Source organism: Chryseobacterium sp. StRB126 (assembly GCF_000829375.1).
Lineage (GTDB): Bacteria > Bacteroidota > Bacteroidia > Flavobacteriales > Weeksellaceae > Chryseobacterium.
This window is the reverse complement of the sequence record NZ_AP014624.1, coordinates 920,021-977,691: the sequence shown is the minus strand read 5'-3', so window position 1 is coordinate 977,691 and position 57,671 is coordinate 920,021. Positions and strand designations below refer to the sequence as shown.

Sequence of the window (57,671 nt, the reverse complement as noted above, 5' to 3'; positions counted from 1 at the left end):
TCCATCCGGGTTTCTGAAATATTTATAACGCTCAACCAACGAAGCAGCCTGATTACCCGTAAATTTATCTGACATATAGAATACAAAGTCATCCACAGCAGGGTCCACAATATTGGTTACCGGATTTACAAAGGTATTCCCGAATCTCATTGCCTCCTGGTCTGAACTCAAACCATCATATCCAACATCCTGAGCTTTTCTGCCATCTCCTTCAGTAGAGAATGCGTATAGAATAGGCGGTTGTTTTGGCTGTACTCCCCAATTGGATGTTGTTGTAGCAGATGACGTTCCTGGTGCAGGAATACCATTTTCATACAACATTTTCCCGTCTTTAAGAATATCTTCAGATACGTTCCCTAAGTGTAATAATAATTTCGGATTATCCCCAAGTTTATTACCGTCAGCATAAGGATCCATCATCCAAAATTCAACATATTCAATGTTTGAACTTACAAAGTTAGGTACACTGATTGGTCTCATAATACCACCCCATCTGCTGAGAGCTGGCTCTGTTCCCGGATTGACATTATAAGGTCCTTTTTCTTTAGGATAGAAAGAGATATCAAAAGTATTGGTAAAGGTTTGATCTCCCGCTACAAAATCTCTACTATTATAAATTTCGGAAAGCATTACCCTTCTTGATGCGTGGTTGGAAACTGACTGTGGGGTAATTCCTCCAGGGGCTTTCCCACCAACACCCCAGAATCTTGGGTCAATATAATACCATGATAATAGTCCTCTTCCATAACCGCTCGTAATATCATCACTCACTGGTGGGATATTGAAGGGGGGTGCCGTGTTTTTTTCCGGTCTTGATGCTAAACTCCAAGCCGCAGGTTCTTTTAAAGATATTTTAGAGGTTGTCTGCTCAAAATCGTCAATATAAGACTGGTTGTTGGTTGCATTATTCAATCCTGGAAGAAGGTATGCAGCTTCCATCTTGAAGTTAATATTGGATGGAGCTTCAGTCTTTATCAATGGCAGTTTATCCGTAAATCGTGTAAGATAAGGCGCCTGATTATTATACATCATATTAATCCCCGCCATTGTATTGTTAACAGCTTCCTGTCCGAAGTTTACCTTTTGGGTAAGCGGAGATTCTGAATAATTGATAACTGTTCCTCCTAAAATAAAGTGTTCATTGAATCTTCTTTCTAAATTCAATCCCAGGAATCTTTTTCTCTGGGTATTGAATGTAAGCTGGTTTTCCAATGAAATATTAATGGCCTGCCCAGATTGTTTTACGTTCTCATTGATGATCGTAACTGTACCAAGCATATAATCTACGGTATAGTCTACCCCTTCGGAAAGCTGCACCCCATTTGCAGAAACTTTTACAGATCCCTGAGGTACGTTTACTGCCCCAAGGGAAATACCTTGTCCCTGAACCCCTTTATAACGTCCTTCAATGGTGTAACGCTGAGGAACAGTGGTTTGGCCTGCCGTAGGTTTTATCTGATCATACAGATCATGGAAAACATATTGAGGATCATTAGTTCCTAATACCTGTTGCATATAGTCTCCGAAAGGCTGTACTTTGGTAAAGATAATCCTACCGGTTTCCGGTCTGATTGTAACTCCAGGTACAAAATCAAAAATACCGTCTCCTCTAGTTCCATCTTTATTATTCTGGATATCACCATTCATGTTAAGACGATCCCAATTCAGTAATTTCAATAGGTTTAAATCTTTAACATTCGTATCTGGAAGATAATTTACCTTACCACCGGTTTTCTGGTCCCTATAATATAGGTTAAGAATAAACCCATCAGGAGAAACCTGGCCTGCATCTAAAGAATAAATATTCTTCATCATCAGCTTCCACATCGGAGAAGACACATCTACACTGTTGTTTACTTTCAATACTTTCGTAATCAAAACCGGGCTTTCTTCTGAAAACTCCCCTACTTTGTATACTTTACTGCTTCCACTTACCGTATATGAATAGGATACCGCAAGAAGCTGCTGATCATTAAGTTTCTGGTTCAATGAAATATATCCCAATTGTGGCTGGAATGTATATTCATTAGAATTCAGCTTTCTTGCTTTACTATTAAAGATAAAATGCTCACCGTTTACATAAGGAGGTGATCCGGCAAATGATTGCCCCTGATAAACTCCATTATAATCCTTACCGGCTTCTCTTGTCCCTGCCTTTGCTGAGATTTCGTCATATAATCCACTCACTGAGTTATCTGGTAATACGCCTCCAGCAGTACCGCCTTCACCGAGATCTCTAATCCCAATGATTCCTTTCTGATAAGCTAAATTACTGTTTCCCTGATCCAGAACCCAAACCTCAAGCCTGGTAATATTAATCTTGGAATTGACCTGTGGATAATTAATTAAAGCATTATCATATTTATCCAGGAAGTAGTGACCTAAAAAGTAATGTTGGTTCTCTTCATACTCCGTTACATTGACTTTAAAGTTATTCATTACCCCACCACCCTGTACTACAATATTTCGGGCTTCACCCTGTTGTTGGGAAAGAACAACGGTCCCAAATGTTTTTCCTAGCTGGAATTCTGTTTTCACCCCAAACAATGATTGTGAACCACGGATTAAGCTTGTGGAAAGCGGCATATTTACATTACCAAATTCTACTCTTTTAATGATTTTATCTTCACCACCTTCATTAGGTTTATCTACATTTCCAAGACCTTTCTGCTGAAGATCTTTCCAGCTTCCTTTTGCCTGCCATACAAGGTTCATTCTGTTTTCAAAGGCAAAACCACTTTGGGTATCATAATTGGCTTTTAGCTGAAGGTTTTCCCCTACTTTCCCGAGTAATCCAAGCTGGATTCTCTGGTCTATATCAAAAGTAAAGCTGGTCCTGTTCTGTGGTAGGATCAGCGGGTTATCTATTTTCTGGTAAAGTCCTGCGAAGTCAATGGATGCGTATCCGGAAGGAATGATCTCAATTTTATTGCCCCCGAACAGGGTTTCAAATAATTTGTTGTTGATCATTACTGAAGGGATGAGCCCCTTCTTTCTGGCATCACTCTTGTCTTTTCTAAAAAGGAGATTATATTTCTCCGATTTTTCCTTATAGTATGCTCTGGTCTGGAGGGCGAGTACATATTCTTTATACTCTTCCGGAGACATGGCAGTAGGAGGACCGGTAATTGTGTTTCCAATTTTGGGATATACATAGTACATCCCGGTTTTTATATCGAAATAGGCCTCATATCTCGTGGGGTCTGCTACTTCATATTGCTTTCGTATGATCGTTGTATCTTTTGCCTGTTGTGCAAAGGCACTTACAGACATAAACAGGAACGACAGGAACAAAAATATTTTAAAATGTTTATTATTCGCCACCAAATGTTAAATGTTTTTTAAAATTTGTTTAACCAATTCTTCAACCGAGATGTCTGGATTTTGCTTCAATATTCTGTCTGCAATTTTTTCACTCATCCGCTTAGGAATTCCCAAAACTTCTAATGCAGATAACGATTCTTCCTTGATTTTATTATCCACCAGCACAGAAATATTCTCAGCCGTACCACTGAATTTCTGTACTTTATCTTTAAGATCAACGATAATTCTTTCAGCTGTTTTTGCACCAATACCTTTAGCCTTCTGGATAAGCGCACTATTCTTCGAAAGTACTGCAGAAGCGATCTCGTCAAGACTCAATGTTGATAATAGAATAAGAGCAGAAACCGCTCCCACACCATTAACACTTATTAACAGATTAAACATTTCTTTTTCTGAACGAGTATTAAATCCAAAGAGAAGATGAGCATCCTCACGAATGATCTGCTGAATAAATAGAAAGGTTGGCTGGCTCAAAACCAGCGTTTGTGAGGTCATTAAACTGATTCCCACGTAGTAACCAATTCCTTGTACATTAATTACCGCGTAAGTAGGCGTAAGTTCTTGAACAGTGCCTTGTAAAGAAAATATCATTATTAATTTTTAAAACTCCCAAATATAGCAATTTAAACTAATTAATGTTTTCATTTCACGTACGAATGATTTTTAACTTAAATTTTGAAGCAATATTCAATCAATTTATGAGAACAATAGAAGATCTCAAAAAGCAATAATATTAAAGTCATTTTTCATAGTATTTACGTATGATCAAAAAAACGGCTTAAACGGCAGTATTTTCAATTTTATAATTAGTTTTTTAATAATTCTCTACTCTATTTACCAACTTAGCATAATGCAAAAAATACGAGTTTACCACCATATTTCAAGCTGGAGTCCAAATGATATCCCATTATTCTTATTGATAAGTCTGGTATTAAAATCGGATACTCCGGTATTTCCTATAAAACTGTCAGACCAGTGTGCATAGGTAATAAATGGCCTTAAAACGGGTCTGGAATAGTAACCATAATTCCAGGAAATCTGAGGGGAAAATGTGACTTTTTGCAAACTTCCTTCTACTCCCGATCTATTATTTCTCATATAATCATTTCCAGCCTCTAATGCCAGATTAAAATGTTTGTTGATATAATATAGATAACGAAAGCCTACGCTAAACCAATTTTTTGACACGTTATTATCAATAATCATCTCATTTCCGTCCGTATTACCGCCTCCAAAATACCTGTATTGATATGTGAGTGATGCCTGTATCGCATGTCTTCTTTGATCGTCATAAACAAAATTATTAATCACATCAATAGAATTGGCTTTATCAAGATTATACATTATCTTATTTCCTATATTTTCTGATATTGTCTTTCCTGAATAGGCGCTTTCTGTGATTGAACTTCCTTTTCTGAATATGATTGTAGAAGTATTACTGATGTTTTTTTTAGAGTAAGTCCACCATCCACCCACTGCATATCCTGTAGATTTGGGAATATTGGTAATATCATTTTCGGTTTTAATGCTATATTGTCCTAAAAGATTAACCTTAGAATGTCCTGAAACTGGAATATCCAGGTATCTGAAGTCTGTTACATAGGAATGAGAATCATTATTTCCATATTTAAATCTCATGAATGCAAGATTCATATTCCCTGAATTTTTGACCTGATAATTTTCCAGCCCTATACCTATTTGAGAATTTTGAGCAGAATTGATCCAAAAATAATCAAGCATTTCTACGTTTCTGCGATCATAATATCTCTTTCCAACCCATATATTGGCATTTTTTATGACTTTGTTTATCTTACCATAAAGCTGGGTCGTCTCCGGAAACTGCTTATAGTCATCACTTCCAAAGGGAATAAACTTTGCCATCATATAAGTAACTTCATACAGATTTACAGAATCTTTATTTTTGTATCGGTAATTAAACTGAAGTTCTGCATAATGATTGGCTTCATTCCCCATTCTAAATTTATGCATATTATCAGGAGTCGTAAAATTGACCATCTGTCCCCCATCTGACCAACCGAATCCTGTTCTTAAGTAACCATTGGAAGACAACTCATGGGATTTAAAATTAATTTTTTGTGCAGAATACTGAGATGCCATCATGAGAAGTAGCAGGCATCCCGATTTGGCAAATGTTTCTTTTTTCATAGTGTTTTTAATAGTTGTGTTCCAAGGAGAACCTACTAAAAACAATACAAACTCTTAACAGAATGAGAACATCTGTTACTTCATAAAAATTCAAAAAAAGTTACATGAATTATAAAAGTCCGAATAACAAAACATTTTGAAATTTCCTTTTTGAATAAGGAATACCATCATGTCTACTATCTATACATTTATAACGAAAGGTATTATCCGTCTGGATATCTTTTTATTTTTTCATGCATTTGTATGTTGTGTTTTTAGTAAGTCTTGTGCTTTTATCAAATATATTAAATAATCTCATCACGTTAAAAAAAACAACAATCATTCATTAGAAACTAAATATTATTATATTTTTTACATTTTCACATCCTAAAATCACTATATAATTCAAACTAAAATAATAGAAAAAGTAAATTATTAACCCATCCACATCCTTAAAACACTGAAAATAAATAAATTTACCGCTTTTTTCTTCCCGGAAATCTGACTTTATCATTTAACAAAACAAAAAACCAGACGGATACTCGTCTGGTTTATGCTCGGCATTGGAAACCGAATTTTATATTTTCTTTTATGATTTCTTTTCTCTTCTCTGCGCGTCAAGAACGGCAATAGTTGCAAGGTTTACAATCTCATCTACGCTTGAACGCATCTGAAGAACGTGAACCGGTTGTTTTAATCCCATAAGGATTGGCCCAATCACTTGTGCAACTTTCATTCCTCTCAGAATTTTGTAAGAAAGGTTGGCGCTTTCGAGATTCGGGAAAATGAATGTGTTGGCTGGTGTTGTTCCTAATTTTGAGAAAGGATAATCACTCAGGTGATCTGCGTTCATTGCGAAATCCGGCTGAATTTCACCATCAACAATCATCTTAGGATATTTCTCATGAAGAGTACTTACCGCTTTTGCTACTTTTTTAGAAGTTTCAGAAATTGCAGCAAAGTTTTCGAATCCAAGCATTGCAATTCTAGGCTCAATAGCAAAAGATTTTACTGTAAATTCTGCCATTTTAGCAATATTCACAAGATCTTCAGCCGTAGGATTTTGATTGATAGATGTATCTGCGAAGAAGATAGGTTTCTTTTCAGACAGAATCATCATCATTGCTGCAACTTTATCTACTCCTTTATCTTTTTCAATCACTTCTAAAACAGGACGTAATACGGAAGTATAATTTTTAGAGAATCCTACGATAAGACCATCAGTATCTCCATGTTTCAGCATTAAAGGGCCGAAATAATCTCTCTGACGAACATATCTCTTAGCTTTGTACTCGTTCATTCCTTTTCTCTGACGAAGTTTCCAAAGTGTTTCTCTGTATTTCTTTCTGTTTTCTTTCTGATCATCATCACTTGGATCAATGATTGGAATATCCAGGTTGATCCCGTAACGTTCCATCTGTTCCTTGATGTATTGTTTATCACCTAAAAGACTTGGGTAAGCAATTCCTTCTTCGTAAAGAATCTGAGCTGCCTTTAATACATTATATTCTTCAGCATTTCCAAGGGTAATTCTCTTCGGATTGGATTTTGCACGGCTCTGCATCATTCTTACCAATCTTTCGTCTCTGCCCATTCTGTCTAGAAGCTGATGCTCATACTCTTCAAAGTCCGTAATAGTTTTTCTTGCTACACCACTTTCAATAGCAGCTTTCGCAACAGCACTTGATACTTTTGTAATCAATCTGTTATCAAATGGCTTTGGAATGAAATATTCTCTTCCAAACTGCAGGTTCTGAACGTTATAAGCAAGAATTACGGCTTCCGGCACCGGTTCTTTCGCAAGATCAGCAATTGCATGTACTGCCGCAAGCTTCATTTCTTCATTAATTCCTGTAGCCTGAACATCTAATGCGCCACGGAAAATGTAAGGGAATCCTAATACATTGTTTACCTGGTTAGGAAAATCACTTCTTCCCGTCGCCATGATAACGTCTTTACGGGTTGAAAGAGCCAGATCATAAGCAATTTCAGGATCCGGATTCGCTAAAGCAAATACGATAGGGTTTTCACTCATGCTTAATAACATTTCAGGAGTCATCACATTTCCTTTGGATAATCCTACAAAAACATCAGAACCTTTTACAGCATCTTCCAATGTTTCAATATCTGTCTGAGCGATGAAATCTAATTTTTCAGGAGTAAGGTTTTCTCTCTTATGGTTAATTACCCCTTTACTGTCACACATCAGAACATTTTCTTTTTTCAGTCCTAATGAAATATAAAGTTTGGTACAGGCAATGGCTGCTGCTCCGGCCCCATTCACTACCATTTTCACTTTATCAATATCTTTATTGGCAATCTGTAATGAGTTGATTAATGCAGCAGCAGAAATAATTGCGGTTCCGTGCTGGTCATCGTGCATCAAAGGAATATTCAATTCCTCTTTTAATCTTTGCTCTATATAAAATGCTTCAGGAGCTTTAATATCTTCAAGGTTAATCCCTCCGAATGTGGGAGCAATTCCTTTTACAATTTCAATGAATTTATCCGGATCTTTTTCATCAATCTCAATATCAAAAACATTAATATCAGCAAAAATTTTGAATAAAAGTCCTTTCCCTTCCATTACCGGTTTTGATGCTTCTGCACCAATATCTCCTAATCCAAGTACAGCAGTACCGTTAGAAATTACAGCTACAAGGTTTCCTTTTCCTGTGTAATCGTAGACTGTTTCAGGCTTATTGTGGATTTCCATACAAGGAACCGCTACTCCGGGAGAATAAGCCAATGATAAATCTCTTTGAGATGAGTGGGGCTTGGATGGTATAACTTCAATTTTCCCTTTGGGTTCTGCTTTATGATAATCTAACGCGGCCTGACTAAAATTCTTTTCGTCGCGATTGTTGTTACTTGACATACGTTTTATTTTTTGTTAGAGTATATATTTAATGTGGTAATCTACTAAGCTTTCAATTGGTTTCTGAACTACATGTCCCACATTTAAATTAAGTTCTTCAGCTACAGCGCGTAAAATATTTTCATAATAATAAGCAATGGAGCCAATAAAATTGATTTCAGCATCATGAGCTTCCTGATAAGGTATCACCTGATATTCGAAGAAACTTTTCATTTCTTCGGAAACCATATTCATAAAATAAGGATGATCTTTTCTTTCGACAACAAATTTATTGAAATCAGCCAAATAAGCATTTGGTCTTGGGGCGTGATACATATTTTTCAATGCATCTTCTATAGTAAGTTGATAATCTGCCTCAAATTCACTGTGAAGATCTGCAGGAAGTTTTTTCATAAAATATCTACGCACTAACTGCTTTCCGATCGCACTACCACTACCCTCGTCTCCTATCAGAAATCCAAGGGATGGCAATTCAATCTTAAGATTTTCTCCATCAAAATAACATGAATTTGATCCTGTACCTAAAATACAAACAATTGCAGGTTTTCCTTTATAGGCAGCATAGGCAGCAGCCATGAGATCTTCTTTAACAATGATTTCAGCCTTTCCAAATACTTTTTTTATCTCAGCTTCTATGATTTCGCGGTTTTTTTCCACACCACATCCTGAACCATAAAAAAAGACTTTAGTGATTGAATTCTTTACCAACATCAGGTTGCTGTTCTTCTGAATTTCGGGAGTGATAAGTTCTCTGTTGATAAAATTTGGATTGAATCCGATGGTTTCAGTTTTAAGAAAAACCTTTTTGAAGTCATCAAGAATTACCCAATCCGATTTAGTAGAACCACTATCTACAATAGCAACCATATTTTAGATTTTAATTTAAGGGTGCTAAATTATGAATTTATCTTCAATTAGCCTTTAAAACAATCTGGAAGCTGTCTAAAATCATTAATGTTGAATCTTAGTTTTCTTCTCGTTGAATTGCAGAAGCCAGTCTTCAATTTCATCTTCAAGATAGGAGGCCTGCAGTACCATAGCATTGATGAAATCATCAGGGACAGGTTCACCATTGGAGTTTTCAAGATTCCAAAGTTCATTAGACATATTTTCATATTCAGAATACACTCGTTTGAAGCGGGAGTTTTCTTTTTCCAACGCTTCAATATTTTTCTGTTGAAGCTGGAATTTTCTGTATTTGTTTTGACGTTTCATACAAATATTATTATCAATTGGTCATAAAAAATTAGAGTAATATGCTTTCAATTGCGCATTACAAGATAGAAAAAAACATTATCCCAAGGATTTGAAAATGAATTTATTATCAGGTTATAGTAACATCATTCTGCTTATTAAAATTAGAAATAATTTTAATTAAAAAAAATATTTTAACAACTTTTTTCAGTGTTTAACATATAGTTATAAATTTGCATATTCATATTGTAAAGAATCCTGATTTGAAATAATTGAAAATAATCATAAAGACACAGGATTCTAAGGACTACTGAACATTGTTCTTATAAAACATTCTAGCATTCAGTACAATAAAGGATATATTTTCAGTTTTTATATTAATTAAATGAAAGAAATACTTATACGCCAGAAACAGGTTTTGTTCTTCATTATAGCCGGAGGACTAAGTGCTATTGTTGAGATTGGCAGCTTCAAAATATTCAGCACCTACCTACCTCACTTCTTTGCTAAAGAAACTAACTTTCATGGTATACATTATCCTTTGAGCAATATTTTTTCTACAAGCTGCGGGATTATCAGCAACTACTTTCTGAGCATCTGGTTTGTTTTTGAAAGAGGAAAACACTCGAAGAAAAAAGAGTTTGCTTATTTCATGGCAGTATCATTTATCTCCACATTATTAAGTCTTGGTTTTTTTCAGGTATTTTACAGTTTCATATTTAAAGATAATATCAATTTAATTTTTTATACCTTGAGTCCGGAAATGATAAGTAAGATTGCAGCAATCCTGCTGGTTTCCATTCTTAATTATTCGGTAAAAAAGAAAGTAATTTTTAACGGTTAAACTGTGGCAAAAATTTTAAATTATCTCTGGAGATTCTGGCTTTTGTTATTAGCATTTGTTCTAACCATTACTCTTGGGATCCCCGTTTATATTTTATCTTTTAGTAAAAAGCATTATAAATACGCTTATAAATTCGTCCGTTTATGGTGTTTCGGCATGTTTTACGGCATGGGTTTCCGATATGATCTCATCAAGCTTTCTGAACAAAAAAAAGACAAAACGAAAGAGTATGTTTTCATTTCGAACCATACTTCGATTATGGATATTATGCTTACCTGCATTCTTTTTCCGCACCACCCAATTTGTTTTGTAGGAAAAAAAGAACTGGTTAAGATTCCTATTTTCGGAACTATTTATAAAAGGGTATGCGTAATGGTAGACAGAGCAAGCGCAAGAAGCCGTGCTGATGTATACCGCAGATGTGCTGAAAAAATGGAGGAAGGTAACAGCATTGCTATTTTCCCTGAAGGTGGCGTTCCGGATGATACTTCCATTATTCTGGATGACTTTAAAGACGGTGCATTTATGCTCTCCTCAAAACACAACTCTCCTATTGCTGTTTATACCTTTATTGGGCTTAAGGAAATGTTTCCTTTTGACAGCTCTAAAGGTTATCCTGGAAGAGTAAAAGTCTATTTCAATGGAATTATAGAACCCACTGATTCTCCAAAAGACTTAAAAACAGAGGCTTACGAGAAAATAAAAAAAACCTTAATCCGGTATTCCGTTGAAAGTAAATAGTTATATTTGTTTGTGAAATCTATAATAAATATGTCAAATTATTCTAAACAAACCAATTGGGGACAATTCATTCCGTTGGTTACTGTATTCTTCTTTTGGGGATTTGTAGCAGCCAGTAATGATATTCTGATCCCAGTTTTTCAAAAAGCCTTCAATTTATCCCAAACAGAAAGCATGCTGGTTCAGATATGCTTTTATGTAGCGTATACTGTAGGTTCCTTAATTTATATGATTGTATCAAAGAGTCTGAAACAGGATTTGATCAACAAAATCGGATATAAAAATGGTCTTATTGTGGGACTTCTGATTTCTGCATTGGGAACTCTGCTGTTCTACCCTGCTGCCAATATGCATTCTTTCCCTTTAATGATCTCCGGATTATTTATTGTAGGTTTAGGATTCTCTCTTCAGCAGATTGTAGCCAACCCTTTAGCTATTGAGGTAGGCCCTACAGAAACAGGATCACAAAGGTTAACAATGGCCGGAGGAATCAATAATTTAGGAACTACTATTGGACCGCTTATTGTTTCATTTGCTATTTTTGGATCTGCAAGTGCAGCTAATACAGAAGCAAGTATAGAAAGTGTAAAAGTGCCTTATCTTATACTAGGAGCAGCTTTTGCTCTTGTAGCTTTAATGCTTAAATTTTCTTCACTTCCTGCGGTAACCCCAACAAACGTTGAGAATACCGATGAGTCTACTCCGGGAGAGCATAAAACTTCTGTCTTCCAGTATCCTCAATTGGTTATGGGAATGATCGCTATCTTCGTTTATGTAGGAGTTGAAGTTTCTACGGCAAGTAACCTTCCTGCTTATATGGAAAAAAATCTAGGATTTGAGACCAAAGAAGTAGCGCCTTATATTTCATTATACTGGGCATCATTAATGATTGGCCGTTGGACAGGTGCTGTAGAAGCATTTGACGTAACTGCCGGTTTCAAAAAGGTCTTAAGATTCTTAGCTCCTTATTTGGCATTCGGTGTATTTCTATTTGTAAATGCTATTGCAAACCATGATCTTTCTCCGTTCTATGTCTATGGATTCATCATTATAGCAATGATCATCTGTGATATCTTAAGCAAAGGAAACCCGGCAAGAATGCTTTTAATTTTCTCCGTAGCAGGAATTGCGGCATTGCTAATCGGTATGTTTACTACCGGAATGGTATCTGTGTATGCATTTACCAGCGTAGGGCTTTTCTGTTCTACTTTATGGCCATGTATCTTTGCACTGGCAATCAACGGACTTGGAAAGCATACCAACCAGGGGTCAGGATTCCTTATTATGATGATTATGGGAGGCGGAATTGTAAGTATGATACAGGGGTATATCGCAGATATTACAAATATTCACTTCAGTTATATCGTAGGCGTTATTTGTTTTGCTTATCTTGCATTCTATGCAATCCGTGTGAGTGGCATTCTAAAAGCTCAGGGCATTGATCTGGATAAAATATCTAAAGGTAATGGTCATTAATACAACAAAGACAATATATATAAAAAAAAGGTTTTGGGCAGGTGTATTACTTGCCCAATTTCTTTTGTTTTATGGCTTCTCGAAGTCCTCATTGATGATTTCTTTTTTTGAAAAATTCTTTGAACTCCAGAAAGAACTTCATCAAATAGCCTTCAGTTGGCTTTCTTTTTCGATGGGAGATATCATCTATATGATATTGGGAATCGTCCTTTTATATAGCTTTATTGCTTTATGCAAGAAGAAAAGCAGGAATACTTCTCTATTAAGAATCCTCATTATTGGAAACGCCTTTTACTTTACTTATCAGATCTTTTGGGGAATGTTGTATTTCCAGACTCCAATCATTAAAAAGCTCTCCAGACAGGATACTCCTGAAATAAGTAAAGCGAAGAAACTAGCTTTACAGTATCTGGAAAAATGTAAACTCACCCGTGCATCAGTACATGAAGATCATAATGGTATCTTCATTATTACTAATCTGAAAGCTGTACAACAGGAAATCCTATTTCAACAAACCCAACTTCCACAATATATTTCGGATAAAAAAACAACTCACATTCTTACCATTAAACCAAGTTTATTTAAAAAAGTGATGAACTTTACCGGCATATTGGGATACTACAACCCTTTTACAGCGGAAGCACAATATAACGCAGGATTACCACATACCTACATCCCTTTTACAACAGCCCATGAAAGTTCTCATCAGCTTGGTTTTGCCAGAGAGCAAGAGGCTAATTTTATCGGATATCTAATAGGAGTTCATTCTAACAATCCGGACTTACGATACAGCACCGAATACTTTACCTTAAAAAGTCTTTTACGGTATATTGTTGAAGAAGATCCTGAATTTGTAAAATCTGTGATCCGAAATTATTCTCCCGGAATGAAAAGAGATCGTGCTTATGAAAAAAGCTTCGCGTTCAGACATCAGGGTTGGCTGGATGACTTCTTTGGGTTCACTAATAATCTGTTCTTGAAGAGCAACCAACAAGAAGGTTCAGTAACCTATTCCTACTTTATAGATCTCCTTCTCAACTACGAAAAATAGGTATAAAAAAAGAATCGTATCAGGCGATACGATTCTAAAAACACAAATGATGAAAAAAAATTTATTACCTTGACTTGTTCCCTCATTCAAGGCGATGTAAAAGTACGACATATTTTATAAATACAAAAACATTTCTTTCCTTTTTTTAAACTTTATGAAAACTTTATGATTTTTTAAGTTTTTTTGAGTTTGATAAGCATTAATATGAATTACAATCAAGTCTCGCATACCCTATTAAAATAATAAACAAATTATACTTAAACTGCGAAAAATATACAAAATCAAACATTTGTTTAAACATAAAATATTCCATTTATCTTGTATTTTGAACAAGGAAAAAATTAGAGTTATTCTTCTAAAAATTTAAAATATCTCTACTATTCCACTTCCCAATATTATATCGTTTTATTACTTTTGAACACAAGTGTTTTATAATACCTGCATAAGTAATCATAGATAATCATTTCAAACAGTCGTTGGTTTGAAATAAACATTCTATTGATGTGCATATGAAATACACTGGAAAAGAAACTCTGAAGTGAATTTGAATGATGTTTTATATGCTGCAGGATTTCTTTAGAGTCATTAATATTATCCATAATAAAGTTTCTGAAAGGAGTATAATCCTCTGACTCAAGAAAATCCAGGTATTTATCAATAAATGTTCTATATTTTTTATCCAACTGATAATTCAAATTCTTGTCTGTGTTGAATTCCTGTTTGAAAGTATGATTACTATTTTTTATCCAGTTTAATCTTTCCTGGATGGTTGATCCGAGACATTCTAATATTTGATCTATATAATAGAGAGATATTATAATTTTTTCTTCATCATCAAAGTGAATATATTCATAAAGTATACTCTCGCTACTCTTCCAAAATAAAAACTCAGCTTCTTCCATTGTTTCTTCCCCATACCGCTCAATTTCCCGTTGATAGGTATCCAATATAAACTCTGATATTTCCTCAGAGTTTCCATATTGCTCCAAATAATCATTAATTAGTAAAAGAACTTTATTAAAACACTTAAGGTCTGAAAGCTCAAACCTAAGCCGAAGATGAACCCGCGGATCATTATAACGGATAAAAAACCATTTTTTAATTAAATTTTCTTCATGAAGTTGCTGTAATAAAGGTATTACCGCTTCTTCCAAAATAATATCCGCTGTTTTTACTCCTGTATAAATTTTAACATACAACCACTCACTTCCGGGAATAAACTTTCTTTTCATCAACATTTATTTTAATTTATACATTGGAAAAACAAATTCATGCTTAAAACTGTCATTCTCATTAAACAAGAACTCTTCTATCATGATTGTTTTTTTCTTTTTAATCGTATGAATAAAAAGCAGGGCCATATCATAATTTTCAATGTTCAGCGTTAAAGTATTATCCGATTCTACCCATTGAATCCATGCAGGGATTTTCCTTTTAATTCTCCAGCTTTTCAATTCAAACAAAAAGCAATCTTTGTCTAAGATTAACTCTTCTGAAAAAGCAATATCTTTATCAAGGATTTTCCAGGAAGCTTTTGAAAGGACAATATTTTTATATTCTACTCTTGGAAGAAACTTGTAAATATCTTTTAGCCCACCCCAATTAAAATGTAATCCATTTCTTATTTCCTGGGAGTAAAGGTCAGAAAGAAAATAATAAACCGGTAGAGTATTATGAAAATAATTATGGGCATTCGTCAAGTAAGGTCTTATTTCTTTATTAAGCCTTTTAGATCGTAAAACAATTCTATCATTTTGCAGTGAGATATAAAGATCATCTACCGCTATTTGACTTTCTTCCGGTACAACAGACTGTGCCATATAAGGAATCTCATACGGTCTTATGGTAGGTCTTCTCACCACATTCCCTATTCTTGCTTCAGGCAAGTGAATCACTTCTGCTAAAATGCGCTCGGGATTCATTGCTTCTTCTTTATCAGCAATAGTTTTTGTTAACTTATGGATTTCAGATTTCTCAGAACAAAATCTCCCTAATAGTGTTGCTGCACTACTTCCTGTACTCCCATTTAAAAATAATTTTTCTTTATCATCGTCTGAAATAATCTCCGTCATAAAAGAAATTGTATCAGGTAGATCATCCCATTTCTCATCTAATTCCTTAAAATCATCATCAAATAACTCTATCTTGTATTGGTTTTCTAATAATGCATCCTGTAATTTTTCGTTAAGAACCTTTTGAACCGGGTTAAGTTCAATACTTAGATTGTTATTTTTTTCAGAATTTGGAAGTATTAAGTCATCTAAGTAAGGATGAATTCCTTTTAATGAAGCACTTTGCTTATAACCAAGACCGATTTCGGAATCAAGAACATACTGCAAGGGTAACTCCTTCCCTTCAAATCGTACATTAAAGTCCTTTTTAAATTTTTCTAAAAGGGTATTTTTTTGAGCTAAAGTTATTTTATTTAAAAAGCTAAAGGCTGTTTTAAGCTCTTTTTTCCAATAGGGTGATAAGGTTGCTTTATCTTTATGATATAAGTCGGTTTGAAACAAATATTTTTGCTCATATTCTATCCCAAAAGACACAATGAGTTTCTCAATCTCAGCATAGCTTGAAGTAGGATTACCAATATTTTGATCTAATTCATCCAACTTATTTTTTATAGAAATTAAAATATGAGCTTCATTTGCTTTGAGTCTTTGTAAAACAGAAATTATAGTATCTAAAAAGTCTCTTCCTGAAACATTAGGCTCAATTTCGCTGGTAAGAACCTGATTATCGATCAGCTCTTCTATAAATTCTAAGGCTTCTTCTTGGGTTATTTCGTCTGTGATCAGAATCTCTGTAAGTTCCTGTATGGTCTTTCCTTGTTTTGAAAACTTCAATACATATTGTAACTCTTCGGAAAGAGGGGCCGAGGAAATGATATAATCCCTTTTCCCACCTATATATTGATATTCTATATAGCGGATTTTGTTCCCTACTTTATAAATAGTATTATTAGGAAAAAACAAAAGCTTATTTCTTATTTCCTGCTTTTTTACAAAGTGTTGAGCCAGTGACACAAGAAAATACATATCCAGTTTCGTATCCCTCACTAAATAATCTGTATATAAATTATCTTCTCGTGATATAGTATTTTTACAATCTTCACTAAATTTCCCCAAACCTATTCCAGAAAATAAGCCGAATGGAGTACAACGCGTACTCATCCGGCTATAATATTTTAATAAGGTATGCTTTAGTTTTTGGTGTTCATTTGGTGAAAGTGATTTTTCTGTGTGAAGCCATCTGGTCATTTCCTCATGCAAATCAGGTGAGGCCAAATAAATTCCCTCTAGAAAAACTGAATGATCAGCTAATTTATTTCTTAATTCTTTATCTGAAATTTCACTTTTATTTACTGCTTCAAGAAATTTTTTATTTGAAAATAAAGGAGTACGCACAATATATTCTTCGAAAAACTGATAAGGAAAACGGGCCATTTATTTTTTAATTTCTTCTTTAGGTTGGTAGTCGGGATGCCCTAATTGCCATAATGCAAAAGCAAAAATATCTGAAAGGTTTGAATGCCCATGAGCAACTGTTGTATTATTTCCATGTCCACCCTCATAATCTATTTGAAGTAAAATAGGATTTTTTGATGCAGTATTTGCCATTAATTTAGCCGCAAATTTTACAGGTTCCCAAGCAAGTACTCTTGGATCATTAATTCCTCCTGTTACAAATGTTGCAGGATATTGTACGCCTTTTTTAATATGATGATAGGCATCCATTTCTAGTAGACCTTTAAATTCTTTAGGATCTTTTAATGTTCCATATTCATCCACATTACTGCTAATGGTAAGTATATCTCTTAATGTATTGGTTATAGGCAATTCTAAAATAGCTGCTTTAAATAGATCTGGTCTTTCTGTTATTGCTCTTCCTACTGTGATTCCGCCTGCACTCGCTCCCCAAATCGCTACTTTATCTTTTGAGGTATATTTTTCTTTTATTAAATATTCTGTGCAGTCTATCAAATCCCTCCATGTATTGGGTTTCGTTTCTTTATATCCTCCCAGGCGCCAACGTTCTCCTTTTTCACCACCCCCTCTTACATGAGCAATAGCCATAACCCCTCCTTGATTTACCCATAACAGATAAATACGGGCAAAGTATGGGTTGTAGGATACTCCAAAAGAACCATAGGAATCTATCAATACAGGATTATCACCATTTCGCTTTACATTTTTATTGTATATAAGGGATAATGGAATTTCCTCACCATCTCTTGATTTCACAGTAATTTCTTTAACTTCAATATCTTTAAAATCGGGATATTCTACAATAGGAGCGATATTTTCAGCAAAAAAAGAATTTGTTTTCAGGTCATATCTAAAACGTTGTTCCTGATTTGCCCATCCGGAGCAATTTATCCAAATATCTGAAAAGCTCTCTCCTTTTCCTTGTAAATTGATAGCTCCTGATGGATAAGGGAGCTTAATTGCAATATCTTTTCCATCTTTATATAGGTATAGCTTCGCCTCTACTCCGTTTTTGATTGTTGTGTAATAAATACCATCTTTAGTGAGTCTATATTGCCCAATAACTTCATCTTTTTTTTCCGGAATTAAAATTTCAGGGTTTCTAAAATTGGGTTTTTCAATATTGGTTTTACAGAGGGTGTAATTTTGAGAATTATATTGAGATAAAAAAAAAGCGTCATTACCCACAAGCTGTAGAGACCTAACTTTATCTTCTTTATAATAAAGAGGTTTCCATGTTTTGTTGCCCTGTAGTAAATCTTGTTTGGAAATTATAAATGTTTGTCTGTAGTAATTATTATCTACCAACATTCCTACATAATACTTATCATTAGAATCTAGTATAATAGGAGATTTTTTTTCATCTATTTTTAGTTCATGGTTATGATGAGCAGAAAAAACATGGGTTAATTCCTTTGGGTTTGTTCCAATTTTATATAAAACGGCTTGTGTGTTTTTATAAAAATTGGGGGATTTGGAATCATTAACAGGGAAGTATGTATAAAAAAATCCAGAACTATCGTCCAGCCACTTTATTCCTCCTATATTAGCAGGAGTTGTATTGGTAATAATTTCAGGGTAAATGTATTGAGTCTTTACATCCATAATAATAACCTCTGCCAATTCTTTCCCTTTTTCAGCCATTGCAATAGCCACTTTATCCCCAGTTGAATTGGGGCTAATATAATTAATGACAAACTCATGGTTTGCATCAGAGCTTTTGAAATTAGCAGGATCATAAAGGAGTTCTTCTTTTCCTAAAAATCCTTTCCGATAATAAAGTTTAGCTACTTTTTCATCTCCCCTTCTCTTCAAATAAAAATATTTATCATTATTTATAATTTTTAAATCAGATGTAGAATACCCCTGCTTTTCATCAAGCTCTAACCTTTTTTCTAAATAATAGCGTCTTTTAGGAATCTGATTAAGAATAGAATTGGTATACTCTGTTTGTGTTTTCATCCATTCTTTTGTTAAAGGATTATCTAAATCCTCTAAATTCCTATATTCATCTACGATCTGGGTTCCAAAATATTCATCCGTTACAGAAACGGATGGAGCCGGATTGTTTTTTTGAGCATTCAAAGAGATATAAAAAACACAAATAATGATAAATATTATTTGCTTCATGGTCTCACAATGATTGTATTAGGTGGAATCTGTGTTGGTGGCTCCTCTCCGGTATTAAAATTTGCCATCTGATTGCCATAGCCACCATTAATTGTTCTCATATCGCTAATTTTCATTATTTGTAATTTTTTTAACGATAACTTTTTTTCTTGTTTGATTATTTTTTTCATTAAAATTATGTGTAAAATTATAAACACAAATAAAAGAATATTTTTCAAATTTACAATAAAAACATCATATAAATTTATAAATTCATATCATAAAAAACACACCCAAACCATTAAATACCAATAACTTACAAACACCAACATGGGATTTAATATTGATGAGAGATGAAGACTTCTATTTCAAAAATATTTAAATAAAAATCTAATTACGGATTTTATATCATATCATATTAAACTCTACATCCTAGAGATCTCACCAAAACACAACCAACTGATTTAATAATAATTATGTCTTATTATTTCATAAAACACCGTTGAATATGGTCATTATTCCAGAAAACAGACATTCTTAAATAAAAATGTAAATTTGTTTCGTATTTACAAAAGAATGAAATATATAGTCCTGATTATACTATTATTATCCAGCAATTTGGCAGGTGCTCAAAAGGGCAAATTTGATAATTTATATGAATTTACTTATTCGGAACTAAAGAATAAGTTTTATGATTATTATGACTATAATAAAACTTCAGATGCCAAGCAGATAGCCAGATATTATCTCCAAAAGGCTAAAAAAGAAAAAAACACTCTTGAAATAGCGGAAGGCTATATCCTAGTACATTTTTATGAAGATTATCCGACTGCTCTAAAATATCTTGATAGTTTAACTACCATTACAAAAACTGTAAAAGGAAATCTATACCCTACCAGAACATATTTGACCAAAGGAAATCTATATTATAAGCATGATAATTTAAAGGCGGCATTGGATAATTATATTCTCGGGCTTAAATACGCAAAAGAACAACACGACGAAAAGCAAACAGCTTATGCCAATATGAGTATTGCGTATATCAATAGCTATATAGGTAAGAATGCAGAAGCTGCTAAAACATTCAGATATTATCTATACAATGGAAATAATATTACAGATACCTATCAACACAATCAAATACGCATAGCTCTAATAAGCTGTTATCTAGAGATTAATAAATTAGATTCCGCCAATATTTTAATTAAAGAAGGACAAAAATCTATTCTCCTAGGTAAAAACAAATACGACCCTAATCTATATTCTTATTTGTCCGGAACTTATGATCTTAAATTAAAAGCATATAATACTGCCATTATAAAGTTATCGAATGCCTATAATTATTTCACCAATAACAATGAAAATTCAAATGCTAACTATGCCCTTTATAATTTAGGGAAAGCTTATCAGGGATTAAAAAATAAGGAAAAAGTTACAGAAACCTATATTAAGTTAGACTCCGATGTTCAAAAATACAATATTACCTTTCCTGAGCTCCGTGAAGTTTATACTTACCTTATAGATTATTATAAAGCTAATAATGATCAACAAAAGCAACTTTACTATATTGACCGTTTTCTGGTGGTTGATAAGAAACTCGATGAACAGATTCAATATTTATCTACCGAGTTGCCCAAGAAGTATGACACTCCCAATCTTTTACAGGAAAAAGAAGATATCATCGAGAAACTAGAAATCAGAAAAAAAGTACTTTATGTTTCTGTTGGTGTTCTTGTATTAATACTCCTATTCATTATATATCTATACTATAAATCCAAGAAAAAAGAAAAAGAGCAGAGAAAAATTGCACAGGATTTAATTAGCCTGGTTGAAAAGAGAAATATTGAAGAGAACAATATTGATGAAAAAAATGGCGCTAATGATATTGAAATAAATCACTTAGCAATTCCTGAACAAAATGAACAAAATGATAAAACCACTAAAGCCCTATCTGAAGAAGTTACTCAATTTATATTACAAGAATTGAGAATATTTGAATCCAAGGAACTTTTCTTAAAAAAGGGGATTACATTAGCCAGCCTAGCAAAAAATATAAAAACAAATACTGCCTATTTATCTGAAATAATCAATACTCATAAAGGAAAAAACTTTGCGACTTATCTTAATGATCTTAGAATTGACTTTGCTTTAAATAGGTTGGTGAAAGACAAAAAATTCCGTTCCTACAAATTATCTGTCATTGCTGAGGAGCTAGGATACAATAATGAACAGGCATTTTCTTTAGCTTTTAAGAAAAAAACAGGCACTACACTCTCTATGTACATTAAAGAAATTGATAATTTAACCAATTCCTGAAATAACTGTAAGTAATTATTTTACAAATAATTACTTCATTTATTTTTATAAATTCATATAGGTAAATTTATAAATTTAAAACCTCAAGACTTTTTTTACGATTTACACTTGTGTATGTTTGCTACAGGTAAAAACACAAAATTTATTTTTTGTATGTGTACAGTACAAAACATAAATATAAAGGCTGATCAGCACCTTCCCATGTCAGGGACATATGGCAAGCAAATATTAATTCAAAAAAAATTTAACAATGAAAAAGTTAACAGGAATGAAGAAAGGTTTTTCTTCTTTGGAAAACAAAAAACTTAAAAGAGACGATTTAAAATCAGTAAATGGTAGCCTAAAGTCTTATGCTATTGAATCTAGTGCAGCAGTTACAACACCAGGATGCTACGAAGCCGATCATTATACTTCTAATGGAGGTGATTATATTGGTAGACTAGAAGTTTGCTAGTATATGAATAAAGAAAAAGGGAGGGTAAATTCCCTCCTTTTTTTATCCATATTATTAAATTAAATCATTTATGAAAATTTCATCATTAATAAGATCTGGTTTTCTCCTTATTGTTTTATTACCCCTTACATCTTGTAAAAAGAACTACATTACTTATTATAACAAAGTAAATGAGGCCGACAGCATCTACAGAATGGCCAATAACCCTAAACTAGCTGTAAAAGAGTATCAGAAAATTTTCAAAGAATATGATCCTAAAAATCAGGATCGGGTTGAAGAATATGCAACTTATATAACCCTAGCCGATCAGTATCATGAAGACTTTGGTGGAAAAAAAAGCCTTTATCAATTAATATCTCTGATGGCTCCTTATGGTAACGAATATAAAAAGTATATGCCTCTTTTTAATAAATACGGGATAGACAATACATCTGTAGAACAAAAAATAACAGAATGGAAACAAGGACTAGATAAAAAGCTGGTTGATTCTTTCAAGATTGCTCTGATAAGAGATCAGGAAGGACGCCCTCTTGATACTGCACTGACCAGAAAAAATGTTGAGAAAAATGCAAAACTCTTAATATGGACCTTTAAAAATTATGGATTTCCAACACCTGAAAAAATAGGATGGTTTCCTATGCCTACCTTTATCTCTCATATGGTTGAGTCCAAAAAAGATTATCCTTTTATAAAGGACAAATTGCTGGAATATGTAAAATCGGGAGATTTTTCTCCTCGCGACTACGCAAGAATGGAAGATACTTACTTAGGATCTCATAAAAAAATCACACGCTACGGCTTTAATATGATTCCAGTAAAAGACAGTACGCAGACTGATCGCAACCGGAAGAGCCTGGGAATCCCAAGTATGAAACACAGTTCCAAAATAAGAAAAGATTATTTTAAAAAACAAAAGCAGGATGATACTCATCATATCGAATAACGGAGATTCCACGACTACAAAAGTCATCAAATATCTTTCGGCGATGGGAAAGACGTTTATTCGTGTACATGAAGATGAGTTTTTTGAAATTAAAACCGATAAAAAAAGAATTTACCTGATTAGTGACAGAAACAGTTTTTTTCTGGATGAGATCGTAAGTACCTGGTACAGAAGAGGTGGCTTAAAATTCAAACGTATATCCTATGAAAATAATGCTGCCAACCATCATATGGATGAACATCAGCATTGGCTTGAAGATTATGTGATCAAAACTTTGGAATCAAAAAAAAGCATTAACAAACAAAGCAACAATCACGTCAATAAACTCTTAGTTCTGGAGCAAGCAAAAAAAATAGGGTTAAACGTTCCCGAATATTTTTTAGCAGAGAATACAGATGAAGTTATTATCCATGAAACAATTACAAAACCCATTACCGAAAATGTGATATTGGATTCTGTTGATAAAAATTTCAACGGCATTATTTACACTTCGATTGTACAGGAAAAAGAAAAGGAAAATTTCTTCATTACTTTCTTTCAGGAAAAAATTGAAAAGGATTTTGAAATCAGGAGTTTTTATTTGGATGGCAAAATATGGTCTACTGCTATTATTTCTCAAAATGACGAACAAACTAAAACCGATTTCAGAAAATATAATTATAAAAATCCCAACAGGAAGGTATCCTATCAGCTTCCTGAAAATATTGAAGAAAAAACGTATCAGCTCATGCAATCGCTGGACCTAAGCTGTGGTTCAATAGATTTTATAAAAAGTGGAGACATTTTCTACTTTTTGGAAGTTAATCCTACAGGTCAGTTCATAGGACTTTCAGATACCTGCAACTACTCATTAGAAAAAGAAATAGCACAATATTTATGAAGAAACTATTTAAAGAAGAAAAAAATAAATTACCTCTTACCTTTAAATTTATTGAAAAGCTTGGGACTAAAAAGTCTAATGATAAAAATAGTATTAACATACACTATGTAGAGTGTGAAACTTATCAAACAGATTACCTGATGAGAGAAAGACCAATAAAAGCATTGACAAGACTATTATGAGATATTTTAACCTGTTCAGTAATATTTTGATCACCAAAGGTGCCGGAAGGATCTTGATCTCAGATCTTCAGAGGAAGATCTCTGATCTTTATCCTTTGGAATTGTATGATATTATTGAGGAGCTGAAAAATGATTCGATTGAAAACATCTTAGAAAATTATGATACTGAATCTAAACAGATCATGCATGAATATATAAACTTTCTGCTTGAAAAAGAATATGGCTTTATAACTAATGAGGATTGGGATAGGAATTTTCTTCCATTATCTTATGAATTTCAAGAAGTAAGCAAGGTTTCTAATGTTTTCATTGAAATTGACAATATCATTATTCTCGACAAAATAAAGACCTCTATAAACAACTTAGGAGTAAAACATTTGGTAATTTATTCTACTAAAGAGCTTTCTCTTGAAGAATTTCAGGATATTGACAATAAGTTTAAAGGCTCTGTTTTAGAAGGTATAGAAATATACGCTCCATTTCATAATGCCTTAAATGAAAAGTTTTTTCAAATCCTCAATCAATCAACTACAAGAATTTATAATTTCATTTTTTACAATTGCAACGAGATCCCTTTTAAGACCAAAGAAATATTTAGATTCAGTATCAACTTTAACCATGAAAACATCAAAATATCCGCTTGCGGAAAAATAGATCTAAAATATTTCAACACCAATCTTCCCAAAGTTCTTGAAGCCATCAATCATAATTCCTGTTTACACAAAAAAATTGGAATTGATAGAGACGGGAATATAAAAAACTGTCCTTTAATGCCCGAAAAATTTGGAAATATTCATCAATCCAGTCTTGAAGAAGTTCTGATAGAAAGTGATTTCAAAAAATACTGGAATCTTACTAAGGAGAAAATAGAAATTTGTAAAGATTGTGAGTTTCGCTATGTCTGTACCGATTGCCGCGCTTATACAGAAAGAACCCACAAGAATAAAGAAGGCCTTGATATTTCAAAACCTTTAAAATGTGGATATGACCCCTATACAGGAATATGGAAAGACTGGAGTCAAAATCCTTTGAAACAAAAGGCCATGAAACATTACAATATGGAAAATATTCCCAATTAAAAAGGTAGAACACAAATATGTTATTCCAAATCCCACAGATGCGCTAATTATGAATGTAAACATTAACCATGAAAATCCTTATATATCCATCTGTGGGAAAATGGAACTCCAACCAACAAAAAAAATGTCTATTTGATATTTTTACTTCAGATTTATATTTATACCAAATAAAAAATGCTTTTCAAGCCAAATCCTGTAAATAAAATATTGATATTCAAACCAAATCTACCAATAACACCTTATATCTCACTAATAAAAGAAAAATTTTTTTGTTAATTTAAAACATCTGTGTATTTTAGATGAAAATATTAATATGATTTTTGATAAACTAATTAACTACCTAAAACTTGATAAACAGGAATTTATTTTCCAGTTTAATTCTCATCCCAATTATCCGTCAGCATTGGCTTTCAGTGATACCTTAAACTTTTTGGGAGTAAAAAATGATGCTTATCAACTTGATAAAGAATACTGGGATGAACTTCCTGAAGAATTTATTGCTATTGTTGATAACGCATTCTCATTGGTGAAAAAATCAGGAAGCAGTTATTCAGTCTATTCTGAAAAAGCAAAAACATTAGGCAAAGAGGAACTTTATAAAAACTCTACAGACTTCGTCCTGTTGTTTGAAAAGACTGAAAATGTAGAAAATAAAACAGCTTTCAATTTCAAGCCTATTTTATATGCTGTTTTTGCGGTGATTCTTATCTACTCATTCATATATCAGGGATTACTTGAAGCGATCTTTAATCTTCTTTCATTGGCCGGAGTTTATATTTCATTGGAGTTATTCAACCAGAAATTTGGAAATACATCTACTGTTATAGGAAGTATTTGTGGAGCTGCTCCTGCCACCCAAACGGCAAATTCATGTGACAGGATTATCAAACAAGATAAGACCAGTATTTTAGGATTAAAGTTTTCAGACTTTTCACTTATCTACTTTACAGGATTAGCGATATTAGGATTATTTTTACCGGCTACAGCTTATATTGTAAAAGGATTTACTTTTGTTTCAATACTTGCCATTGGTTATTCTCTCTATATTCAGGCTTTTGTTGAAAAAACATTTTGTAGAGTTTGTCTGTTAATTATCTCTATTCTGGTTGGACAAATAGTTATCAGCGCTTTATTTTTCCAGAATCTTACTTTTGGAGTAGGTGCCCTTCTACTTACGGTTATCTTATGGGCAATGATTTTTTCAGCAGTAATGTATTTCAATACTCTGCTTGAACAAAAAGAAGAACTTCAAAAAACCAATGCTAAAAATCTTAGGTTCAAAAGGAATTATGAACTATTCAAGAGCCAGTTATTAGAAAGAGATAAAATAGAATTCCAGGATACTGAGACATTTTCAGTGGGGAAAAAGGATGCAAGACTTCGTATCTCCGTTATTTCAAATCCTTATTGTGGTTTCTGTAAAGATGGTCATAAACTGGCAGAAAGTCTTTTAAAGAAATACCCTGAAGATGTTTCCTTACAAATGAGATTTAATTATACTCCTGAAAGATCTAATGAAAAATACAATGCATTAATTTCAGATCTAACGTATATCTACAACAATAAACCGGAAAATGAATTCCTGCATGCAGTAGAAGAATGGTTCGAAACAAGAGATGAAAGCAAAGTCAATATATTGTCCGGAGGAGTTCCTACCTCAGAAAACCTCAATTCATTGACTCAAATGACCCTTGAAAACAGTAATGCAGGACTTAACTTCACGCCCATCCTTGTAATTAACGGCTACCAGTTCCCGGAAAAATATGACAGAGAAGATATCGTATTTTTTATGGATGAGTTAATAGAAGATGACGAAATTTAATCATAACCAATGATTCAAAATTCACTATCTTAGGAAAAATAAAAGCGGTATCCGAAAAGCTATAAAAGAGTAGGAAAACCAAAAACTATTTATTATGAAAAATCTAAAAAAACTTTCAAGAGAAGGCCTAAGTATACTGAAAGGCGGCATTACTCAGGAATGTGCAAGAATTCAAAGCGAAGCGAGCTATTGCGAATCCAAGATTAACCCGCCTAAGGAGGGAGCTATAAATGCATGTAATAAATGGTGCTACTACTAGCCTACCATTTCATTGAATTATAATATTGAATAAAGCAAAAATGTCGTCAGAATATGACGGCATTTTATAATGATTATTAGTTTTGAGAAAATTTCCTTTTTATAAACAACCAGACACCAAAGACTGTGGACCTACCTGTCTTAGAATTGTAAGTAAATATTACGGTAAAAGTATATCGCTGCAACAAATCCGCGCCCTTTCTGAAACTACCCGTGAAGGAAGCAGCCTTCTTGGCCTAAGTGATGCTGCAGAGAATTTGGGCTTCCGTTCATTGGGAGTTCAGGTCGACTTTAAAACCCTTGTAGAAGAAGTTCCACTTCCATGTGTCGCACACTGGAATAAAAATCATTTTGTGGTTGTTTATAAAGTCGATAAAAATAACAAGGTATACATCTCTGATCCCAGCTACGGACTGATTACCTATAATCAGGAGGAATTTATCAAAGCCTGGATCGGGGAAAATGCCAATGAAAACACTGAGGAAGGAATAGCCCTTATACTGGAAACAACACCGGCTTTCTTTCAAACCGAATTTGACAATGAAGAAAGTAAAGCCAGCTTTTCTTTTCTTTCCAAATATCTTCTTAAATACAAATCACTTGTTATTCAACTTGCAGTAGGACTTCTTGCAGGAAGTTTACTATCCCTGGTTTTCCCTTTTCTTACTCAGAGTATTGTAGACGTTGGGATACAGAATCAGGATATTAACTTTATTTACCTTGTCCTTCTTGCACAGATTATGCTATTCTTCGGCAGAATGGGTATTGAGACCATCCGAAGCTGGATTCTTCTCCATCTTTCTGCCAGAATCAATATTTCGATTATTTCCGATTTCTTTATCAAACTGATGAAGCTTCCTATCAGCTTCTTTGATACTAGAATGACCGGAGATATCATGCAAAGGATTAATGACCACCATAGAATAGAGCAACTCCTTACAAGTTCTTCATTAAACACTCTGTTTTCATTAGTCAATCTGATAATCTTCAGTATTGTTCTTCTGCTTTATGATTACAGACTTTTCATTGTTTATCTTGTAGGAGCAATAGCCTATATCGGATGGATTAGTTTCTTCCTTAAAAAAAGAAAAGAACTTGATTACAAAAGATTTTCCCAGGTTTCTCAAGAACAAAGTAAAGTAATTGAGCTTATCAATGGAATGCAGGAAATCAAAATGCATAATGCTGAAAAGCAAAAAAGATGGGATTGGGAGTTTCTGCAGGTAAAATTATTTAAAATCAGAATAAAATCATTGTCTTTAGAGCAGTGGCAATCTGTAGGAGGGAACTTCATTAATCAGATGAAAGATATTCTGGTAAGTTTCCTGTCTGCAAAGTTGGTATTAAGCGGCAACTTAACCTTAGGGATGATGCTTTCTGTTCAATATATCATTGGGCAGCTGAACAGCCCGCTTCTTCAGCTTATTGACTTCATTAAACAAACTCAGGATGCCAAAATTTCTCTTGAAAGATTGGGTGAAATTCACGATAAAGAAGATGAAGAAAATAAGGATGAACAATATGCAATGGAAATTCCACAAAAGGATATTGAGATTACTGATATGTCATTCAGATACATCGGATCCGATGTCCCGGTTTTTGAAAATCTGAACCTTACTATTCCGTACCAGAAAACTACCGCAATTGTTGGAGCCAGTGGAAGTGGAAAAACCACCTTACTGAAACTCCTGATGAAGTTTTATGAACCAGACCATGGAGATATCAAAATCGGGAATACTGCACTGAAGAACATTTCTCCTCGATTCTGGAGAGACCATTGTGGAGTTGTCATGCAGGAAGGATATGTATTTAATGATACAATTGCTAATAATATTGCTGTTGGTGAAGATCATATTGATAAAAAGAAATTAAGACGTGCAGTAGAAATAGCCAATATTAAAGAATTTGTGGAAGGTCTCCCATTAAGTTATAATACAAAAATCGGGAATGAAGGAGTTGGAGTAAGTGGCGGCCAAAAGCAAAGACTTTTCATTGCGAGAGCCGTTTATAAATCTCCCGAATATATTTTATTTGATGAAGCTACCTCTGCATTGGATGCCAATAATGAAAAGATCATCATGGAAAACCTTGAACAGTTCTTTAGAGGTAAAACAGCAGTAGTTATTGCTCACAGGCTTTCTACTGTAAAACATGCTGATAAGATTATTGTACTGGATAAGGGAAAGGTGGTAGAAGAAGGCAGTCATGCCGAATTGGTAGATCTTCGTGGCGAATATTACCGATTGGTGAGAAACCAGCTGGAACTAGGAAATTAACCAAATAAAATCAACATATAGCGGAATCCGAAAAGCTTATAGAGTAGGAAATTAAAAGCATCTATTAATTATGAAAAATCTAAAAAAACTTTCCAGAAAAGATTTAGTTTTTGTCAGTGGAGGTGTAATAATTCCGGATGACAATTGTTGCGGATCATGGTGTCTTGGTAGCTGGATGCCATGTCGTATGCATCATTTTGAATGTCCACCAGACGCAGACACTTCACCACCATCATGGTATGACGGGACTTGCCCACGTATTTAAATTATATTCCCCCTGAAATATTGGGGGAAAATTTCACCTCAGAAAACAATGAAAGAAGACATTTTAGACAATATTGAACTGCGCTCAGAAAGTGTACAAGATATTCTTACCCAGCCACCTAATTGGATGATTCGCTGGGGAAACACGGTTATATTCATAATTATCCTACTCATTTTTGTCATGAGTTACATTATAAAATATCCGGAGTTTGTACCAGCTCCTATTATAGTAACATCCCTGAATCCACCGGAAAAATTAGAAGCAAGAATCAATTCCAAGATTGAAAAAATATTCATTAAAGATCATCAGGAAGTAAAGAAGAATGATGTATTGATGGTGATGTTGTCTGCTGCCAATTACAAAGATGTTATCGCATTAAAAAAACTGGTAGACTCAATATCTCCTAATCAGCTTGGTTCTTTTCCGATTGCTCAGACTTCAAGATATAAATTGGGTGAATTACAGGGAGAATACAACAGCTTTGCAAAAGCATTTCAGGATGAGGAGCTTTTTACAAGATTACAGCCTTATGCTCCGGAAAATCTGGCTACGAACCTCAGTTTATCTGAGTCTAAAGCAAGAATTTCCACTTTAAAACAGCAAAAAAACCTGGAATCCGCCAAATATGATCTTACAAGAAAAAATTTCCAACGGTCCCAGGAACTATTCAATCAGGGAGTGATCTCTGCTATGGAACTTGAGAGTGAAAAAATTAAATATCTTCAGGCTCAGCAGAACCTGGAAAACATTAATATTTCTATTTCGCAGGCTGAAGAAGGGATTTCCAATCTTAACAAAACCAAAAGCGGAACAGTAATTAATACCGAGAAAGACAAAATTAATTATTCTTCACAAACCTTACAGCTTTTTGAGCAACTAAGAAAGGCTCTAAAACTTTGGGAACAAAATTACCTTGTTATTTCATCTACAGATGGTGTTGCCAGTTTCCAGCAGTTTTTCGGCGAAAATCAGTTCGTAAAAGCAGGAGAAGCTATTATATCCATCCTTCCTAAGAATAAGGAGAAATTAGTAGGCAGAATGTCTGTTCCTACAGTAAATTCCGGAAAGATTCTTCCTGGGGAAAAAGTATTAATCAAACTGGATAACTACCGTTTCCAGGAATATGGAATCGTAGAAGGAAAAGTTCAGAACATATCACTTATTCCTGATGATAAAGGAAATTACTATGTAGATGTAGTTTTACCAAAAGGATTAAAAACAAGCTATAATAAAAATCTGAAATTTGATAAAGAGCTTAGAGGAAGTGCAGAAATTGTAACTGAGGATCTAAGACTTATAGAAAGATTCTTCTATCAGATCAGAAAACTATTAGGCTACCAGGCTTAATAGAAGTTTTACTATAAATATGGCCGTTTCTCAATGTAAGGAAACGGCTTTTTTATTTGCTCATATTTTTTCTATTTCCATTCAGAGAAATAAATAATCACCTCACATAACAATATGGAGTAGAATATAATCAGAATAGAAGTTTATCAACTTTACCACCATATATTCTGACATCATATTTTTCCTATACAAAATAAAGATTCAAATATCTTTTACAATAAGAATACAAAACAGTATATAATAGTAACTTAAATTTTCGGATGACATTTTCTAAGGAGAATGGATAACAATGAGCGAAAACAATCTAGAAAAATGAAAGCTATTGTATAAAAATAAAAACCACAATCATCAGTTAATGATTGCGGTTTTGTAGCGAAGACGGGAATTGAACCCGTGACCTCAGGGTTATGAATCCTGCGCTCTAACCAACTGAGCTACCTCGCCGTTTTGGTGGTGCAAATATAGAAAAATATTTTCATCTGTATTCCCATAACGAAAATAAAGTTCAAATATCTTTTACATGAAACATACAGAATAAAATACGCCGGCAATTAAAACAAAACTGAAGTCTTTGGATGACATTTTCTTGGGGGGAGTGAATAACTATAAGGGAAAACTATTCTGAAAAATGAAAATTATTACATAAAAATGAAAACCGCAATCATCAGTTAATGATTGCGGTTTTTGTAGCGAAGACGGGAATTGAACCCGTGACCTCAGGGTTATGAATCCTGCGCTCTAACCAACTGAGCTACCTCGCCGTTTTGGTGGTGCAAATATAGAAAAATATTTTTTACCTCCAAAATTATTTTAACTTAAAATATTCTAAAACATTCCCAACATGATCTGGTTTATTGATTATCTTGTTATTAGCATCTAAAATAAAATACGTCGGAGTTGCATGAACATTGTATGTATCTACATAACTACTGTTCCATCCTCTCAATTCCGAGTCATTAATCCATGGAAAGGCAGCAATTTTTTTAGAATAAGAATCTTTATCCACATCTAAAGACAGGGCAATAACCTGAATATTTTTTGCTTTTAAATCGTTGTATTTTTCTAATAGCTTCGGAAGTTCAGTCTCACAGTGTGAGCATGTAGATGACCAGAAGACAATAACCTTCTTATCAGCCTTTACATCATGGATTGATTTCGCAGTGGTATTTGTTGCCGATTGGAATTTATTATTAGGGAATACTGCTCCCATTTCAATATTGGCATTGGATTTCAATGTGGAAGCCAATCTATCATTAATGGTACATTTAAGATTTTTAGCCAATCCTAAGTATTTAGTTTTAAAATCGTCCATCTGATAAACATCAAAAATATCGATAAGCTCAGATAATACAGTCTGTCCTCTTGGAGTTTCTACCTTTAAACGATCTAAAAGTTTATCTACTGAAGCTGTAACATTAGCATTCCCACCAGAGTTCAAATAAGCAACTAATACAGGTCTCAGCAAGGATGAGCTTTCAAGCATATCATTAGACTTGTCTAGGAAATTAATAATTTCCTCCTGATCCGGTTTTTTAGTAGGATCTGCCGGATTTCCCAGAAACTTACTGTAATTGGTATTGTAATAACTAATAAACGGGTGCTTAGCAGCATCGATGGAAGTGGATGTACCGGAAAGCCTGTCAATCTCTGTTTTTAAAGCTTTTCCAAAGTCTGTGTTATCTTTATAGTATTCTTTAATCTGGCTTAACGCAGGAAGAATAAGTTCTTTCTTTTGAGAACCTTCCTGTTGTTTGCTCATTAGTTCATTGGCTTCATCCAGATAAGTAACGTCCTTCACTTTATTATTCTGAATATCAAGTTTGATATTTACATTCTTGTTTTCTGAAATAAAACTTACAGTGTTATTAGTGCCAGGGAAGTAGATCTTCATCATTCCCATATAATTATTTGGATATTTAAACGTCCATGTATTATTCTTACTTTGTTCTTTGGTAACAATAATATCTTTTGAGCCGTTTAGCGTATATAGAATGGCATCCTGATCTTTAAAATCTGCCGGTGTCTGAACTGTAACAGTAAACTGAGCCTGCAGTGCAAATGCAGCTAAAACCGCAGATAGTGTATAAATCTTTTTCATAGAGTAAAAATAAAAAAACTCTCTGATTAATCAGAGAGTTTCTTATTATTTTAATAAAATTTTATGCTTTTATGCTTTTATACTTTTTGGTGTAGAATGCAATGAATACAATAGCTACTACAGCAAGTAAATATACATACATATCGATGGGTGATGTTGGTGCTCCTGAACCACCTCCTCCACTACCTGCCTTTCCTACTGCATCTGGAGTCGGAGGGATTGTATTATTTTCTTCTGCATAAGCAAATGATACAACAAAAAGCAAAAGAGCGGATACTAGTTTATTTATAGTTTTCATATTATTTATTTTAAGATTTTGGTGTTAACTACTACTCCTTTATCAGAAACCACTTTTACAACATAAGAGCTCTTCACTGAACCATCAAGTTCAATTACGAAATCTTTAGATGTGTCAACTGCTTTCTTAGAGATGATAAGTTTACCACTCATATCATAAACTTCAATATCTGCTTTTTTCCAATTTTTATCAAATCTAACGATATAGTTGCTAACTGCAGGGTTATATACAACCATAGTTCTGGAAAGTGTTATCGTATTATCTTCTTTAGTTGCTAATGAACCTTTATCAGGTGCTCCGTAATATAAACCATACGTTTTAGAGTTTACAGGAATAATAGCCCCCTGTTTTACTTCCTCTACATTACCGTTAGCTGATTTATAATAAAATCCTGTTCCTGAGGATAACTGATGAGATCCTTCAGGAATCATTTTAGTATTTTCTCTCACTTCAAATTTGTAAGAAAAAATTTTCTGAGTAACATTAGGCTCATTATAATCAAAACTATTTAATACAATTTCTTTTCCTAAGAAATCTTTCTCATTAGCTTCATTAATATATAATAAATAATTTGATTGATAATTAGGATCAATTCCTCCTGTTAGCTTTTCTTCATAAGTAACAAATGTATTTTTATCTGCTGCAGCCTGTACCGTAGTAGCTATAGAAGCTTGATGTCCCGTTGTACCGTGTGCAGATACCACATAGTAAGTTCTTCCTAATTCATTTCCATTAGCATCTAAACCAATTACTCCTAACTGTTTCACAGTTCCCGAACCATTACTAGCTACTTTACTAGCAGCAACATCATAATCTGTACCTTCTACTCTTGCAGTATTACTAAATCTTCTAAGAGTGTTAAAGTTTAATGTTTGAGGAGTATTATCTCTTAATTTCAGAATAAAAACTCCCATAGGCTTCACAACAAGATTATTGATATCTCCTACTGGTATACGGGTAACAGGATCAAATGTCATAATCAGAGGATTTGTAAATGTACTTCCTCCTCCATTTACATATTGTACAGTACCTGGTGAATATTGAACACCCCAGATATTAGTAATATTATTACCATCTGTAACAGTTCCACTTTCAACATATCCGATTTTTGATAAATCTAAATTAGTAAAGAAAGGGTTACCAAATTCATAGATGTTTTTACCGTATGTTCCAGCCCAAGAACTGGTTGTAGATTCATATTGGTCAAATAAATAGGACTTATATTGCTCAGTATAAGAATTAGTATTCGAACCATCTGGTCCGAAATTCAAACCATTACCAGCGTTAACTAAATTAACGAGGGGCTGATTAGTGAATGCTTTACCTGAGAGATTATAAACACCATTATTAGCAGCGGGTGGATTACTAAGATCAAGGTTATTGTTATTAGACCCTAACATATAATACCCGAAAGGCTGTGTAACCATGCTCCAAGGTGCTTGTGTCTCACCTACAACAGTAGCGTTGTTCCATTTTAAGATTTCATTCAGGGAATGTCTGGTAGAGTTGAAAGATTTATTAAGCTCCGAAGAAAGGCTACCTAATAATTTGTCATAGAAAGGCAGAGCAATCTGTTGGTAAAAATTACCATCACCATGCTTCCCATTTCTATATTCTTTATTTACAACACCAGTAACATTGGACTGGGATAATCCATCGATGTACAGCTGCCCATACGTAGATGTAGCGTAGCTAGCAGGGGTATTCAGTTTTAAAATGATATTTCCTCCGTCGGTTTTATCTGCACCGGCAGCGTCAATCGTTTTAAAAGCGTCTGCGCCTGATCCTACGACCATTACATTTCCGTGTACCTCCAAAAGACCCGTGCCTTTTGTCTGTACACCTCCACCACTATAAACTAGGGTGCCTTCGCTCACATACATATTAGCATTAGTGTCAACATGACATAGTATCTGCGCCTGAACAGAGTAACTAATTGCTAAAAGACCTATAGCAAATAAACTTTTTCTCATTGTATAAATTATTTGTGTGTTAATACAATCTTCACCCGCAAAGGTATTATTTTTTTCTTTAAAAAAAAAACTTTTTTATCTATTAATCAAAATATTATCTTCAGTTAATACAATCTCTTTTTCCTCTCCTATTGAAAACATGTAGTCTTCCAAGACTTTTTCGGTAGTCCCTCTCAGCCCTCTTGCTCCTAATCCTTTTTCAATAGTTTCTTCTACAATTTTTTCGATTGCCCCATCGGTGATTGCCAAATCCGTGCCATCCATTTTGAAAAGTTCCACAAATTGATTCACAATTGAATTTTTAGGCTCTTTCATAATTCTTACCAGCGTCTCTTTTGTGAGTTTATCAAGGTAAGTGATAATTGGAAATCTTCCTAAAAGTTCGGGAATTAATCCGAATGAACGTAAATCGATTGCATTAATATTTGTTAATACATACTCATCTTCATCCGTTTTATTGATTTTTTCGGAACTGAAACCAATCGCTTGCTTATTCATTCTTCTTTCAATAATTTCTTTGATTCCGTCAAAAGCTCCTCCGGCAATAAACAGGATATTCTGAGTATTCACCTGAATATACTTTTGATCAGGATGCTTTCTTCCTCCTTGTGGTGGTACGTTTACAATACTTCCTTCCAACAGTTTCAATAATCCCTGCTGTACTCCTTCTCCTGAAACATCTCTTGTAATACTTGGATTGTCTGATTTTCTTGCAATTTTATCAATCTCATCAATAAAGACAATTCCTTTTTCTGCTTTTTCCACATCATAATCAGCTACCATCAATAGTCTTGAAAGGATGCTTTCAACATCTTCCCCTACATACCCGGCTTCTGTTAAAATAGTAGCATCTACGATACAGAAAGGTACATTAAGCTCTCTGGCAATGGTTTTAGCCAACAAGGTTTTTCCTGTTCCGGTCTCTCCTATCATGATGATATTGGACTTTTCAAGCTCTACTTCTCTATTTTCGTCCTGGGCGTGAAGTAATCTTTTATAATGGTTATACACCGCTATGGAAAGTTGTTTTTTAGCCTGATCCTGTCCTATGACATACTGATCCAGAAATCCTTTAATCTCTTTAGGCTTTTTAAGATCTTCCATACTGTCTGCAGGTGAATGTCCTGACTTTGAAGCACTGTCTTTTACAATAACGTGTGCCTGCTCTATACAATTTTCACAAATAAAACCGTTCTGCCCAGAAATCAACATTTGTACTTCATTTCTTTTTCTTCCGCAGAAAGAACATTGGTTTGGATTCATATTATATAATATATATGTATATGTTAAAGAAAATCGTAAAAAATTACTTTTTTACGATTTTCTGTGTTTTAAGAATTAATAATTGAGTTTTGAATCTCTGTATATTCTTCGTTCGTTAATTTTAGTCTTTCATTTCTGAAGTTCATGTCTTCCATCTTATTTAAAGGGATAAGATGAATGTGAGCATGCGGAACTTCAAGTCCTACAACTGCTACTCCTACTCTTACACATGGAATTGCAGTTTTGATCTTCTTGGCCACCTCTTGGGCAAATCCCCAAAGGTTTTTGTATTCTTCACTTTCAAGATCAAAAATCAAATCCACTTCTTTTTTCGGAACTACTAAAGTATGTCCTTTCACCAAAGGCATTGCATCAAGGAATGCAATAAAGTTTTCATCCTCTGCAATTTTATAAGAGGGAATTTCTCCATTGATGATTTTTGTGAATATAGTGCTCATTTTTATAAAAGTTATAGATTAAATACTAGAAGTTTAGAAATGAAAGGGAGTATCAGACTATAGAGAAATGTCTAATACTTCAAAAGAAAGTTTGTTTCCGTTTGGTAAAGTAATTTCAGCGGTTTCACCTTTCGCTTTACCTAGCAATCCTTTTGCAATTGGAGTGTTTACAGAAATCCTTCCTGTCTTAAGGTCGCTTTCGTTATCTGGTACCAATGTAAATACCTGCTCTTGTTTAGTTGCATTATTCTTAAGCTTCACTGTAGTTAAGATAGAAACTTTTGAAGTATCTAATTGGCTTTCGTCTATAATTTTAGAAGTTGAGATAACATCCTTCAGCTTAGAAATTCTCATTTCAAGCATCCCCTGAGCCTCTTTAGCCGCATCATATTCTGCATTTTCAGACAAATCTCCTTTGTCTCTAGCTTCTGCGATCTGCTGAGTGATTTTTGGTCTTTCCACAGTTTCCAACTGTTCCAGCTCAGCTTTCATTTTCTCAAGGCCCTCCTTTGTTACATAGCTTGCCATAATTTTCAAAATTTAGTTTTAGTATAAAAAAATAATCCGACATTTGTCGGACAATGTTTTACGTGTTATAATCGTTTAATTTCTACAAATATATAAAAATTTAAATTGAAATGAAAAAAACTTTTTCGATATTATCTATTTTCATTTTATTGATTTTCAGTAATTTATCTATAAACTCATGCGGAAGCAGAGAAGATACGGTGAACTGCTTTCCGAACAACCCAATCAATGTTTCTTTAAATTTAAACCTTCCTGCATATAACGCATTGAATTATGATGATGGCTGGATCTACGTTAACGAGCAACAATCCGGAACCAGAGGTTTAATCATTGTTCGTGTAGGAAATACATTTAAAGTTTATGATCGAAATGCGCCTCATTTATGTCCTGATAATGATACGACCCTTGAGGTAAAGGATAATATTGCCATACTATGTCCAAAGGATGGCACCAAATGGATTTTAAGAACCGGTCAGCCATTGGATGGAGCTAAAACCTCCCTTCCCCCTAAGACTTATACTTCTTATAATTATGATCCTGCAAGCAAAACTTTAAATATTTACTATTAGAATAAAAAATGAAGATCGTTATACAAAGAGTCTCTGAAGCCCGTGTAAAAGTAGATGGAAAAATAGTAGGAGAAATAGGAAAAGGCTTAATGCTGCTGGTAGGCATTGATGAGAATGATGAAAAAGCAGATGCAGATTGGCTCGTACAGAAAATACTTAATCTGAGAATCTTTGGAGATGAGGATGATAAACTTAATCTTTCTATAAAAGATATTTCCGGAGAAATCCTTTGCATAAGCCAGTTTACTTTGATTGCAGATTATAAAAAAGGAAACCGCCCTTCTTTCATTAAAGCAGCCAAACCTGATAAAGCCGTTCCTTTATTTGATTATTTTAAAGAAGAAATGGCAAAATCCGGATTGAAAACTGAAAGCGGTATTTTCGGAGCAGATATGAAAGTTTCATTAATTAATGACGGGCCGGTAACCATCGTTATGGATTCGATTACAAAAAGCTGATAACAGAAAACTGATGATGAACAAAAATATTGTGATCGTTTATCTTGCGGTGACCTTAATTTTCCTGAGTGAAATTGTTTTAAATTTTAATAAATACAGCTATACCGGATATTATACGGATAAAATTATTAATTGGCTTTGGCTGGCTATGACTGTTTTTATCATGATTAGGTTTTGGAAGCAACAAGCCATTAAAGTATATTTTGGGTTTTTGGTAGCCGGAATTATTTTGAGCATTCTGCCCATGATGATTCCTTTTTTTGCCCTTGTCAGCCATTTTTCAACCATTGACAGCTACCAGAGGATTCAACTGGAAGACAATTATCGAATTGAGAGACATCGTCCGGGAGCATTAGCTAAACCTCGAATATCAATTTATAAACAGGAAGGTATTTTTGAAAAAGAAATAGGCAGAACCCCTGATATTGAAATTCTAGAAAAGGTTTTACAACGTTCTTCAATTGATATTCCCAGTGATGACCGAAACGAATCTATTCAGGAGGCAAGGCTCATTAATGCTAATAAAGACAGCATTGGAATTGAATATAAAATCATGAATAAGAAGCAGATTTTTTATCATAAAATTAATGGTAACCAACTTGAATATTAGTAAGGTTAAATCATCATTATATCCGAATCAAGAAATACCTTTCAGCAAAACTGAGAGGTATTTTTTGATAAAAATATGGCCCAATCCTTTACACAAAGGCAAAAGCAATTTGATTTGAAAATAAATTCACAAAAACGTGATTTGTTTTCATTTTATTATTATTTTTGATATTATCCAATCTAATTCACAACCATTTAACAAAAATAACATGAAAACAAAAATCAAACTCCTTACACTATTGGTGTTCTGTTTCTTCCTTTCATTTGGACAATCTCCATCAGATCGCAGCGCGAAACAAAATGATCTGATTTATGTATGTTTTTCAAAGAATATCTCTTCAGACAAGGATGCACTTAGTAAAAATCCGGAACTGGAAAGATTTGCCAGAGAAAATGGAATATCATTTACTTATGATCTGGGATTCAGCAGTGAAAAAATTAATGAAATGATGGCCAACAGCAGACGAAACGGAAATTCGGGGGAGTCTGTTCTAAAACTGAAAAGAATATTTAAAGCCAATGTTCCTGTTCAGAATGGCGATACTTTTCAAAGGCTAGTTCAAAGCCTTGAAAAATTCCCGGAAATAGAATATGTATCAGTAATGAGTAGCACTCCTATTGAACCACCTTTAGTTAATATGTTTGTCGCAACTCCGGATCTGGAAAGCATACAGACTTACCTGAATGACAACCCGGGAATCAATGCAAAATACGCATGGTCAAGAGGAATTTCCGGGCAGAACATCCGTATACGCGATGTAGAATATGGTTTTTACAAAACTCACGAAATGCTGACCAATCAGAACTCAATCCAATTGGAACCGGGATATTCTCCCAATTCAGGATTAGCCAATAATAATTACCGGGATCATGGAACGGCTGTAGTAAGTATTTTAGGATCCATAAAAGATAATATCGGACTTACTGGTGCTGTTTACAGTGCTTCAGAAATCAAAGGGTATATGGAATGGACTACTGTTGGGTATAACAGAGCCACTGCGGTAAGCAGATCCATCAACGCTTCTCAGTCGGGAGATATCATCCTGTATGAAATGCAGACTGGGGGAAAAGACGGTCAATATTGCCCTGCCGAATATGACAGTGTGATCTGGGATCTTACAAAGGCAGCTACAGATTCAGGAATTATCATCATTGCAGCAGCAGGGAATGGGAATCAGGACCTTGATGATCCTTTCTATGCGCAGTACAGAGCAAGAGGAAACAGCGGTGCTATCATCGTAGGTGCCGGTACTCCTAATACTACGCACTCAAAACAAAGTTTCAGTACTTATGGAAGCCGAGTGGATGTACAGGGATGGGGAAGCAGTGTTCTGGCAGCAGGCTATGGATCGTATGCAAAGTATGATAACGATAATAACAGGACTTATAATTATTTCAGCGGAACCAGTTCTGCGACACCTACTGTAGCTTCTGCTGCTGTGCTTATTCAATCTTTTTACCGTCAGACTACAGGACAGAATTTAAGCCCGGCTGCTATGAGAAACCTTTTAGTTTCTACAGGAATTCCACAGGGAGGAACTGATGTTAATAAAAAAATAGGTCCGCTTCCGAATGTAAGAAACGCTATTTTACAACTGGAAAGTAAATCTACAGTTTCAGCTAAAGCTTTACCTGCCCTTGAAGTGAAAATTTACCCTAATCCATCCAGCAATTATATCGCTATTCAGAATACTGAAGATAAAAAAATGGATATCGAAATTATCAATATGAATGGAAGATCAGTGATAAAAAGCACAGTTTCTTCCGGAGAAAAAATTAATATTTCTGAACTTCCCGTTGGTCAGTATCTCATCAATATCAATGAAAGATCAAGACGTGTTGTGGAGAAATTCACCAAACTATAAGTAAAAGGTGGGAAGCTGGAAGAATGAAGCTGGAAGTTATTTTAGGTGTATGATTACCAAAAGGATGATAAAATAATTTTCAAAAAAGATAAAAAAGTATAACAGCTATTTTTATGACCTTGATGACTTCCTCCTTCCAGCACCCATTTAAACTTTTTATTTAAAACAAAAACTCCTTTCAGTAATAGAAAGGAGTTTTTATTCTTAACTTTTATAACAATTATTTCGCAGGAACGCTGCTGAAATTAAGGGCTACTTTAATATTCATATCTGAAGATGTTTGGTTCTTCAATTCATACACTGTTCTTACGGTAAGTCCTGAGCTTTTTACAATACTATCCAGAAATCCTGTATCATTCAGGTCCAGACTCATGCTGGAAGAATTGGTAGAGATATTAGAACGGGATGCAATCAGTCTCTCCCCTGTTCCGCTGGATGAAACGTATATTTTGATTGTTTTAAATGCGCTCAGGTTTCCTCCTGAAGGAGATGCTACTGAAATCTTTGCGTCAGAGATTCTTACATCTTTAATTTGGGCATTATTATTTCCTCCGAACCACGTTTGTACATTGGTTGCGGTTGCGGTTGAAGAAACTTCTTTATCAGCAGGTACTCCTGTGGAAACTAAAACATTCGTTGTATAGGGAAATGTATTCTGAACCAGCGACTGTACGGTTCCGCAACTTACAAGTACAGCTGAGGCGGCCATTGCTGTTAGAACGATATTTTTCATAATTTTTAAATTTAAACTTCTGATGTTAATTTGCAGAAACTGTACCAAATTAATTGATGCTACTCAATGCTTACTGTAAAATGTCCTTTGGTGTTCCCTGAAGCCATATTACTTTTTCCGATAATCAGCCACACTTCTCCTTTTTCAGGAATTTCATAAGTGATTTCTCTTCCGAAAGGGCCGTCATAATTTCCATTGGGAAGCCTTATCTGATTGAATCTGATATTAAAGTCTTTCTCTTTAGTTGAAATCTTTGCTTTGATATTGGACTGTTCAAAATTGGTAAGCTTTAAAATAAGCTCCTGATCATCATTCTTAAATTCTTCTCCTAGTGTAAAAGGAAGCTGAGAGGCATCTGCTGTTCTTACAATCTGCCCTTCTTTTTCGCTTCTCATAACGCCTTTACGTAAAATCTCCTTAGTAGCAGGCGCATTGTTAATAATTGAATCTTTTTTTCTCAGCGCTACAGAATCTGCTTTATAGACAGAGTCCGGCATTTCCGTTACAATGGTTGAATCCTTTTGAGATATATCTGTTACAGCCGGATCTTTTTTACAGGAAATAATAATCAATGGAATTAACAATAAGCTTTTTTTCATAATAATTAATTTTAAGGAAGTGAAAAAGACGGAAGCTGGAGGCTGGGAGATGGAAGTTTTATAGTTTTCCATACTTCTAAAAGCCTTGTTTCATTAGAAGTTATCAATACTAAACTTCTACCCTTAACACGATCCTGGTTAATCAGTCCTTTTTAAATGCTAAAATTGTTCCAACTCTTTCAGTTTGTATTTTTAGTCTGTACAAGCTTTTCGTTATTATTTCTAATCATTTTAAAAGTGAAATACATAAAATTGAGCATAATCCCCATTAAAAGGGTAACACCCCAGGTTTTTGTATATTCCAGCGGATAAATAAGCCGCACTACAATATCGTTGAATAACCCAAAAGGATTGTTCAGAATATCCCAACTGTTCCATCTCAGGAATCTCCCCAAATACACTCCAAAGCTGCTCATAAAAAGAAAGAGGACTACAACCCCGTTGATAACTCTTTCTTTACTGTAACCAGATAGAAGTTTTTCAATATCATTAAGACTTAAGAAACCACAGATGAGCCCTGTCCAGGCATAAGAAAGGATTACAATCAAATCATACCAGATAGGAATTGTATTTCTTGCTTTTAAATGAAAAAGATCAGTCAGAATATAGGGTGAATTGGGAAAAAACAAAATCCAGACAACAATAATTACTGCGATGGATAATTTACTTTTAATATTGAATGCCAAAATAAAAGTACTTAGAAATAAAGGGATCCATGCCAGAAAAAGATTCCAATTCAGGAAGAAAAATACTTTTGTTTCACTGATATAATACCTAAAAATAGAGAGACTGAGACAAAACAAGGTCATGAATATCAGCAAAACATTCATTTTAAATCTTGGAGATTCTATTAACTTTTTCATCGTGTATTCTTGTTATTTGATGGTTTGATAATAGATGATCTTTGAAAGGAAAGATTTGGATTTTTCGGTCTTAATTTTATTCTGAACATCTCTTTTAAGCTTTTGGTTATTCTTTTCATCCGCATATTTCATCAGGCTTTCGGAGTTGAAGTTAACCGATGTCCAATGATAATGTAAATCAAAGTTCTTACGGTTTATATTCTGTGAGGTAATAAAACCGCCCCAGTTGATATAGCTGCACATCAAAACAGTTCCATAAAAGTACCACACCATGGTATTGAAAAGGAATGCATTTCTTTTCTGCCTTTGAATTTTAATAAAAGTTAAACCAAGACCTACCAGAGACAAAATCAGGAAAGCAAAAACCCCCAGTCTTTTATACGTAAAGGCATAATTGACAATATATTCATAGTTTTTAGCTGCTGCAGACAGGATAAGTACAGCATTCAAAACAATCCAGACTTTAGCTAGAACTTTCAGCAGCTTTGCTTTTGGATCAAAGTTAAATCCTGATTTGAAATAAAACATGATGACCAGAATAGCCATTATAATAGACATAATTACCGCATTAACACGCTCATGGGTTTCTTCCGAAAGCTGAATCGGTGTTTTTGAGACTTCATAAAATTGTTCATAATTATAGGTGATAATGAAAAAGACCAGCAAAATATTCAGACAAAAGAAGGATATTACTCCACTCGTTCTTTCAGCATCAAGATCAAGGAAAGAATAGGTTGACTTAGGTTCCTGAGCACTTTTATGAAAGTCATTATCTAAATAGTGATGATTTTTGTAGATCAATTTTTCAACAGCATAATTCCAGAAATTAAAAGCAATAAAAAATCCTAAAACGGAAAGACAGAAAATCTGCCAAAGATTGATATCTAATTCATAATCTGTAAAGAGAGCAGCAAAATGGTCACTTCCTGCTGCATAAATTCCAAAGAAAACGGATATAAGAACTAACGGAATAAGCACAAAAGCCATAATCTTCTGCCACATTCCCGGAACATTTCTTTGAGGCAACCATTTATCAAGCATAAAAATTCTACAAATCGAAGTACAACAGTTCGTAATAAATACCGGAATCAGAAAGAGGATTTTCATTTTTCTATTCCTTGATTTATAGCCCAGCAAAAGAAGAGAACTTGCCACGGCCAAAAATGAAGGAAAGTCTCCATACCACGCAAACGCAATCCCTGAAAGCATACTTGTAGCTGTGAGAATATAAAAAGTTCTGGTTTTGTTTTTTTCTGGTGTTTTGAAAAAATTTAGAATGGCATATAGAATTCCAAGGATTCCAAAATTCAGCCCCATATCCTGATCGTAGAACAAGATTACAAACAGGGCTGTTGTGAGAAATATATAGTGATGTGTTTTCATAAGATATAAAGTTTAAAAATTGAGTTGAGAAAAATTGATAATGATCAAAAGATATATTGCTGCAATAGGAATATTCACCAATAATAGTTTTAATGTAGAACAACGGTATCTTTCTGTTGGATAAAGTCTTTCAGATGCTCAAAATTTTGCCATAGCAAGCCTTCGAAATCCCATTCATGAAAGGCCCTCATATTCTGTCCTTTCCGGTATGCCTTAAGGTAGATTTTCATATATTCCGGAAGAATAAGGCTTCCCAGTACAATAGCTGCTAACAGATGAGCATTGAGCTTTCCGTTACCCAGCAAAAGGTATTGCATGGCAATTTCATCCTCGAAATTGGTTCCACAATCGGTGATCAGATGGTGAACATCGTGGTTTTCCATCTTGGGAATCATTGAAAACCCGTGTTTATGGTAAAATTCACCTAATTTTCTTCCCAATGAATCTTCTTTGAACTTCAGCAATTGTTTTTCATTAAACTGCCATTGTCTTTTTTTCTTTTTAAAGTATTTTCTGTAGAGTTTTTGAGTTTTATCGTACACAAAAAGCAGAAACTGAACGCGTATTTTTTTCATAGTGTATGTATTTTAAAACAAGATTTCAACTTAATTAGGATAGACAACTTACCAGTTCCCATTAGAAAATATATAAAGTCCTATTACCGCATACAGAATAGCAATAGGAATATTGATGGATAGTATGCCAATTGCTTTACCATAGGTTTTTAATCTAGGTTTGTTCACAAGCCCACAGATCAAAAAAACTAATACAAGTAATAAGTTCAGAGGAGTAGCAAAAAGGAGCAGCAGATAACCTGCAGCGGCAAATGATTCCTGTTTGAATAATCCTCCCAGAAGACAAATACTTCCGATTATAAAGCACAATCCAAATACTGATTTACTTAGGTTTATAATTTCCTGGTCTTTCATAATTTATCATTATTAATTTTATTTTTAAAACAAAGAACTTTGAATTACAAAGTAAAATTTCAAAAAAAATATAGGACTATCGTCCCAATAATTTTTCAAGGGCATCCAGATGATCTGTAAAAGCCTGTCTCCCACTTTGGGTAACACGGTAAGAGGTTTTAGGTTTCTTTCCTACAAATTCTTTTTTCACTTCAATATATCCCACTTTTTCAAGGGCATTACTGTGGCTGGCAAGATTTCCGTCTGTGATCTCCAACAATCCTTTCATTTCAGAGAAATCAACCCAGTCGTTCACCATAAGAACAGACATAATGCCCAATCTTACACGACTTTCGAATTCTTTATTGAGTTGACTTATTTTGATCATTTTTAATTTATTTATTGGGAAAACACTGCTGCCCTATTGCTCCACCACCATATTCAAGAGCCAAATTATGATTACGCAGAATATATTGGCACCCATCATTAAACATACTCCTGTCTGTATCCCGTTTTTGAAAAACATTAAAAGAATACATTCCTAACCCACTTCTTTTAAAACCTATTTTAACTGGTTCACCATCTTTAATAGAAATACAATTTGCATTATCCAACTTTTCTTTTAATATTTTAATCTCGTCTTCTGTCCAGTTTAATTCTGACTTCAGTTTTGATCTTGTTAAATCAACAACATTTATATCCCAATTTTGATAGGTCTGCATACTATTACTGAGTGGTGTAATTATTATCCTCTCCAAAACCTTATCATTTTTAAACTCTATATCAACTACTTTATCAGAAGGTTTGATTGTATAATAGTATTGAATCAAATCTTTAATTTCAGTTTTATTCTCTAAATATTCTTCTTCAAGTTCTGTGACAGAATAGTCTTTATCAAAGCCTCCAAAAGCTGCCAATATAATTAACTTAAAGATAAATCCTCCTACAATAAAAAGTCCTAGAACTGTGGATAAACCAATTAAAATATATTTTAAGCTTTTAGACATTCTATTTGTACTTTTTATGCATAATCAGTCCATAAACTATATGCAAAATACCGAACCCTACCGACCAAAAAAATAATCCCCAGCCCAGAAAGAATAAAGAAAATAACCCAAGGACTACTTCGCAATACCCCAGATATTTTACATCTGGCAAGGTGTATCTTTCAGCACTTATCAGACCTAATCCATAGAAAATCAAAGTCGTAGGAGCAATCCATACCATTAGATGATGCTCAATAAGGGCCGCACAAAAGATTCCTCCGGCAGCTAATGGAACTGCAAAGGTAACTAAAAGTCGTTTTGTAGTAGAATCCCAGATCTTCAATCCTTTCTTTTTACTTTTATGGGCGGTAAAAACATATCCACTGAAAACTGCCAGTACTAAAACTACCAACCCAGTAATAATTAACTCCTGAACCAATGCAGGTGTAAAGCTGAGCCTGTCTCCGTTAATATATTCCACTTTTTTACTTTCCATAGCAAAATAGGCATACCCGGCACCTAAAAGTGCTACTATGCCTGCCACAACTCCGGAGAGTCCACTCAAAGAAATAAATCTGGAAGACCGCTCCATCATGGAACGGATATGGGATAAATCTTCGTGATAATTTTTCGAATCCATAAAAAGAACTTTGAATTACAAAGTTATAATTTATTTTTAATCTGCAAAATATTTTTTTCCGTTAAAGTGATTTTTTAATCAAGCTCTGTTTATTATTCTTAACTTTAAGATTATCAAAAGTATATAAGCCAAAACCCCGATCATAATTCATTCATAGAAGTAAATAAAAGAATAGCGGCTCACTTTAATTATCTTATTATGACAAAAGTTTTAATTGATTATTCTCAAATATACTTACAAGAAAATATTCCTTTAAGCGAGGAAGAGGTCAATATGATAGCAACCCATAAAAGAGATTTTTTTAAAGATTTTTCAGGTGTTGTAATTGCTGTTATTATGATAACAACGCTTATCACCGCTTTTTTTTTGAAAAATGAGTTTAAGAACTTCAAATATTACCATTACATTTTATTTATTGCCGCTGCAGTAGCGCTCTATCTCTTTTTTTTAATTATTCATTGGCTTATCTATCAATACTTCAAAGGAAGATGGAAGAAGGATATTGAAAATGGTAAAAACAGATTAAAAAGTATTATTATTTCTAAACACAAAACGGAAGGTGATGAATACATCATCACTTTTGCAGGATGCAACAAAGGGGAAAAGATAAGACTTCCTGTTGAGAAAAAGGTTTATGATGAATATGAGACAGGAACAAAAGTAATAGTAACCTATTTAAAATACAGCAAGGAAATTCTTTCTCTTGATCATGATGAGAATATGAAGTAAAAAAGCCGCTGAAACAATCAACGGCTGGCTATTTTTGGATGGAATGAAAACCTATTTGGCTCTCAGTCTTTCTTTAATGGCTTCAATATTTTTCTTTGCAGAATCTTCTAAAATAAGGCTGGCACTCATGTGAATTCTTGCCGGCATCAGTTCATTAAAATGATCGGTTCCTTCCCACGAAACTTTTTTAATCAATGCTAGGGCATCACTGCTTCTTGATGCCAAGGTATGTAAGAATTTCTCAAGCTTTTCATCCATTTCCTGAATGTTGTCTGAAACAGAATGATATACATTATGCTGTTCTGCCCATTCAGCAGATCTGAAATCGGCATCAATAGCCATTGCTGAGAATTGTGATTTACCAATTTTTCTTTCTACATATGGACCGATTACGAAAGGTCCTATTCCTAAATTGATCTCTGTAAGCGCTAATGCAGCATCTTTTGTTGCAAAGCAGTAATCAGCACCACAGGCAATACCTACTCCACCACCTGTTGTTTTTCCCTGAACTCTTACTACAACAATCTTTCCGCAATTTCTCATTGCATTCAGAACTTTAGCAAAACCACCAAAAAATTTCTTAGAAGTTTCCAGCTCTTCAATGGCCAGAAGTTCATCGAAACTTGCTCCTGCGCAGAATGCTTTTTCACCTTCGCTTTTTACCAGAATAGCTTTTACCTCATCTTTAGCTCCTTCATCTAAAATAGTCTGAGCCAGTTTTTCTAAAATTGCTCCCGGAAGAGCATTGCTTTTTGGGGTTCCGAAAGTGATTTCGGCAATATTATTTTTAATTTCAGATACTACGAATTCGTTCATTTTAATTTTTATTGGATTCTTACAAAAATACTAAATACAGTGCTTTTAGAGAAACTTAATGCAGACATTTTTTCAGACAGGAAACTGGAAGAAAGAAGCCGGAAGTTACTATTGAACAACTAATTATTAGTTGTCATATTAAAAAGATCTGAATTCATTCTTAGGCAACAGGGAAATATCCCTTTAGGTAGAAATACCTGCTCTCCGATTCGGTGCTTTCTACTCTATTACAGCCCTATTATTAATTGTTCCTTTGGATTAGGAAAAACCTATAAACGGCGGAATCTGAAAAGCCATCAACAGAGTAAGAAAATTAAAAGCTAAAAAATATTTACCATGGACGAATACATTGGAATCGTTAAATTATTTGCAGGAAACTTCGCACCTAGAGGCTGGATGTTTTGTGACGGAAGCTTACTAAGCATTTCGAGAAATTCGGCACTATTCTCTATACTAGGAACTACATATGGTGGAGATGGTATAACCACTTTTGCTTTACCAAACCTGAAAGGCCGTATGGCTCTTGGTGCAGGAAATGTTAACGCTAATGAATACTATCCATTGGGAGTTATGGCTGGAACAACACAAAACACATTATTGGCTTCAAACCTACCAAGTGTTGGAGCCGGATTTCAGCTTAAAGTGGCTAATAAAAATGCCAATACATCCACTCCTGCAGCTATAACATCTATTGCTATAACAGGAACACAAGTTGGAAGGGACTTCAATGTTGTCCCAAGTTTTGTAAATAATGCAAACCCAGACACCATTATCAACAGTCAGAGTATTGCATTTGTAGGACAAAATTTACCTATGAATAATATGCCTCCTTATTTAGGACTTAATTATATCATTTGTGTTGAAGGAATTTACCCTCCACGTGATTAATATATACCATAACCTAATATTTAAAACAAAAATCATGAAAAGCACTACTATTTTTACGATTTGTAGTCTGCTCATTTCAATTTTTTCATTCGGGCAGACCAGTACAGAGCAATTTGAGACAGAATCAAATGGAAGTTCAAGCTTCACTGATAACGGGGTTATTTTTAATATCATTTCCCATGTAAGTATTTTTGATATCCAATCAAACTATCCAGGAACAGGCTGGAATGGGACAGCAAATGACAACCGTTACATTGATAATTCCAATAATACTGAATCTCCACCATCTTTTAGTATTAGAACTACTTCTAATTTATTTAAAGTAAATAAATTTTGGTTGTTTCTTTCTTCTCTGGAACTTGATCTCAATGTAACAGGCTCTATTACAGTAACCGGAAAGCTGAATGGTGTAACAAAATTTACCCAAACAAAAACGAGTGGTTTTACAACAAATATAGGTATTAGCAATGGCTATACCTTAATTGACATGACGAACTTAAATGGCCAAAATTACTCAAATATTATCATTGATGAACTTCGTATTACAGCAAATGGAGGATTTAGATATGTAGGTTTGGATGCTTTCACCTGGGTAAAAGACAGCGGTATTGTATTGAATACCACGGAATCTAAAGCTTCTAAAAAGGAGACAAGTATTTATCCTAATCCAACCAATGGCCTACTTTCAATCAATTCAGAAAAAAATTCAGAAATCAAAATTTACAATACTGATGGCAAAATGCTAAAAACGGTTCAGGTACAGAAAGGTTCTAATGAAATTAATATCTCAGAATTCCCGAAAGGAGTTTACTTTATCAAAACAACGAATGAGTCTACTAAAGTTATTAAAAACTAATTATTATAAATTCTGTCCGAACTTGTTCCCTCAAAAATTCTAATTCATGCAGACAAAATCCCTTGATTATATTAAGGGATTTGTTATTTATCTTGTCCATTTATGAAGATGTTCTATTCTTCCATTTCTTTTTAAAAGGGCTTCAAATCTCAGTTTTAATAAAATTTTACGCCCTTCAATAGTTCTGGTAAAAACAAGTTCTGATGTTCCTATAATTTTATTCCAGGTTGTATTAAAGAATTCTGCACTTTTCTTATTTTTCGCAAAAGTCTCAGGCACCGGAAAATACTGTTCATTTTTCAGAAAAAAGGATTTTTTTTCCTGCTTCAGGATATACCTTGGATTATCTATCTGAGAGACTAATTCCTGTAAAGCCTGAATAAACTGTGCATTTTCATATTGGCTGCCACCTTTCAGATAACAGAACGCTCCTTCACTACTATTGGATGAGCTTACAATTTTCAGCTGTTCAAAAGAAGTTCTTATTACTTTTTCATGAATCAGTCCATGTAAAACTACTTCTGCAAGTGCATCAAGTTGTTTCCCTACATCCCGAAACCTCCAATATTGTTTTGCAGATCTATATAACTTTCTTCCATACACCACAAAACCTGCAAGTCCAAATAGAGATACAAACAATGAAAAGGTTTTCACAGAATTGATTGCCTGTAAATTTCTGAAAATACCCAATAAGAGATTCTGCCAGAATAATAGTACCGAAGATACCATCACCTTCATCATATTTCCCGACATTTTTCCAAGATAATTCATCTTCACATCTTTCATAGCAATCATATTGATAGATGGAACCTGTATTTCTTCTACTAAAACATTTCCCTGCCCAAGAGCCTCTTCCCAACGTTTGATAAGATTATCTCTATCTTTAGCCAAAGCAAAGAATAAGTCATTAATTCCTGAAATGTCTTCGTTAGTTTCTATGGTTTTAAGATTGAGCCTTTCAAAATTGTTTTCAATGGTGGGAGTCTCTTTATTGGAAACCCCAACAAAAGTTTTGAAACGACGTTTCATAATATGGAGATCCTGACCTCCGTTTTCGTCACCAGGGTCAAAGCATACCAGATGCCAAATATTCCCAGTCTTATGGGGGATATCCTTATCTGTTCTTATAACCCTTCCTCTCATCTGATTTGAAAGAACAAAGGAGCTTATAAAACTGGCCAGGATTAAAGTATTCATTTTCGGAGCATCCCAACCTTCACCCAGCAAGGATTTGGTTCCAATTAAAATATGAATTTCCCCGCTTTGGAAAATTTCCGTAATAATGTGTACAATACCATGCTTTATTTGTTCTGTAAGACTAATGACGAGATAATCCGGATCATAACTCAAAGGTACAAGACCTATTCCGGACAGTCTTTTTTTCGTACATAGCTCTTCAAATATACTTTTTGCACTTGCAGGAATAATGACCAGACTTCCTGTAAGAATTCTTATTTTTTTCTGCTGAAAATTTTCACGTCTTAATTTTTCAAAGATCGGAATAGCTCCTATTTTATCAAGATTGAGTTTATTCTGAGTGTCATTATTTAAATACTCTTTTTTGATAAAATCGGTAAGAATAACCATTCTTAGATTATCTTTAAGAACGGAAAACTCAAAATCAGCAATGTCTTTTATTCCTTGAAGTTTACCTATACTTGAATTGAGGATCTGATTTAGGTTTTTACTATTAAAAAAACTCAAGGTTTTTTGTTCCAGAAATCCGTATCTCTTTAACCTGTTTCCAAGATCAGTACGGTGATCTTCATAATTTTTAAATTGAACCTCATCTACCAATAAATAAAAATCAAGCAATTCTTCCATCCAGAAGAAATCAAACTCAGGAATATATTTCTGCTGATCCCCAATGATCTCAAAATGGACTTCGGAAATTTCTTTTCCTCGGAAATGAAGATATATCAGGCCAGAAGTATAGGAAGATATATTTTCATAGATCCAATCTAAATTCTCCAACGGTTTTTGGTATACAGGATGCTGCTCAATAGCCCTAAGAAATACTTCATCTTTTTTTATTTCTTCAAAAAAGCCTAAAGCATGTGTATGATAATATTCAATTTTCTTTTGTTCTTCCTGAGAAGGTAATGTAAAGTGTACCAAATCCTGATGTGGACAAAGATCTCCTTCGATCATCAGCTCAGGAACAGATATTTCTGCATCTATTGGCCCATTCAACTGGATATATTTTTGCCATTCTGAACCGGAAACATCAAACGGAGGTGTGGCTGTAAGGGAAACAACAGTGGGTTCAATTTTATTTTTCAAATCCATAAGGCTTCTCCACCAAGCATTTTTCAAATGATGGGCTTCATCCAAAATAAGGGTGCCTACTTTTTGCTTCTGCAGTCGTTTTATAATTTCTGAGGCCGGAACTTTTGAAGATTTCACAACAGCTTCTCCCTCTTCTTCAGTAGTTTCAGAAGCGGAATGAATTCCCTGATAGGTTGTTACTGTAATGATTCCCGGTTTTCTGATGTCAGAAGATATCCATTCAGGAACGGTTTCTGTATTGAGGAACAGTTCACAGAACCTATGGATCCATTGATTTTTAATAGCTAATGTAGGAGCAACGATGAGTGTGGGTTTATCCAGCCTCAGCATCACTTCTAATCCGAGAACTGTTTTTCCTGAACCCGGTGGCGCAGAGACATGCAGATGATTATCTATAAGGTATTCGTCAAGATGATCCAGGAATTTCTTCTGATAAGTCCGCCAGTTGTATTTAAAGGTTGTGTTCTTAGGGAAAACATTCATGTTCACAATTTAATAAAAAACAGGATTACCGGAATTACTGGTTTTTATCTTTTAATGCTAAAATATATTTATCGATATAAAGCTGTTTCTCTTTTGATTTGTATTGCTGGATATACCGTGGATGTTCCAGAACAGTCATTGTATCGAAAAGTTGAGTTTCTTTATTGATTTTTGAAATAAATTCGGCATTCTTTTTACCTAAAACAAAGACTTCTGAGGTATCCAGATTCAGGCTGATATGCTTTTTTAATGAATCAATCATAAAGTCTTTCACATCCTGAAAAAGATCTTTATCATCATAATAATTGGCATTGAGCGATCCATTCTTTGTCTTTCTGACAATGGCTAAAGGAAATGGTGAGTTGATATAAATATCTTTATAAAACAGATCTGCACCTCCATAGTCTGCTATCATATCATACATAAACACGGAGGAAACTTCATGGGTATGGGCAGATTTCATTTCTATTCCACATACACTTTCAAGCCTCTTGGTATCTGTAAACGGAACTCCTGTTACGCCCGCTCCATGGCGGCTGGGATTAATTCCAATAATCAATTTTCTTTTGTTGGAGTCATTATAATATTTGTGATAAAACTTTTGCATCACCTGCATTGTCTCCGGATTATCCAGATACGGATTCAATACTTCAAAACCATTGGGAAGGCTTCCTAAGTAGGTAAGGTTTTCATTGAATTCAATAACCTGTTCTGCAAAAGTTTTATTCATAGAAACTATTTTAGAAAAACAAAATTATCCGGCTGATCTGAATCTTCATCTTCTTCCTCCTCGTCTTCATCATATTCTGACAGCTCTAATTCAATATCAATAAAATGAATATATAATCCACATAATTTGTTCTGTTCATCATAGGCAAAGTAAACAGGATACACTCCATCTCCTATTCCACTTGCAAATATTGGGATCTGATATTCTGTATTAGGAACTGTCCAATTAATCCAGTCACCCAGGTCTCTTTGGTTTCTTGGATTTTCTTTATAGCTTTTTGCAAAAAGTTCAGCAAAATAGTCATCGTAAATATTCTCTACATCCAGTTCTTCAATAAATTTATCCACATGAGGTACCACTTCAGGATCGGTAATACAAGCTAAACCAGCATCTACATTAAACCCGAAAAAAGCATCCTCATTAGTATCGTCAATATTTTCAAGGCCAATTAATGCTTCTCTGTAAAGAACAGGCTTTTCTTTAGTAAACTCTACTTTTGCAGCGGCATACCGATCTCCCCAATCCTCCAATTTTACCACAGCAATGGTTACAGGAAAATTTCCTTTGGGAGTCTCAACAAAAAAAGGTTGTTCCTTCTGGTTCAGATATACAAGAGGATCTCTTACGACTACTTTTCCTGATGGCAGGGAAACATTTCCTATTTCCATAACCTCCATCTTCTGATCCATGATTTCATCTGAGGTAAAATAGGTTTCAATATCTACAGGAGATATCAATTTGTCTTTTATCTCTTCCCATTTTTGCATCCAGCTTTCATTCATTGTTGCTTATTTTTTGAATTGATTTTAATCTTGAAAATAACGAATAAATGCAATGCGATCAAATATAGTTGAGTGTTTTAACAAAAGATTATTAAAACAAAGCAGCAAATCTGATGAAATGCTGCTTTACCTATTTTAAATTTTAAAGATTAATTAAACTAAGAACTTGCACATATAACACATGCAGCTCCAAGGTTTGGCCATCTTCCAGGAATACAACAAACTCCCGGAGGACAAGAATGAGGAGTACAATTCCATATTGGTCCTGCTCCTTTAAGAGATCTCAATTCATTTCTTGAAAGTTTTTTTAAGTTTTTCATAGCAATTAGTTTTGATATTCTCTCCTACTCTATATGCTTTTCGGATTTCGCCTATTAAAGTCATTTCCTAGCAAATATTTTATATAATAACCTGGTATTATAAAAGTTACCCATCCTTGTCAAGGTAAAAAAAATCCCTTTAAGCAAAAACCTAAAGGGACTATAAATTTATATTTTGAATTAAATTAATCCAAATTGTTCAAAATGATGGGTAAAATGCTTCTTATGCATCAGTTCCCACATTTCTTTATTCAGTTTTCCGAATACAAAGTTCATGTGCTCTGCCTGTGGATTTTCTTTGTAATACACTACAAATCGTTTCAGGTTATCAACAAATGATTGTTTGGCAGCTTCCAGATTCTTGTGGATAAGTTCCGGAAGGGAACCATCCTGTGGTAGGAACGGAGCTGTAAAGTCTTTCGGCATTGCTCTGTGATTATAAAGAGAATCCTGCCATTTTTCAAGATGTTCTTCAGGAGTGAAGCATTTCTCTGCTTCTGGTTCTCCCAAGCTTACCAACACTCCTTGTTCTAAGTGCTCAATCATTTGTTGTGGAGTCATTTTACCCCATAATGCAGGAGTACTTTCTGTTAATCCACTTAATATCTTCTGAACATTTTTCACATTCAGATCAATAAATGGAGATTGTTTTGCCACCAATGTTAAGATCGTAGCTACACAAACTACCTCATCTCTTTGGTTGATTACTTCTACCAACCATTTTACTACGCCAGAAGGAATATTTCTTCCTTTTACCCCTCTGTTGATTTTTTCTTTTGCTGTTAAATAAACCGTAATGGTATCTCCAGCATATACTGGCTTGAAGAAACTACATTCTTCTAATCCATAATTCGCGATTACAGGTCCTTTTTTACCGGAAACAAATAATCCTGCTGCTGCTGAAAGGATGAAGTATCCGTGAGCAACCGTTTTATCAAAAATAGTTCCTGTTAAGCTTGTAGCATCTGTATGTGCGTAGAAGTGATCCCATGAAACATTTGAGAAGTTTACGATATCTGCATCAGTAACGGTTCTTCCTGCTGTTTCTAAAGAATCTCCAACTTTAACTTCTTCAAAATATTTTTGGAAAGGATGCTTATCTGAGAATTTTTTCTCTGCTCCCTGTTGATAAATCTTGGTAATAGCTTTCAATACATCCGGAGATCCCTGAATAGCTGTTTTCTGTAAGAAGAAATGAAGACCGCTCAAACCTCCCATTTCTTCACCGCCACCTGCTCTACCAGGTCCTCCGTGCATTAGTGTAGGAAGCGGTGAACCGTGACCTGTACTTTCTTTAGCATTATCTCTGTTTAACACAAAGATTCTACCATGTTGGGAAGCCATTTTCCACGAAGTTTCTGCGATAAAGTTTTCATCATGAGAAACAATAGATCCTACCAAGCTTCCTTTTCCTCTTTTTGCCAAAGCAGCTGCTTCTTCAGCATCTTTATATGGCATTAATGTAGATACCGGTCCGAACGCTTCTACATCGTGAGAGATATTTTTTTCGAAAGGTTTGTCATTCAGGAATAATTTAGGACTCATAAATGCTCCATTTTCATAACTGGCATCTACTAGTTCATGCTTCCCATCGTATACAAGTTCCGTTTCTGATTTTAAGATATTTACTTTTCTTAAAACTTCTTCATATTGCTGTCTTCCCACCAAAGATCCCATTCTGGTTTCTCTGCTTAGTGGGTTTCCAATCTTCGTTTGGTCTAAAGCTTTGGACAAAGCATTCTGAACATCTCCAATTAAATGTTCCGGAACAATAATTCTTCTGATCGCTGTACATTTCTGACCTGCTTTGGTTGTCATTTCGTTACGAACTTCTTTGATGAATAAATCAAATTCAGGAGTTCCCGGTTTAGCCTCTAATCCAAGAATTGAACAGTTCAGTGAATCTGCTTCCATATTGAAACGAACGGCATTTCCTGCCACAGATGGGAGTGACTTCAGTTTTCTTCCTGTAGTAGCAGAACCTGTGAACAGAACTGAGTCTCCATCCTGAACATAATCCAGGATATTTCCGGGTTCCCCGCAAACCAATTGCACTGCTCCTTCTGGTAGAACACCACTTTCAATCATATCCTGGAATACAACATTCGTAAGATAAGATCCGAAAGGAGATGGTTTCACAATAGACGGTACTCCTGCTAACAATGATGTGGATAGCTTTTCTAACATTCCCCAAACAGGAAAGTTATAGGCGTTGATCTGTACAGAAACGCCTTCACTAGGGGTTAAAATATGAGTTCCCAAATGAGTTCCGTTGGCAGAAATCTTCTGAGTATCTCCATCTACCCAAAACGGAGTGTTAGGAAGCATTCTCTTTGCCAATCCAGAATAAGTGAAGAACGTTCCGAAACCTCCTTCAATATCTACCCAAGAATCAACGTGAGTAGCTCCTGTTTTGTATGATAATTCGTAATATTTTTTCTTTCTCTCTAACAGGTAAAGTGCTACTTTTTTCAA

Annotated in this window: 51 protein-coding genes and 2 tRNA genes (2 of these 53 running past the window's edge); 21 read left to right on the top strand and 32 right to left on the bottom strand. The window is 34.2% G+C overall.

Features of this window, described 5'->3' with window-relative positions; genetic code table 11:
• The 6 genes from sprA to CHSO_RS04210 all read right to left on the bottom strand — a co-directional run.
• A protein-coding gene (gene sprA, locus CHSO_RS04235; RefSeq protein ID WP_045492670.1) for a cell surface protein SprA crosses the window boundary here: on the bottom strand, positions 1-3,273 show its 5' end (the start). It extends 3,801 nt beyond the left edge of the window; 3,273 of the gene's 7,074 nt are visible here — the first part of the coding sequence; it begins with the start codon at positions 3,271-3,273; the stop codon falls past the left edge of the window.
• A gap of 57 nt (positions 3,274-3,330) precedes the next feature.
• Positions 3,331-3,915 (bottom strand): Holliday junction branch migration protein RuvA, encoded by a 585-nt coding sequence (ruvA, locus tag CHSO_RS04230; protein WP_045492667.1) that lies wholly within the window; start codon positions 3,913-3,915, stop codon positions 3,331-3,333.
• Positions 3,916-4,191: 276 nt separating this feature from the next.
• Positions 4,192-5,490, bottom strand: coding sequence for a carbohydrate porin (locus CHSO_RS04225; protein ID WP_045492665.1), 1,299 nt, complete (start codon positions 5,488-5,490; stop codon positions 4,192-4,194).
• A gap of 568 nt (positions 5,491-6,058) precedes the next feature.
• The gene (locus CHSO_RS04220) at positions 6,059-8,347 is read right to left on the bottom strand and encodes an NADP-dependent malic enzyme (RefSeq protein WP_045492663.1); all 2,289 of its coding nucleotides are present in this window, start codon (positions 8,345-8,347) and stop codon (positions 6,059-6,061) included.
• 15 nt (positions 8,348-8,362) lie between these two features.
• On the bottom strand, positions 8,363-9,214 hold the full coding sequence (locus CHSO_RS04215) for a BadF/BadG/BcrA/BcrD ATPase family protein (RefSeq protein ID WP_045492660.1): 852 nt from the start codon (positions 9,212-9,214) through the stop codon (positions 8,363-8,365).
• Positions 9,215-9,298: 84 nt separating this feature from the next.
• Positions 9,299-9,562: a hypothetical protein gene (locus tag CHSO_RS04210; RefSeq protein ID WP_045492657.1), complete on the bottom strand. Its 264-nt coding sequence runs from the start codon at positions 9,560-9,562 to the stop codon at positions 9,299-9,301.
• 364 nt (positions 9,563-9,926) lie between these two features.
• Between CHSO_RS04210 and CHSO_RS04205 the strand changes: the two genes are divergently transcribed.
• From CHSO_RS04205 to CHSO_RS04190, 4 genes are all read left to right on the top strand, one after another.
• The gene (locus CHSO_RS04205) at positions 9,927-10,385 is read left to right on the top strand and encodes a GtrA family protein (RefSeq protein ID WP_045492654.1); all 459 of its coding nucleotides are present in this window, start codon (positions 9,927-9,929) and stop codon (positions 10,383-10,385) included.
• Positions 10,386-10,388: 3 nt separating this feature from the next.
• Positions 10,389-11,126 carry a lysophospholipid acyltransferase family protein gene (locus tag CHSO_RS04200; RefSeq protein ID WP_084220926.1) on the top strand — a complete coding sequence of 246 codons (738 nt, stop codon included), beginning with the start codon at positions 10,389-10,391 and terminating at the stop codon, positions 11,124-11,126.
• A gap of 30 nt (positions 11,127-11,156) precedes the next feature.
• Positions 11,157-12,602, top strand: a complete 1,446-nt coding sequence (locus CHSO_RS04195) for an MFS transporter (protein ID WP_045492651.1) — start codon at positions 11,157-11,159, stop codon at positions 12,600-12,602.
• Between the two features lie 94 nt (positions 12,603-12,696).
• Positions 12,697-13,653: a DUF3810 domain-containing protein gene (locus tag CHSO_RS04190; RefSeq protein ID WP_316932463.1), complete on the top strand. Its 957-nt coding sequence runs from the start codon at positions 12,697-12,699 to the stop codon at positions 13,651-13,653.
• Between the two features lie 395 nt (positions 13,654-14,048).
• On the opposite strand, the gene CHSO_RS04185 is transcribed toward CHSO_RS04190, so the two are convergent.
• The 3 genes from CHSO_RS04185 to CHSO_RS04175 are packed head-to-tail and all read right to left on the bottom strand — an operon-like array spanning position 14,049 to position 19,271.
• Positions 14,049-14,885, bottom strand: a complete 837-nt coding sequence (locus CHSO_RS04185; protein ID WP_232509149.1) for a thiopeptide-type bacteriocin biosynthesis protein — start codon at positions 14,883-14,885, stop codon at positions 14,049-14,051.
• 6 nt (positions 14,886-14,891) lie between these two features.
• On the bottom strand, positions 14,892-17,099 hold the full coding sequence (locus CHSO_RS04180) for a lantibiotic dehydratase family protein (RefSeq protein ID WP_045492642.1): 2,208 nt from the start codon (positions 17,097-17,099) through the stop codon (positions 14,892-14,894).
• Complete coding sequence (locus tag CHSO_RS04175; RefSeq protein WP_045492639.1) at positions 17,100-19,271, bottom strand: prolyl oligopeptidase family serine peptidase; 2,172 nt, start codon at positions 19,269-19,271, stop codon at positions 17,100-17,102. It abuts the gene before it with no gap.
• Positions 19,272-19,826: 555 nt separating this feature from the next.
• Here CHSO_RS04175 and CHSO_RS04170 point away from each other — a divergent pair.
• The 10 genes from CHSO_RS04170 to CHSO_RS04130 all read left to right on the top strand — a co-directional run bounded on the left by CHSO_RS04170 (position 19,827) and on the right by CHSO_RS04130 (position 31,072).
• Positions 19,827-21,566 (top strand): helix-turn-helix domain-containing protein, encoded by a 1,740-nt coding sequence (locus CHSO_RS04170; protein ID WP_045492636.1) that lies wholly within the window; start codon positions 19,827-19,829, stop codon positions 21,564-21,566.
• A 250-nt stretch (positions 21,567-21,816) separates the two neighbouring features.
• The gene (locus tag CHSO_RS25290; RefSeq protein WP_084220925.1) at positions 21,817-22,020 is read left to right on the top strand and encodes a TIGR04139 family peptide modification target; all 204 of its coding nucleotides are present in this window, start codon (positions 21,817-21,819) and stop codon (positions 22,018-22,020) included.
• A gap of 70 nt (positions 22,021-22,090) precedes the next feature.
• The gene (locus CHSO_RS04160; protein WP_045492630.1) at positions 22,091-22,963 is read left to right on the top strand and encodes a hypothetical protein; all 873 of its coding nucleotides are present in this window, start codon (positions 22,091-22,093) and stop codon (positions 22,961-22,963) included.
• Entirely contained in the window at positions 22,941-23,843 is a 903-nt protein-coding gene (gene gwsG, locus CHSO_RS04155; protein ID WP_045492628.1) for a grasp-with-spasm system ATP-grasp peptide maturase, read from the top strand. Before CHSO_RS04160 ends, gwsG begins: the two co-directional genes overlap by 23 nt.
• Positions 23,844-24,021: 178 nt before the next feature.
• A complete protein-coding gene (gene gwsS / locus CHSO_RS04145; protein ID WP_045492621.1) occupies positions 24,022-25,104 on the top strand; it encodes a grasp-with-spasm system SPASM domain peptide maturase in 1,083 nt (360 codons plus the stop codon).
• A gap of 313 nt (positions 25,105-25,417) precedes the next feature.
• Positions 25,418-26,926 (top strand): vitamin K epoxide reductase family protein, encoded by a 1,509-nt coding sequence (locus CHSO_RS04140; RefSeq protein ID WP_045492618.1) that lies wholly within the window; start codon positions 25,418-25,420, stop codon positions 26,924-26,926.
• 94 nt (positions 26,927-27,020) lie between these two features.
• A complete protein-coding gene (locus tag CHSO_RS26575; RefSeq protein ID WP_410493387.1) occupies positions 27,021-27,185 on the top strand; it encodes a bacteriocin-like protein in 165 nt (54 codons plus the stop codon).
• Positions 27,186-27,267: 82 nt separating this feature from the next.
• Complete coding sequence (locus CHSO_RS04135; protein WP_045492615.1) at positions 27,268-29,460, top strand: peptidase domain-containing ABC transporter; 2,193 nt, start codon at positions 27,268-27,270, stop codon at positions 29,458-29,460.
• A gap of 70 nt (positions 29,461-29,530) precedes the next feature.
• Complete coding sequence (locus tag CHSO_RS26570; RefSeq protein ID WP_410493386.1) at positions 29,531-29,725, top strand: bacteriocin-like protein; 195 nt, start codon at positions 29,531-29,533, stop codon at positions 29,723-29,725.
• Positions 29,726-29,773: 48 nt separating this feature from the next.
• The gene (locus CHSO_RS04130) at positions 29,774-31,072 is read left to right on the top strand and encodes an HlyD family secretion protein (RefSeq protein ID WP_045492612.1); all 1,299 of its coding nucleotides are present in this window, start codon (positions 29,774-29,776) and stop codon (positions 31,070-31,072) included.
• Between the two features lie 370 nt (positions 31,073-31,442).
• On the opposite strand, the gene CHSO_RS04125 is transcribed toward CHSO_RS04130, so the two are convergent.
• From CHSO_RS04125 to greA, 8 genes are all read right to left on the bottom strand, one after another.
• A tRNA-Met gene (locus CHSO_RS04125) sits at positions 31,443-31,516 on the bottom strand.
• Positions 31,517-31,759: 243 nt separating this feature from the next.
• Positions 31,760-31,833 (bottom strand) — tRNA-Met (locus tag CHSO_RS04120).
• Between the two features lie 44 nt (positions 31,834-31,877).
• Positions 31,878-33,170: a peroxiredoxin family protein gene (locus CHSO_RS04115; protein WP_045492609.1), complete on the bottom strand. Its 1,293-nt coding sequence runs from the start codon at positions 33,168-33,170 to the stop codon at positions 31,878-31,880.
• A gap of 61 nt (positions 33,171-33,231) precedes the next feature.
• The gene (locus tag CHSO_RS04110; protein ID WP_045492606.1) at positions 33,232-33,468 is read right to left on the bottom strand and encodes a hypothetical protein; all 237 of its coding nucleotides are present in this window, start codon (positions 33,466-33,468) and stop codon (positions 33,232-33,234) included.
• Between the two features lie 5 nt (positions 33,469-33,473).
• Positions 33,474-35,441, bottom strand: a complete 1,968-nt coding sequence (locus tag CHSO_RS04105; protein ID WP_045492603.1) for a T9SS type A sorting domain-containing protein — start codon at positions 35,439-35,441, stop codon at positions 33,474-33,476.
• A 75-nt stretch (positions 35,442-35,516) separates the two neighbouring features.
• A complete protein-coding gene (gene clpX, locus CHSO_RS04100) occupies positions 35,517-36,704 on the bottom strand; it encodes an ATP-dependent Clp protease ATP-binding subunit ClpX (protein ID WP_045492600.1) in 1,188 nt (395 codons plus the stop codon).
• 68 nt (positions 36,705-36,772) lie between these two features.
• Complete coding sequence (locus CHSO_RS04095; protein ID WP_045492597.1) at positions 36,773-37,162, bottom strand: HIT family protein; 390 nt, start codon at positions 37,160-37,162, stop codon at positions 36,773-36,775.
• Between the two features lie 57 nt (positions 37,163-37,219).
• Positions 37,220-37,690 (bottom strand): transcription elongation factor GreA, encoded by a 471-nt coding sequence (gene greA, locus CHSO_RS04090; protein ID WP_045492594.1) that lies wholly within the window; start codon positions 37,688-37,690, stop codon positions 37,220-37,222.
• 110 nt (positions 37,691-37,800) lie between these two features.
• Here greA and CHSO_RS04085 point away from each other — a divergent pair, with 110 nt between their 5' ends.
• From CHSO_RS04085 to CHSO_RS24880, 4 genes are all read left to right on the top strand, one after another.
• Positions 37,801-38,259, top strand: a complete 459-nt coding sequence (locus tag CHSO_RS04085; protein ID WP_045492591.1) for a hypothetical protein — start codon at positions 37,801-37,803, stop codon at positions 38,257-38,259.
• Positions 38,260-38,267: 8 nt separating this feature from the next.
• Positions 38,268-38,717 carry a D-aminoacyl-tRNA deacylase gene (gene dtd / locus CHSO_RS04080; RefSeq protein WP_045492588.1) on the top strand — a complete coding sequence of 150 codons (450 nt, stop codon included), beginning with the start codon at positions 38,268-38,270 and terminating at the stop codon, positions 38,715-38,717.
• A gap of 13 nt (positions 38,718-38,730) precedes the next feature.
• Positions 38,731-39,327, top strand: a complete 597-nt coding sequence (locus tag CHSO_RS04075; RefSeq protein WP_045492585.1) for a hypothetical protein — start codon at positions 38,731-38,733, stop codon at positions 39,325-39,327.
• Between the two features lie 208 nt (positions 39,328-39,535).
• Positions 39,536-41,191 carry a S8/S53 family peptidase gene (locus tag CHSO_RS24880; protein ID WP_144428846.1) on the top strand — a complete coding sequence of 552 codons (1,656 nt, stop codon included), beginning with the start codon at positions 39,536-39,538 and terminating at the stop codon, positions 41,189-41,191.
• Positions 41,192-41,411: 220 nt separating this feature from the next.
• Here the strand turns inward: CHSO_RS24880 and CHSO_RS04065 are convergent, their stop codons facing one another.
• The 9 genes from CHSO_RS04065 to CHSO_RS04025 form a co-directional block, all read right to left on the bottom strand.
• Positions 41,412-41,924: a hypothetical protein gene (locus tag CHSO_RS04065; protein WP_045501846.1), complete on the bottom strand. Its 513-nt coding sequence runs from the start codon at positions 41,922-41,924 to the stop codon at positions 41,412-41,414.
• A gap of 59 nt (positions 41,925-41,983) precedes the next feature.
• A complete protein-coding gene (locus CHSO_RS04060) occupies positions 41,984-42,523 on the bottom strand; it encodes a hypothetical protein (protein ID WP_045501843.1) in 540 nt (179 codons plus the stop codon).
• 179 nt (positions 42,524-42,702) lie between these two features.
• Positions 42,703-43,386: a DUF1361 domain-containing protein gene (locus tag CHSO_RS04055; RefSeq protein ID WP_052480480.1), complete on the bottom strand. Its 684-nt coding sequence runs from the start codon at positions 43,384-43,386 to the stop codon at positions 42,703-42,705.
• Positions 43,387-43,398: 12 nt separating this feature from the next.
• Positions 43,399-44,769 (bottom strand): DUF4173 domain-containing protein, encoded by a 1,371-nt coding sequence (locus tag CHSO_RS04050; RefSeq protein WP_045492582.1) that lies wholly within the window; start codon positions 44,767-44,769, stop codon positions 43,399-43,401.
• A gap of 89 nt (positions 44,770-44,858) precedes the next feature.
• Positions 44,859-45,344: a Coq4 family protein gene (locus CHSO_RS04045; RefSeq protein WP_045492579.1), complete on the bottom strand. Its 486-nt coding sequence runs from the start codon at positions 45,342-45,344 to the stop codon at positions 44,859-44,861.
• Between the two features lie 48 nt (positions 45,345-45,392).
• The gene (locus CHSO_RS04040) at positions 45,393-45,698 is read right to left on the bottom strand and encodes a hypothetical protein (protein WP_045492577.1); all 306 of its coding nucleotides are present in this window, start codon (positions 45,696-45,698) and stop codon (positions 45,393-45,395) included.
• Between the two features lie 76 nt (positions 45,699-45,774).
• Positions 45,775-46,065 (bottom strand): winged helix-turn-helix domain-containing protein, encoded by a 291-nt coding sequence (locus CHSO_RS04035; RefSeq protein WP_045492574.1) that lies wholly within the window; start codon positions 46,063-46,065, stop codon positions 45,775-45,777.
• Positions 46,066-46,072: 7 nt separating this feature from the next.
• Positions 46,073-46,684, bottom strand: coding sequence for a hypothetical protein (locus tag CHSO_RS04030; protein WP_045492571.1), 612 nt, complete (start codon positions 46,682-46,684; stop codon positions 46,073-46,075).
• Between the two features lies 1 nt (position 46,685).
• Entirely contained in the window at positions 46,686-47,303 is a 618-nt protein-coding gene (locus CHSO_RS04025; RefSeq protein WP_045492568.1) for a hypothetical protein, read from the bottom strand.
• A 198-nt stretch (positions 47,304-47,501) separates the two neighbouring features.
• Here CHSO_RS04025 and CHSO_RS04020 point away from each other — a divergent pair, with 198 nt between their 5' ends.
• The gene (locus CHSO_RS04020) at positions 47,502-48,032 is read left to right on the top strand and encodes a bile acid:sodium symporter (protein WP_045492565.1); all 531 of its coding nucleotides are present in this window, start codon (positions 47,502-47,504) and stop codon (positions 48,030-48,032) included.
• Between the two features lie 51 nt (positions 48,033-48,083).
• Here the strand turns inward: CHSO_RS04020 and CHSO_RS04015 are convergent, their stop codons facing one another.
• Positions 48,084-48,848 (bottom strand): enoyl-CoA hydratase/isomerase family protein, encoded by a 765-nt coding sequence (locus tag CHSO_RS04015; protein WP_045492562.1) that lies wholly within the window; start codon positions 48,846-48,848, stop codon positions 48,084-48,086.
• A 336-nt stretch (positions 48,849-49,184) separates the two neighbouring features.
• Between CHSO_RS04015 and CHSO_RS04010 the strand changes: the two genes are divergently transcribed.
• Positions 49,185-49,736 carry a phage tail protein gene (locus tag CHSO_RS04010; protein ID WP_045492559.1) on the top strand — a complete coding sequence of 184 codons (552 nt, stop codon included), beginning with the start codon at positions 49,185-49,187 and terminating at the stop codon, positions 49,734-49,736.
• 34 nt (positions 49,737-49,770) lie between these two features.
• Positions 49,771-50,592 carry a T9SS type A sorting domain-containing protein gene (locus CHSO_RS04005; RefSeq protein ID WP_045492556.1) on the top strand — a complete coding sequence of 274 codons (822 nt, stop codon included), beginning with the start codon at positions 49,771-49,773 and terminating at the stop codon, positions 50,590-50,592.
• An 87-nt stretch (positions 50,593-50,679) separates the two neighbouring features.
• Here the strand turns inward: CHSO_RS04005 and CHSO_RS04000 are convergent, their stop codons facing one another.
• The 5 genes from CHSO_RS04000 to paaZ all read right to left on the bottom strand — a co-directional run.
• Positions 50,680-53,364: a DEAD/DEAH box helicase family protein gene (locus CHSO_RS04000; protein ID WP_045492553.1), complete on the bottom strand. Its 2,685-nt coding sequence runs from the start codon at positions 53,362-53,364 to the stop codon at positions 50,680-50,682.
• A gap of 34 nt (positions 53,365-53,398) precedes the next feature.
• A complete protein-coding gene (locus tag CHSO_RS03995) occupies positions 53,399-54,094 on the bottom strand; it encodes an SMUG2 DNA glycosylase family protein (protein ID WP_045492550.1) in 696 nt (231 codons plus the stop codon).
• Between the two features lie 5 nt (positions 54,095-54,099).
• Entirely contained in the window at positions 54,100-54,876 is a 777-nt protein-coding gene (locus tag CHSO_RS03990; protein WP_045492548.1) for a DUF4241 domain-containing protein, read from the bottom strand.
• A 158-nt stretch (positions 54,877-55,034) separates the two neighbouring features.
• On the bottom strand, positions 55,035-55,196 hold the full coding sequence (locus tag CHSO_RS26565; protein ID WP_410493382.1) for a bacteriocin-like protein: 162 nt from the start codon (positions 55,194-55,196) through the stop codon (positions 55,035-55,037).
• Between the two features lie 180 nt (positions 55,197-55,376).
• A protein-coding gene (gene paaZ, locus CHSO_RS03985) for a phenylacetic acid degradation bifunctional protein PaaZ (RefSeq protein WP_045492546.1) crosses the window boundary here: on the bottom strand, positions 55,377-57,671 show its 3' portion. 201 nt of this gene lie beyond the right edge of the window; the window shows 2,295 of its 2,496 coding nt (coding positions 202-2,496); its start codon lies off the right edge, out of view; the stop codon is at positions 55,377-55,379.

Bases quoted from the DNA above. Each gene is read 5' to 3' on its own strand.
- ruvA (WP_045492667.1), bottom strand. From the start codon at position 3,915: ATGATATTTTCTTTACAAGGCACTGTTCAAGAACTTACGCCTACTTAC.
- CHSO_RS04225 (WP_045492665.1), bottom strand. From the start codon at position 5,490: ATGAAAAAAGAAACATTTGCCAAATCGGGATGCCTGCTACTTCTCATG.
- CHSO_RS04220 (WP_045492663.1), bottom strand. From the start codon at position 8,347: ATGTCAAGTAACAACAATCGCGACGAAAAGAATTTTAGTCAGGCCGCG.
- CHSO_RS04215 (WP_045492660.1), bottom strand. From the start codon at position 9,214: ATGGTTGCTATTGTAGATAGTGGTTCTACTAAATCGGATTGGGTAATT.
- CHSO_RS04210 (WP_045492657.1), bottom strand. From the start codon at position 9,562: ATGAAACGTCAAAACAAATACAGAAAATTCCAGCTTCAACAGAAAAAT.
- CHSO_RS04205 (WP_045492654.1), top strand. From the start codon at position 9,927: ATGAAAGAAATACTTATACGCCAGAAACAGGTTTTGTTCTTCATTATA.
- CHSO_RS04195 (WP_045492651.1), top strand. From the start codon at position 11,157: ATGTCAAATTATTCTAAACAAACCAATTGGGGACAATTCATTCCGTTG.
- CHSO_RS04190 (WP_316932463.1), top strand. From the start codon at position 12,697: ATGATTTCTTTTTTTGAAAAATTCTTTGAACTCCAGAAAGAACTTCAT.
- CHSO_RS04185 (WP_232509149.1), bottom strand. From the start codon at position 14,885: ATGAAAAGAAAGTTTATTCCCGGAAGTGAGTGGTTGTATGTTAAAATT.
- CHSO_RS04180 (WP_045492642.1), bottom strand. From the start codon at position 17,099: ATGGCCCGTTTTCCTTATCAGTTTTTCGAAGAATATATTGTGCGTACT.
- CHSO_RS04175 (WP_045492639.1), bottom strand. From the start codon at position 19,271: ATGAAGCAAATAATATTTATCATTATTTGTGTTTTTTATATCTCTTTG.
- CHSO_RS04170 (WP_045492636.1), top strand. From the start codon at position 19,827: ATGAAATATATAGTCCTGATTATACTATTATTATCCAGCAATTTGGCA.
- CHSO_RS25290 (WP_084220925.1), top strand. From the start codon at position 21,817: ATGAAAAAGTTAACAGGAATGAAGAAAGGTTTTTCTTCTTTGGAAAAC.
- CHSO_RS04160 (WP_045492630.1), top strand. From the start codon at position 22,091: ATGAAAATTTCATCATTAATAAGATCTGGTTTTCTCCTTATTGTTTTA.
- gwsG (WP_045492628.1), top strand. From the start codon at position 22,941: ATGATACTCATCATATCGAATAACGGAGATTCCACGACTACAAAAGTC.
- gwsS (WP_045492621.1), top strand. From the start codon at position 24,022: ATGAGATATTTTAACCTGTTCAGTAATATTTTGATCACCAAAGGTGCC.
- CHSO_RS04140 (WP_045492618.1), top strand. From the start codon at position 25,418: ATGATTTTTGATAAACTAATTAACTACCTAAAACTTGATAAACAGGAA.
- CHSO_RS26575 (WP_410493387.1), top strand. From the start codon at position 27,021: ATGAAAAATCTAAAAAAACTTTCAAGAGAAGGCCTAAGTATACTGAAA.
- CHSO_RS26570 (WP_410493386.1), top strand. From the start codon at position 29,531: ATGAAAAATCTAAAAAAACTTTCCAGAAAAGATTTAGTTTTTGTCAGT.
- CHSO_RS04130 (WP_045492612.1), top strand. From the start codon at position 29,774: ATGAAAGAAGACATTTTAGACAATATTGAACTGCGCTCAGAAAGTGTA.
- CHSO_RS04115 (WP_045492609.1), bottom strand. From the start codon at position 33,170: ATGAAAAAGATTTATACACTATCTGCGGTTTTAGCTGCATTTGCACTG.
- CHSO_RS04110 (WP_045492606.1), bottom strand. From the start codon at position 33,468: ATGAAAACTATAAATAAACTAGTATCCGCTCTTTTGCTTTTTGTTGTA.
- CHSO_RS04105 (WP_045492603.1), bottom strand. From the start codon at position 35,441: ATGAGAAAAAGTTTATTTGCTATAGGTCTTTTAGCAATTAGTTACTCT.
- clpX (WP_045492600.1), bottom strand. From the start codon at position 36,704: ATGAATCCAAACCAATGTTCTTTCTGCGGAAGAAAAAGAAATGAAGTA.
- CHSO_RS04095 (WP_045492597.1), bottom strand. From the start codon at position 37,162: ATGAGCACTATATTCACAAAAATCATCAATGGAGAAATTCCCTCTTAT.
- greA (WP_045492594.1), bottom strand. From the start codon at position 37,690: ATGGCAAGCTATGTAACAAAGGAGGGCCTTGAGAAAATGAAAGCTGAG.
- CHSO_RS04085 (WP_045492591.1), top strand. From the start codon at position 37,801: ATGAAAAAAACTTTTTCGATATTATCTATTTTCATTTTATTGATTTTC.
- dtd (WP_045492588.1), top strand. From the start codon at position 38,268: ATGAAGATCGTTATACAAAGAGTCTCTGAAGCCCGTGTAAAAGTAGAT.
- CHSO_RS04075 (WP_045492585.1), top strand. From the start codon at position 38,731: ATGATGAACAAAAATATTGTGATCGTTTATCTTGCGGTGACCTTAATT.
- CHSO_RS24880 (WP_144428846.1), top strand. From the start codon at position 39,536: ATGAAAACAAAAATCAAACTCCTTACACTATTGGTGTTCTGTTTCTTC.
- CHSO_RS04065 (WP_045501846.1), bottom strand. From the start codon at position 41,924: ATGAAAAATATCGTTCTAACAGCAATGGCCGCCTCAGCTGTACTTGTA.
- CHSO_RS04060 (WP_045501843.1), bottom strand. From the start codon at position 42,523: ATGAAAAAAAGCTTATTGTTAATTCCATTGATTATTATTTCCTGTAAA.
- CHSO_RS04055 (WP_052480480.1), bottom strand. From the start codon at position 43,386: ATGAAAAAGTTAATAGAATCTCCAAGATTTAAAATGAATGTTTTGCTG.
- CHSO_RS04050 (WP_045492582.1), bottom strand. From the start codon at position 44,769: ATGAAAACACATCACTATATATTTCTCACAACAGCCCTGTTTGTAATC.
- CHSO_RS04045 (WP_045492579.1), bottom strand. From the start codon at position 45,344: ATGAAAAAAATACGCGTTCAGTTTCTGCTTTTTGTGTACGATAAAACT.
- CHSO_RS04040 (WP_045492577.1), bottom strand. From the start codon at position 45,698: ATGAAAGACCAGGAAATTATAAACCTAAGTAAATCAGTATTTGGATTG.
- CHSO_RS04035 (WP_045492574.1), bottom strand. From the start codon at position 46,065: ATGATCAAAATAAGTCAACTCAATAAAGAATTCGAAAGTCGTGTAAGA.
- CHSO_RS04030 (WP_045492571.1), bottom strand. From the start codon at position 46,684: ATGTCTAAAAGCTTAAAATATATTTTAATTGGTTTATCCACAGTTCTA.
- CHSO_RS04025 (WP_045492568.1), bottom strand. From the start codon at position 47,303: ATGGATTCGAAAAATTATCACGAAGATTTATCCCATATCCGTTCCATG.
- CHSO_RS04020 (WP_045492565.1), top strand. From the start codon at position 47,502: ATGACAAAAGTTTTAATTGATTATTCTCAAATATACTTACAAGAAAAT.
- CHSO_RS04015 (WP_045492562.1), bottom strand. From the start codon at position 48,848: ATGAACGAATTCGTAGTATCTGAAATTAAAAATAATATTGCCGAAATC.
- CHSO_RS04010 (WP_045492559.1), top strand. From the start codon at position 49,185: ATGGACGAATACATTGGAATCGTTAAATTATTTGCAGGAAACTTCGCA.
- CHSO_RS04005 (WP_045492556.1), top strand. From the start codon at position 49,771: ATGAAAAGCACTACTATTTTTACGATTTGTAGTCTGCTCATTTCAATT.
- CHSO_RS04000 (WP_045492553.1), bottom strand. From the start codon at position 53,364: ATGAATGTTTTCCCTAAGAACACAACCTTTAAATACAACTGGCGGACT.
- CHSO_RS03995 (WP_045492550.1), bottom strand. From the start codon at position 54,094: ATGAATAAAACTTTTGCAGAACAGGTTATTGAATTCAATGAAAACCTT.
- CHSO_RS03990 (WP_045492548.1), bottom strand. From the start codon at position 54,876: ATGAATGAAAGCTGGATGCAAAAATGGGAAGAGATAAAAGACAAATTG.
- CHSO_RS26565 (WP_410493382.1), bottom strand. From the start codon at position 55,196: ATGAAAAACTTAAAAAAACTTTCAAGAAATGAATTGAGATCTCTTAAA.